This window comes from Klebsiella sp. Q2 (assembly GCF_009900705.1).
Taxonomy (GTDB): domain Bacteria; phylum Pseudomonadota; class Gammaproteobacteria; order Enterobacterales; family Enterobacteriaceae; genus Klebsiella; species Klebsiella quasipneumoniae.
Genome location: NZ_JAAABE010000007.1, coordinates 171,798 through 229,468 on the forward strand (window position 1 = coordinate 171,798; position 57,671 = coordinate 229,468).

Genomic DNA, 57,671 nt, shown 5'->3' on the forward strand with positions numbered 1-57,671 from the left:
CTCCTGTTGCCTATTGGTACACAGTTAGTAACTGACCATGTCATTATGGCGCACGATGAAAGTTTACTCTCTGTTATTTGTATTGGTTTAATATTTTTTACGCTATTCCGCACGTTTATTAGCATGCTCCGAGCATGGACGTCGTTAACGTTGAATACATTGACAAACATTCAATGGAAAACAACGCTATTCGATCACTTGGCAAGTTTGCCATTATCTTTTTTCGAGAAAAGACACTTAGGTGATATCCAGTCTCGTTTCTCGTCTCTGGATACCATTCGTTCAATTTTTACCAACAGTATCGTCACTGGCATCATCGATTCGATAATGACGATCGGTTTGTTAGTCATGCTGACATTATATGGCGGCTGGTTAGTCTGGGTCGTCATTGGCTTTACCGCCTGCTATGCGATTATGCGCTTCGCTACCTATAGTTTTTATCGGCGCGTAACGGAAGAGCAGGTCGTTAAAGGGGCGCGTGCTAACTCTCACTTTATGGAATCACTTTATGGCATTTCCACGATCAAAGCATTAAATTTAAAAGAACGTCGCTCGCAGCATTGGCTGAATCTTAACGTTGATGCCAGTAACGCAGGTATTAAGCAAACTCGCTTTGATATGATGTTTGGTGGGATTAATACCTTTATCACCTCTATCGATCAGGTGGTGGTACTGTGGTTGGGTGCCATTATGGTAATTGATAATGAGATGACGCTCGGTATGTTTATGGCATTTAATGCTTATCGAGGCCAGTTTTCTCAACGTGCATCGAATCTCATTGATTTGGTGATGCAGCTTCGTATGCTCTCGCTTCATAATGAACGTCTATCTGAAATCGCCTTTAGCGAACCGGAAAAAGAACTTCCATCCCGACGTGTGTTTACAGCAAACACCGGCGTGAAACTTGAAGTCAGGAACCTGAGTTATCAATACGATCCTTTTTCACAACCCATTTTTACCAATCTGAATATAACGGTTGCCCCAGGCGAGTCTGTCGCGCTAATTGGCCCATCTGGCGTTGGCAAAACCACGCTGTTGAAAGTCATGTGCGGTTTGCTTTCACCTGACTCCGGCGAAATACTGGCGGATAATCTGGAGATTCAAAAAATTGGTTTAAATAACTATCGTCTCGGTATCGCCTGCGTACTTCAGGAGGATCGTCTCTTTTCAGGTTCACTTATCGATAATATCAGTGGTTTTGATGATAACCCCGATTTGGAATTCGTAATGGAATGTGCCAAACATTGCAACATCCATGATGAAATCATGAAGATGGCGATGGGATACGAAACCATTGTCGGCGAACTGGGGCTGGGCATTTCCGGCGGTCAAAAGCAGCGTATCCTGATCGCTCGTGCTTTGTACCGTAAACCGAGTATTCTGTTTATGGATGAGGCAACTAGTCACCTGGATCTCAGAAATGAGTCGGTCATCAATCAGTCGATTTCAGCGTTAAGTATCACCCGAATTATTGTCGCGCACCGGCCATCAACCATTGCATCAGCCGATCGCGTTATTGACCTCTCACAATCGAAGTCGATGGCTACCGCTTAATAAAGGAGAAGATTATGCAAGGAACATTTATTGGTTTTAATACTGCAGGAATTACTTTTGAAGAGCGTTTCCTGGCGCTGTTACTTAAGGTCAAGAAAGCGAATGATACCTGTGAGATTTTCTATCTTCAGGCACCCGTATTATCCGACCTGCTTCTGATATTGCAAAGTAGAATGGCCTTAATTTTTCAGCGACTTGAAAATAAAGGCGAGGCTTACAAAGATGAGATTATCGCTTATAACGAAACACTCGTAACCCATATCCCCACGGTAGAAATGGCTGAAATACAACAGCCTTCTCCTGAGCGGCGTATAATGTCTATTACGCTTAAACCTGGCGAAACGCAGTCAACGCTGATCCTGGTATTTCAGGATGAGCAAATTAAGACGTTAACTATTGATGACCGACAGGTTGAAGCCCTGATAATCGGTATTCAACAGGCATTAAAAACAGTCGGCGATCAGGAACTTATCCAGTATTTAAGTTCAAATATGGATTTTTTAATGTGCTACAGCGTCGACTTAACTACTCAGCCGAATATTGATTACCAGCAGTATCCCCAGGAAGAATGGAAGCTAAACCTGTTTTCCCATTATCTGGGCGTGCTCTATTGCTGCGAGACGGACGAAGGCAAGAAAATTGTCTCCGGAGCGGTGGTAAAAACCAGTGCGCCACATTTATCTGAAATGGAAAACAGCGTGGTAGTACGCCTTATTGAGAAAAGCCCCAAGCTTAAGGCGATGCACACGGCGCTGGCGCCATGCCAAATCTTCAGTACCATTATTCCTTCCCAGCCAGGAAGAATGCTCAGCCTGGAAGAGTGTCTGCGTCCCCTGCATGCCTTCTATCTGGAGAAGAAAGCGGAGCTTAACGCCTGACCCTCTTCTACCGGTCACGCCTCTCTCTACGCTCGCAGAGAGAGGCATCGCGCATCAGTTCGGGCACTTATATACCTGGCCGTTCATCTCGCTGTCGGTGGGCACAAAGCTCGACAACAGATTTTGCGTCGGGCTGCTGACGCCATAAATCACGTTGCCGCCCATGGCTGCCGCCTGGTTACGCAGGGCGTTAGCCGCACCGCGCATGGAGCCACCCTCATCGCCATTCTGGCCGGAGAGCCAGTTACTCTGTTTACCCGTCGCGGTCCCTAACAGCTGACACTCTGCGCCCGGCTTCTCCTGTACAAAACGCACATTCTGGCCGGCAGAGGTTAATTCATTGCTGGAACTGCAACCTGCTAACAGTAAGGCTGCGCCGGCAATCCCTGCTAAATATTTTACCTGCATGTTATTCCCCATGATCGATGAGCTGGACGCACTGGCCCGGATGTAAACCTGTCATCCTTCAAACTGCGTCGGCATGAGCCGCTTTCATTCCTTACCCGGTCGCGCTTGTCAGTCGCTTCCGATACGAAGGTGCTTGCCGCTCTGATACAGCTTAAATGATTTTATGTATAAGCCTTATACTAAAAAGCGCACCAAAAGAAAAACCCCCAGCCATTGCTGGCCAGGGGTTTCTGCTTTTTTATGCTGTATAGCGCACGATTACATCATGCCGCCCATACCGCCCATGCCGCCCATGCCGCCAGCAGCACCTAAATCAGGCGCGTCGCCTTTCGGCAGGTCGGTCACCATGCACTCGGTGGTGATCATCAGGCCAGCCACGGAAGCCGCGTACTGCAGTGCAGAACGGGTGACTTTGGTTGGGTCCAGGATACCGAAGTCGATCATGTTGCCGTATTCTTCAGTTGCCGCGTTGTAACCGTAGTTACCGTCGCCTGCTTTCACGTTGTTCGCGACAACAGACGGCTCTTCACCGGCGTTGGACACGATCTGACGCAGCGGCGCTTCCATTGCGCGCAGCGCAACTTTGATACCGACGTTCTGATCTTCGTTCTGACCGGTCAGGCCAGCGAGTTTCGCAGCAACGCGAACCAGCGCTACGCCGCCGCCAGCCACCACGCCTTCTTCAACCGCAGCACGGGTTGCGTGCAGGGCGTCGTCGACGCGTGCTTTTTTCTCTTTCATTTCAACTTCGGTAGCTGCACCGACTTTGATTACTGCCACGCCGCCAGCCAGTTTAGCGACACGTTCCTGCAGTTTTTCACGGTCATAGTCGGAGGTTGCTTCTTCGATCTGCTTACGGATCTGAGCAACACGGCCCTGGATTGCGGACTCTTCGCCAACGCCATCGATGATGGTGGTGGTGTCTTTATTGATAACCACGCGTTTCGCCTGGCCCAGGTCTTCCAGAGTTGCTTTTTCCAGCTCCATACCGATCTCTTCAGAGATAACGGTACCTCCGGTCAGAGTAGCGATATCCTGCAGCATGGCTTTACGACGGTCGCCGAAGCCCGGCGCTTTCACCGCAGCCACTTTAACGATGCCGCGCATGGTGTTAACCACCAGGGTCGCCAGCGCTTCGCCTTCAACGTCTTCAGCGATGATAACCAGCGGTTTGCCCGCTTTCGCTACAGCTTCCAGAACCGGCAGCATTTCGCGGATGTTGGAGATTTTTTTGTCAGCCAACAGGATGAACGGGCTTTCCAGCTCAACGGCGCCGGTGTCCGGCTTGTTGATGAAGTACGGGGACAGGTAGCCACGGTCGAACTGCATACCTTCAACCACGTCCAATTCGTCTTCCAGACCGGTACCGTCTTCAACGGTGATCACGCCTTCTTTACCGACTTTGTCCATCGCTTCCGCGATCAGTTTACCGACGGTTTCGTCAGAGTTAGCGGAGATGGTACCTACCTGAGCGATAGCTTTGGAGTCAGAGCACGGAACAGACAGCGCTTTCAGCTCTTCTACTGCAGCCAGAACCGCTTTATCGATACCGCGTTTCAGATCCATCGGGTTCATGCCTGCAGCAACCGCTTTCAGGCCTTCGTTCACAATGGCCTGCGCCAGCACGGTTGCGGTGGTGGTACCGTCGCCTGCCGCGTCGTTCGCTTTAGAGGCAACTTCTTTCACCATCTGCGCGCCCATGTTTTCAAACTTGTCTTCCAGTTCGATTTCACGAGCAACGGAAACGCCATCTTTGGTGATGGTCGGCGCGCCGAAGGATTTGTCCAGAACCACGTTACGGCCTTTCGGGCCCAGGGTCACTTTAACTGCATCTGCCAGTACGTTTACGCCGCGCAGCATTTTTACACGAGCGTCGTTACCGAATTTTACGTCTTTTGCTGCCATTTCTTATATTCCTCAAATTCGTTCAGGGTCGTGCGAATTAAGCTTCAACAATTGCCAGGATGTCGCTTTCGGACATGATCAGTACTTCTTCGTTGTCGATCTTTTCAGTCTTCACGCCGTAGCCATCGTTGAAAATCACGATGTCACCAACTTTAACGTCCAGCGGCTGCACGGTCCCGTTTTCCAGGATGCGGCCTTTACCGACAGCGATGATTTCGCCACGCGTTGACTTAGCTGCTGCAGAACCGGTCAGAACGATGCCGCCCGCAGATTTGGTTTCAACTTCTTTACGTTTGACGATCACACGATCATGTAACGGACGAATACTCATTGATAGCTCTCCTTCGAGAAAGTCATTATCAGTTATGGGTGACGCCGGGCCGAACGCGGTTTACCGGCTAGTGCAGAGAGAGATGGGGATGGCCATTTCCGGCTTCAAGGGCAAAATTAAAAAAAAATTTTTACCTTTGCGCTGGCACGCAAAAAGCGGCGTCACCGGGCAACCGGTCATAAGGAAAAGCGATTGTGATACTCTCTTTCTTTTTACTGGCGCAGGATGGAATCATGAGTGGTTTAAAACAGGAGTTAGGGCTGGGACAGGGAGTCGGGTTGCTTTCCACCTCACTGCTGGGCACTGGCGTTTTCGCCGTCCCGGCGCTTGCGGCGCTGGTCGCTGGCGATAACAGCCTGTGGGCATGGCCGTTGCTCATCCTCCTTGTTTTTCCGATTGCCATCGTCTTCGCCCTGCTGGGCCGCCATTTCCCCAGCGCGGGCGGCGTGGCCCACTTTGTCGATATGGCCTTTGGCCCACGTCTGGCTAGCGTCACCGGCTGGTTATTTTTATCGGTTATCCCGGTCGGGCTCCCCGCCGCGCTGCACATCGCCACTGGCTTCGGCCAGGCGCTGTTCGGCTGGCATGATGCGCAGCTGTTGCTGGCGGAGCTAGGTACCCTGGCCATCGTCTGGTGGGTCGGTTCACGCGGCGCCAGCTCCAGCGCCAACCTGCAGACCCTGGTTGCCGTGCTGATTGTCGCGCTGATCGTCGCCGTCTGGTGGCGCGGCGGAATAAGCCCGGCGCAAATCCCCTTCCCCGCCCCGGCGGCGATCGACCGCGGCCAGCTCTTCTCCGCGCTGTCGGTGATGTTCTGGTGCTTTGTCGGGCTGGAAGCCTTTGCCCATCTCGCCTCGGAATTTAAACATCCCGAGCGCGATTTTCCCCGCGCGCTGATGATAGGCCTGCTGCTTGCCGGCTCGGTCTACTGGGCCTGTACCGTGCTGGTGTTGCACTTCCACGCGTTTGGCGAGGAGATGGCGGCGGCCGCGTCTTTACCGAATATCGTGGTCCGCCTGTTCGGCGTCGAAGCGCTGTGGGTGGCCTGCGTCATCGGCTATCTCGCCTGTTTCGCCAGCCTTAACATCTATATTCAGAGCTTCGCCCGCCTGGTCTGGTCGCAGACGCAGCATAAGCCGCAGAGCTACCTCGCGAGGCTGTCGCCGCGGCAGATCCCGCGCAACGCCCTCAACGCCGTGCTGGGCTCCTGCGTGGTCAGCACCTTGTGTATCTATTTTCTCGATATCAATCTGGACGCGCTGATCGTCTATGCCAACGGCATTTTCATCATGATCTATCTGCTGTGCATGCTGGCGGGCTGTCGTTTGCTGCGCGGGCGCTATCGGCTGCTGGCGGCGGTGGGCAGCATTCTCTGTCTGCTGCTGCTGGCGATGGTCGGCTGGAAGAGTTTGTACGCGCTGGTGATGCTGGCGGCGCTGTGGTTGTTTTTACCGAGACGCAAGCTGGCGACAGGCAGCGTATAGGCGCAATAAGAAAGCGGCCCGGTCGCGTCTGCTGACCGGGCCGATAAAAGTTAATCGCGGCGATCGTCCTTATGGTCCAGACGGTCGCGCTGTTCGTCCTTGCGCTGGAATTCCCCTTCGAAGGTCTCTCCACCGCCAGTCCCGGCGCTGAAGCCGCCGCCCGGCATCCGGCTGAAGCGCAAATGCGGCATCAGCTTCATCGTCAGGTGCTTCTGCACCGGGGGCAAAAGCAGCAGCAGGCCGAGGAAATCGGTAAAGAACCCCGGGATCAACAGCAGCAGGCCAGCGATAATGAGCGAGACGCTTTTGATCATCTCCGCCGCCGGGCTCTCGCCCGCGGCCATCTTCTGCTGCATCAGCAGGAAGTTTTTGAAGCCCTGGTTACGCACCAGCGACATCCCCACCACCGAGCTAAAGATCACCAGGATCAGCGTCATAAAGACGCCCAGCACGTGCGCGACCTGGATAAAGATCGATATCTCAATGTACACGTAAAGAAAAAAGGCAATAAACGGAATCCAGCGCACCGGCGTCTCCTTCATCGACAGGCACCGAGTTCGGCCCCCGTAGTTATCAATTTGCTGATTGCATCCCACTAAGTTGGGGATGCTGAGCGGCTTTTCAATCAGCGGAAATGCTTATTTTTTCCAGGAATAGGAAAGCGGTGACCCATTTCACAGATTAATAAATCTTCTCACACCCGCGATGTAATAAGTGATCAAGCTTACTGATATTCGCTATCATCAGCATATGATCTTGGGCACCGGGCCGGTTAAGGAAATAATCGTCGGCCAGAAAATATACTGAATACTGGATATTCTGTGTATTTGGTGAATTCATTGGCAGCTTGAAAAGAAGGTTCACATGTTAAACAACATTCGTATCGAAGAAGATCTGTTGGGCACCAGGGAAGTTCCCGCGGACGCTTACTACGGCGTTCATACTCTGCGAGCGATTGAAAACTTCTACATTAGCAACAGCAAAATCAGCGACATACCAGAATTCGTGCGCGGCATGGTAATGGTGAAGAAAGCCGCGGCGCTGGCAAACAAGGAGCTGCAGACCATTCCCAAAAGCGCGGCAAATGCGATTATCGCCGCCTGTGACGAAGTCCTGAATAACGGCAAATGCATGGACCAGTTCCCGGTCGATGTCTTCCAGGGCGGGGCCGGCACTTCCGTAAACATGAACACCAACGAAGTCCTGGCGAACATCGGCCTCGAGCTGATGGGTCACCAGAAAGGTGAATACCAGTATCTGAACCCAAACGATCACGTTAACAAATGTCAGTCCACCAACGATGCCTACCCGACCGGGTTCCGCATCGCGGTGTATGCCTCCATCCTCAAACTAATCGATGCGATTAAGCAACTGGGCGAAGGTTTCCAGGCGAAAGCCGTAGAATTCCAGGACATCCTCAAGATGGGCCGCACTCAGCTGCAGGACGCGGTGCCGATGACCCTCGGCCAGGAGTTCCATGCCTTCAATGTGCTGCTCAATGAAGAGACCAAAAGCATTCTGCGCACCGCGGAGCTGCTGCTGGAGGTGAACCTTGGCGCAACCGCCATCGGCACACGTCTCAACACCCCGGACGGTTATCAACAGCTGGCGGTACAGAAGCTGGCGGAAGTGAGCAACCTCCCGGTCGTTCCGGCGGAAGACTTGATTGAAGCCACCTCGGACTGCGGGGCGTACGTCATGGTCCACAGCTCGCTGAAACGCCTGGCGGTGAAACTGTCCAAGATCTGTAACGACCTGCGCCTGCTCTCTTCCGGACCGCGCGCGGGCCTCAACGAAATCAACCTGCCTGAGCTGCAGGCTGGTTCTTCTATTATGCCGGCGAAGGTTAACCCTGTGGTGCCGGAGGTGGTCAACCAGGTCTGCTTTAAAGTGATCGGCAACGACACCACAGTAACCATGGCCTCCGAAGCCGGGCAGCTGCAGCTGAACGTAATGGAGCCAGTGATCGGCCAGGCGATGTTCGAATCTATCCATATTCTGACCAACGCCTGCTACAACCTGCTGGAGAAATGCGTCAACGGCATTACCGCCAACAAAGCGGTGTGCGAAGGTTACGTCTATAACTCCATCGGTATCGTTACTTACCTCAACCCGTTTATCGGCCACCACAATGGCGATATCGTCGGCAAGATCTGCGCCGAAACCGGGAAGAGCGTGCGGGAAGTGGTGCTGGAGCGTGGGCTGCTGACGGCGGCGGAGCTGGATGACATTTTCTCCGCGCAAAACCTGATGCATCCTGCTTATAAAGCGAAGCGTTATACCGATGAAAGCGAACAGTAATCTTTCCGGATAGTCATTCAAAGGCATGTCAGCGATGACATGCCTTTTTGCTTTTTAGTTTTACTAAAATACAACAATCCAATATCAACTTGTTAAAAAACAAGGAAGGCATATATGTTTGGTGCAGAACTGGTTATTGTCCTGCTGGCGATTTATCTCGGCGCCCGGCTCGGCGGCATCGGTATCGGCTTTGCCGGTGGCCTTGGCGTCCTTGTCCTGACGCTTATTTTTCAAATTAAACCGGGTGCGATCCCCTTCGACGTTATTGAAATCATTATGGCGGTGATTGCCGCTATCGCCGCCATGCAGGTCGCAGGCGGGATGGATTACCTCGTCAGCCTCGCCGAACGGATGCTGCGTCGCCACCCGAAATATATTACCTTCCTTGCCCCGCTGGTGACCTGGTTTATGACCGTGCTCGCCGGCACTGGCCATACCGCCTTCTCCACGCTGCCGGTGATCACCGAAGTGGCCAAAGAGCAAGGCATCCGTCCGTCCCGTCCGCTGTCGATTGCGGTGGTGGCCTCCCAGATAGCGATCACCGCTTCGCCTATCTCCGCCGCGGTGGTGTTCTTTGCCGGGATCCTGGAGCCGCTGGGCGTTAGCTACCTGATGCTGTTGGCCATCTGTATTCCGGTCACCCTGCTGGCGGTAATGCTCACCGCTATCGTCTGCAACTTCCTCGGCTGCGAGCTGAAAGACGATCCTGTTTACCAGGAGCGGCTGGCCAAGGGTGAAGTCAGTCTACGCGGCAGCCAGGTATTTGAACTGAAGCCGCACGCCAAACGTTCCGTTCTGCTGTTTCTGATCGGCATCGTGGCGGTGATGTTCTACGCTACGGCCATCAGCGATACCGTCGGCCTGATCAAAAACCCTGTACTACCGCGTAACGAGGCGATCGTGGTGTTTATGCTGACCATCGCCACCCTGATCAGCATCACCTGCAAAATCGACACCGGCGAAGTGCTCAATGCCAGTACCTTTAAGTCCGGGATGAGCGCTTGCGTCTGCGTGCTCGGCGTCGCCTGGCTGGGGGATACCTTCGTTAAAGCGCATATCAGCGACATCCAGGCCGTGGCCGGCGACTTGCTGCAAAACTACCCGTGGCTGCTGGCGGTGGTGCTGTTCTTCGCCGCCACGCTGCTCTACTCGCAGGCGGCCACCACCAAAGCGCTGATGCCCGCCGCGCTGCTGCTGGGCGTCAGCCCGCTGACGGCGATTGCCTCCTTTGCCGCGGTCTCGGCGCTGTTCGTCCTGCCCACCTACCCGACCCTGCTGGCGGCGGTGGAGATGGACGACACCGGCTCAACCCGCATTGGTAAATATGTCTTTAACCACGCCTTCCTGATCCCCGGCGTTATCGCTATCACCCTGTGCGTGATCCTGGGTTTCATCTTCGGCGGGATTATGCTGTAAATGCCGTCGGCAGCGGGCCCCGCACGGGCCCGCTGCCCGTTTCCCTCCCATTCCCCGCTCGTGACGCTAATATCCCCGCATCTTGCATGCTATAGTGCCTCTTTTCGCTGATACGAGGTTCATGATGACTACGCCTGATGCTGTTGTTGTGCTCTGTACCGCGCCGGATGAAGCAACCGCCCAGGATCTGGCGGCGAAAGCGCTGGCGGAAAAGCTGGCCGCCTGCGCCACGCTCCTGCCGGGGGCCACCTCGCTCTATTACTGGGAAGGGAAGCTGGAGCAGGAGTATGAAGTTCAGATGCTGCTCAAAACCGATCTTGCCCATCAGCAGGCGCTGCTGGACTGCCTGAAGTCTCACCACCCGTATCAAACCCCTGAACTGCTGGTTCTGCCCGTCACGTATGGAGACAACGATTACCTCTCATGGCTTACCGCATCATTACGCTGATCCTGCTGCTGTGCAGCGCGTCAGCCACCGCCGGGTTATTCGACGCACCGGGGCGCTCGAACTTCGTGCCTGCTGACCAGGCCTTCGCCTTTGACTTTCAGCAGCAACAGCATGACCTCAACCTGAGCTGGCAAATCAAGGATGGTTATTATCTTTATCGTCAACAGTTTACCTTCCGCGCCGCCGGGGCGACTCTCGACGAACCGGCACTGCCGGCGGGCGAGTGGCACGAGGATGAGTTTTACGGCAAAAGCGAGATCTTTCGCCAGCGCCTGACCGTTCCGGTCACGGTGAAGCAGGCGGACAAAGACGCCACTCTCACCGTCACCTGGCAGGGCTGCGCCGATGCCGGATTCTGTTATCCGCCGGAGACCAAAGTGATCCCGCTGAGCGCCGTGCTGGCGGCTTCGGCAGATGGCCAGGCGTCCACCATTGACCCTGCGCCGCCGACGAGCAGTCGTCCGGTGTTCAACCCGCCGCTGCCGGTTGAGCCGCGTCCGTCCCCGGAGATCGCCACTTCACCTGCGCCTGCCTCTGCGCCGCCAGCTGACGCCCCCGCCCGCCTGCCTTTCACCGCCCTGTGGGCGCTGCTGATAGGCATTGGTATCGCCTTCACCCCCTGCGTGCTGCCGATGTACCCGCTGATTTCCGGCATCGTGCTGGGCGGCAAACAGCGGCTTTCCACCGCGCGCGCCCTGCTGCTGGCCTTTATTTATGTCCAGGGGATGGCCTTAACCTACACCGCGCTGGGGCTGGTGGTGGCCGCCGCCGGGCTGCAGTTCCAGGCGGCCCTGCAGCACCCGTATGTGCTGGTGGGTCTGTCGGCGGTGTTTATACTGTTGGCCCTCTCCATGTTCGGCCTGTTTACGCTGCAGCTGCCCTCCTCGCTGCAGACGCGGCTGGCGCTGCTCAGCAATAAACGCCAGGGCGGATCGCCCGGCGGAGTCTTTGCGATGGGCACTATTGCCGGGCTGATCTGCTCCCCCTGCACCACCGCGCCGCTGAGCGCCATCCTGTTATATATCGCCCAGAGCGGTAATCTGTGGCTGGGCGGCGGCACGTTGTACCTCTACGCGCTGGGCATGGGCCTGCCGTTGATCCTCGTCACCGTGTTTGGCAACCGTCTGCTGCCGAAGAGCGGGCCATGGATGGGCCATGTGAAGACCGCCTTCGGGTTCGTGATCCTGGCTCTGCCCGTTTTCCTGCTGGAGCGCATACTCGGCGACCAGTGGGGATTACGTCTGTGGTCAATGCTCGGTATCGCCTTCTTCAGCTGGGCGTTTATCACCTCGCTGGGCGCCACCCGGCCGTGGATGCGGCTGGTGCAAATCATTCTTCTTGCCGCCGCGCTGGTCAGCGCCCGTCCCCTGCAGGACTGGGCGTTTGGCGCCCCGGCGCTCGAGCAGCAGGCGCACCTGGCCTTCACCCGCGTCAGCTCGGTGGCCGAGCTTGACCGGGCGCTGGCGCAGGCAAAAGGTCAGCCGGTGATGCTCGATCTCTACGCCGACTGGTGCGTGGCCTGCAAAGAGTTTGAAAAATACACCTTTAGCTCACCTGACGTGCAGCAGGCGCTGAAAGGCGTCGTGTTATTACAGGTTGATGTGACGAAGAACAGTCCGCAAGACGCCGCGCTGCTGAAGCGCCTGCAGGTGCTCGGTCTGCCGACGATCCTGTTCTTCAACGCGCAGGGTCAGGAACAGCCCGACCGGCGAGTCACCGGCTTTATGGATGCTGCGGCATTCAGCGCCCATTTGCGCGATTGGCAAGCGTGAGCGACACTTTAGGAGGAAAGATGGAGGAGAACACCGTGCTGCGTGAAGACGTCCTGGCAGAAGCCATTAAAATTCTTGAAATTGAAGGTATCGCCAACACGTCGCTGGAGATGGTCGCTGAGCGCGTGTCCTGTCCGACGAGCGATCTGAAACGCTTCTGGCCCGATCGTGAAGCGCTGCTGTATGACGCGCTTCGCTATCTGAGCCAACAGGTGGATGCCTGGCGCCGTCAGCTGCTGCTGGACGACACCTTAAGCGCAGAGCAAAAGCTGCTGGCACGCTATGCCGCGCTCACCACCTGCGTTAGTAACCACCGCTACCCCGGCTGTCTGTTTATCGCCGCCTGCACCTTCTATCCCGATCCCCAGCACCCCATTCACCAGCTGGCGGAACAGCAGAAGCAGGCTTCGCTGGCCTATACTCATGAGCTGCTGACTCAGCTGGAGGTGGATGACCCGGAAATGGTCGCTAAACAGATGGAGCTGATCGTCGAGGGCTGCCTGAGCCGTCTGCTGATCAAGCGTAGCCAGACGGATGTCGATACGGCGCGGCGGCTGGCAGAAGATATTCTGCGCTTCGCCCAGTGCCGTATGGGCGGGGCATTAACCTGATTCTGATATCCTAACCGCCACGTCGCGCCTATAATTTCCCCCTCACTGATTGCTGACAGGGATTGATATGCGCGCGTTCTTCTGGGCTGTCTGGCTGGGGCTGTGCTCCACGCCCCTGCTGGCGGCTCCCCTGCAAGGTTTTTCCTTTGCGCAAAAAGACTGGGAGCTCGCCTGCGATAACACCGGCACCTGCCGGGCGGCGGGTTACGGCGTTCGCATGGGCGAGGTTAGCGTGCTGTTGACCCGCAACGCGGGCAGCGAACAGCATCCCACCGCCATGGTCACCTTCGCGCAGATCGAACACGATATCCCCGCCGACTCCACCGCCAGCCTGCTGATCGACGACCGGGACCTCGGCTCGCTGGATGCCGTGGATGACAGCCACTTCCGTCTGGACAGCGATCAGACATCCGCCGTGCTGCAGGCCCTGGCGAACCAGCGTAAAATCGAATTCGCCCTTAACGGCCAGCACCTGCCGCTTTCCAGCGCTGGCAGCCGCGAAGTGCTGCGTAAAATGGATGCGTTTCAGCGACGAACCGGCACCGCCGATGCGCTGCTGGATAAAGGCGATGCGGGCGACGACGCCATTTTGCCCGCCGCCCCCGCCCCGGAAATCATCGCCGCACCGGTGATCCACAACGCGCAGCCTGTACCGCTAAGCATGCTCCAGCGCCAGAAGCTGTTGCCCTCCCTGACGCCGCTGCTGAATCAGCGCTGTGAAGACTGGCAGAACCCGGCCATTCCGGCGGCAGAGCGCCAGATTACCCTCACCGCGCTGGATAAAACCCATTCGCTGGCGCAGGCGCTCTGCTGGCGAGCGCCCTATAACGATGGCTATGCCCTGTGGCTGGTCGATAACGCCCAGTTGAGCAAACCGCGGCTGCTCACTACCGAGGCCTCCAGCTACGCCAACGGCACGCTGGTCTTCCTGCATAAAGAGCGGGGCATGGCCGACTGCGTAACCGGCGAGACGCGGGTCTGGGAGGGTAAGACCTTCGTTCCCAGCCTGAAGTACAGCACCGGTATGTGCCGGGAAATCACCCCGGGCGGTACCTGGATGCTGCCGACCTTTGTCAGCCAGGTGATCCCGAAGCAGCAGAAAGAGGCGGATAACCTGGCCCTGCGAACGCTGTATAACGCGGTGCTGAAGGCGCAAAAAAGCGATCCCGAACTGGCGCTGAACCGGGTCGCCGAGCAGTTTCCGTTAACCGGCCATATTACCGACTTCACCCTCACTTACGCCGATGACAGCCTGGTGACGACCAGCAAACCGTCCCCGGATATCAGCGATGACGAGTGGCAGGCGTTTCTGCGCTCAGCAATTAGCGCAGATTCAGAAAACGGCAAAGTCAGCTTTACGCTTATCGACCTCGACGGCGACGGCAAACGCGATCTGATCATCGACAGCTACGTGGGCGGCACCGGGCTCTTCAGCTACACCGGGGTGCTCCGGCGCGGCGAGGATGATTTTGCCGCCGTCGACGGTAGCGACAGTGATAATGGCGACGATTTCGATGCCGGGGTGCCCGGCGCCCTCTTTTCCATTAATGGCCGCGGGGCTAACCAGTGGAACCACTGGGTCAAAATCAACGGCCAGGTGTATGCCCTGTGGTACAACGGCCAGTTTGGCGAAGATAATCTCTACCTGCTGCGCCCGTTCAGCACCGCCAGCCAGACGCCCGCGGTGACGGTTCGCTATCGCTATACGCTGAACAGCATCCGCTCCCCGGAGAAAGACCAACCGCTGACCCCCAGCCTGAGCGACGGCGATAAAGCGGATCTGCTGCGCTCGCTGGAGGTTATGCAGGGCAACCTGCTGAAAGATAAGCCCGCCAGCGACAACGATGCACCGATCTGCCCCATTCCGCCCGGCACCTCCGCCGACGAGGCGGACAACTACTACAGCGGCGTTGCCGTCAACTATATCTATGAGACGGTGGCCTATATTCCGGTGTGGCTGAACGGAAAATGTTATATCGGCACCATTTTCAGCCATCATGGCGCCTATCGTCACGGCGTGGATGCGGAAATCACGCTGAGCTCGCCGCGGGAAGATGAAGAGGTGATTGGTGATTACCTGATTTCCGGGTTGCGTCACGTTATCTCCGTCACCAGCGGCTGGAAAAGCCGTCAAGGCGATAACGGCATGCAGTGATATTGAGTCAAAATGCGCCTTTGAGCGCGGAATTGCCGCAAAGATAAGCAATCGACAAGTAATTTAAGAAATTTGGTTGACGGGGTGGGCGGATTACGGTTTAATGCGCCCCGTTGCCCGGATAGCTCAGTCGGTAGAGCAGGGGATTGAAAATCCCCGTGTCCTTGGTTCGATTCCGAGTCCGGGCACCACTTATTCAGAGAACCCAGCCTATGGCTGGGTTTTTGCTTTTCTGCAGCCGGACTCTTCATCGAACTGCGTTCGATTATTCGCCGCACAGCGGCTCACCCCTTCGGGGCCAGCGCGACACGCGCGCTGTTCAACGCCTGCGGCGTTAGTCCGAGTACGGGCACCACTATTTAAAGAACCCGCCCACAAGGCGGGTTTTTGCTTTTCTACATCCGGACTTTTTCATCGAACTCCACTCTATGATCCCTGCCCGGCGGCGCTGCGCTTGCGCGGGCCTACGCTGTTTGAGCCTGCGGGAGGACCCGTAGGCCAGATAAGGCATTTATGCCGCCATCCGGCACAACCGCGGGTACGGCGTCTGATGCATATCGCCCGGCGGCGCTGCGCTTGCGTGGGCCTACGCTGTTTGAGCCTGCGGGAGGATCCGTAGGCCGGATAAGGCATTTATGCCGCCATCCGGCACAACCGCGGGTACGGCGTCTGATGCATATCGCCAGGCGGCGCTGCGCTTGCGTGGGCCTACGGACAATGAAACGCCTGCGCAAACGCAGGCCGTCAGGCAAACGCAATAAAGAAAGGTATTATTCGGCGGCGGTTTTCCCTTTGCCGGGTAGTCTGAACGCTTCGCCATAAGGCTTAGCAATGCCCATGCGATATTGCGTCTCTTTAGCCGCCTGGTGGAGATCGGCAAACTCCTCTTTCGGCGCCGGCGGACGTTGCGCCTTTTTCAGACACTGATTGCGATGGTGACGGATCCACTCTCGGTCCTCATCGTCCAGACAACGCTGCATCACCTCAATCCATCTGGATGCCGCCCGACGGTAGAGCCCGCAGGCTTCTAACCGCTCCGCAATACTGTCCCTTATTCTCATCCACCTCGCTCCTCTGATGCTTTCACGATATCTCATGGTATTCCGACACGTGAGCCGGAATACCATGGTAAAGTTAATTTATGACAAAACTATTCCTCTGCGGCGCAAGGAATATATTCATTATAATAATCGCTGTGCATAGCAAACCGCCATGGCGGTAATTACTTCCAAAGAGCTCCGGAATTATATGCCGGGCGCCACCCTGGATACCGACCGGTATCGACGGTTGTACCTATCAATATCTATTTAATTTATTACATTTCCATCATTACATACCTTGCGATATCACCCATTTCCTGTACAACCAGCCCTCATGGCGATCGACCGGACTGGTCCAGCAGTTTATTTTTGAAGATAAATAAGCAGGCTTCATTAAAATTATCTAACCCCAGTCGTTCATAAAGTGCGGTCCGCTTGCGGTAAAGGCTTTTTAGCGAAGTATTAAGATTCAACGCCACCTCCTCCATTGTCATCCCCGCCCCAAGAAAACGCAGCATCAGCTGCTCTGTCATACTTAAGCGCAGATTGTCGAACCACTCTTTGGTCAGCCGATTACTCTTCATCTCCAGGAAAAGCCCAAATAAGGTCGCCATATCGGCGGGTGATAATGACATGTTTAAAAACGATTTCAGGCTGAGTAAATGCTCTTCCCGATGGCGCATATCGAGGACAATACAGCATATTCGCTTTCTGGATTGTGCCGCCTCCATCACCAGATAATCATAATGACAAAGCGGCGAACGGCTATCAACCAGCAGAGAGAGTTCATCAACCTCATTATCTAAAATCGCTTTTCCGCTAGAATCTAACTGAATGATATCAGGGAAGAAATTCTTAACACCTTGAAAAAGATAGTGATCCTGGGTAACTAATATCATTGAATTTGCCACAAGTCGTCCCTTTAACATTTAATCAACAAATTCTCGTCAACCAGACATTATCCTTGCCCCTGAGGATCGCTCCGCATGGCGGTAAAAATAACGAGATCTGTGATTTATCATTAGCGCGGCATCTGAATCTGGCTGTGAAAAACCTCCCAGGGTTCGGACAGAAAATAAACGGATTAATTATAAATAAAAAAATCCCACAGAAAAGATGCTTTTTTTGCTATTAAGAATTTTTGTCAGAAATCATCTTAAATATCTATATAAAATCTTTCCCCTCACAGCAATATAAGCCACCAGGAAAATTTGAAACAAAATTCCAGCCAGCTTCATTTTTTATTTATTTCAGTAAGTTAAAGACATTGACTTCAACATGGCGATTCGAATTAAACCATTTTTACAGATTTATCTTAAAACTCAGCTCGTCATTTAACCATATTTATCCGCCGCGGTATCGGGTATAAATTATCCATTCAATTATCCACAGGAGATAGGTTTATTAGTTTGCAATAAGTCATTCACCCGCAGTGCCAGTCAGCTAAATGGGACCATCCTCATCCTTTAACTCACCGTCAAAGGACGGTCGTGTTGTGCAATGGATTCTTGATGAACATATGGCAAATAGAAATGGAAAGATCACCTTATTCAAATACGTTATTGTTTAATCGCAACACGAAACTCTCGCTATCAATCGGCGTGCTTTTGCTCTTCCCGACGCTGGTTCAGGGAGCGGACTCGCTCTATGACCAGCAGATCCTGCAAGCGCGTCAGGGCCAGTACGCCCCCTTTCTCTCATATCTTCAGCAGTACCAGCTACGGCATGCGTTAACCCCTTCTCAGGTAGCCGACTGGCTGCAGGTAGCCCTCTGGGCCGGCCAGGACGATGAGGTCGTGAAAATCTGGCGACGCTATCAGGTCTATATGCCGCTTCCCGCACGGGGCACCGCCGCCGCCGCGCAGGCTTTGCGCAACCAGAAACAGTGGCAAGCCTCGCTCCTCCTCTGGCAGCAGGCTCTCAGCCAGTCCCCTGACAGTGACGACTATCGTATCGGCTATATCAAGACGCTGGCCGATGCCCGCAAGGACGGCGAGGCGCTCAGCGAAGCGCGTCGCCTGGTGGCGGAGCAGGCGAGCGTGGCTCACCTGCAGACCCTCTCTTATGTCTACCTGCGGCTTGGCAAAAGCTGGGACCAGCTGCTGGTGGACACGCAGATCCTCGATCGCGAACCGCAGAACAAAGCCGCGCTGGCCAGCCTGATGGCGACCCTGACCCGCAACCGGATCGACTCACCCGCCTTCGGCCTCGCGAATAGCGTCGAACTGACGCCCGCGGAAAAGCGCAACCTGCAGCTGAACGCCGCCGCCGAGCTGGTGCGCCTTGCCGATACGCCTTCCCGTGAAGAAAATGCGCGTTACGCGCTGGCCCGCACGGCACTGGCGCAATACGACGCGATGATCGCCGCCTGGCGTCCCGATCCGCAGGCCGCCCCGGACATCACCCGGGCGCGCATTGACCGTCTGGGCGCGCTGTACGCCAACGCAGACTACGCGCAGATCATCCGCGAATACCAAAGCCTGCTCGCGCAGCAGCAGGTGGTTCCCGACTGGGCCATCGGCTGGCTCATCTCCTCTTATATCGCCCTCAAGCAGATTGAACCTGCGTTGACGCTCATTCATCAGCATCCCTCGTGGTTGACAAGCCAACAGAATGAAGAACATGAGCTTTTCTACGCCCTGCTGGACACCGCTCAGTACCCAGCGGCGCAACGGTATGTCGCCAGACTCACCCGGAATGCACCCTATATTCGTCATCTCTACGGCTCGCCGACGCCCCAGCCGAACGACGACTGGCTCACCGCGCAGACGCTTAACGTGCACTATCTTTCCGCCACCAACGCCCTGCCGCAGGCCGAAGCCCGCATGCAGCGCCTGGCGGCGACGGCCCCCGGCAACCAGGGGCTGCAGATCGACTATGCCGCCGTGCTGCAGGACAGAGGGCTGCCGCGGGCTGCCGAACGCCAGTTGAAAGCGGCGGAAGCCCTGGAGCCCGCCAGCCTGCAGCTGGAGCGCCAGCAGGCCTGGGTCGCTCTCGATCTGCAGGAGTGGCGGCAGATGGATCTGCTGACCGACGACGTTATCGCCCGCTCGCCACGGGATCTGAATACCCAACGCCTGGCCAAAGCCCGCGAAGTCCATCATTTCTCCGAGCTGCGCCTGAGCGTTGGCAAAGGGCTGCATTCCGACAACCCGGTGAGCGGTACCCACGACCTCAGTTTTGAGACGGCGATCTACAGCCCGCCGATAGCCGACAGCTGGCGGTTGTTTGGCGGCCACCGCTTTGCCAAAGGCAATTTTGAAGAGGGGACAGGCAGCCGTCGCCAGCTGTTCGCCGGTATTGAATGGCGCCCGCGCGACGCCTGGGGAGAACTTGAACTCTCCAGCGTCAATTTTCACGGCGAGAATAAGCCCGGCGTCCGCCTTTCCGCCGCGCACGACGTCAACGATCGCTGGCAGCTGGGCGGCGAACTGGAGCGGATTTCGCAGCAGACGCCGCTGCGCGCGTTACGCAACGGCATCAGCGCCAACCGCGGCGAAGGCTGGCTGCGATGGTATCAAAACGAGCGCCGGGAGTACCGCGTCAGCGTGGCCGCCAGCCGCTTTACCGACCACAACCGTCGTCAGGAGTACACCCTCTCTGGTAAAGAGCGCCTCTGGCAGACGCCGTGGTTAACGCTGGATCTGCAGCCCGGTCTGGCGGCCAGCGCCAATAGCCGCACCGACACCGCGTATTACAGTCCGGCCCGCGACCTCGCGGCCACCGCAGCGCTGACCGTCGATCACACGCTTTACCAGCGGTATGACACCGTCTGGAGTCAGCAGCTGCTCGCCGGCGGCGGCAGCTACTGGCAAAAAAATCACGCCGCCGGCGCGATAACGACGCTGGGCTACGGCCAGCGTCTGCGCTGGAACAACCTCGTCGATGCCGGGGTGATGCTGAACTGGGACAAACGCCCCTACGACGGTAAACGTGAAAACAACCTCGCCATCACTGTTGATGCAAACATACGGTTTTAAGGATGACCATGCTGAACACGACCCTGCGCAACGGCCTGATGCTTCTCGGCTGGCTGTGCCTTATCTTCAGCGTGCGTGCTGAGGAGGTCCCCTTCCTCGCCCCGCAGCAACGACCCCAGCTGGAGGCCAATAAACCCTGGCCGGCGGATCGCTTTCTGGTGCTGGCCTATCATGACGTCGAAGACGACGCCGCCGACCAGCGTTATCTTTCGGTGCGGACCAGCGCGCTTAATGAGCAGATCGCCTGGCTGCTGCATCATGGCTACCATGCCGTGAGCGTTCAGGACATTCTGGACGCGCATCATGGCCTTAAGTCGCTTCCGCCTAAGGCTTTTCTTCTCAGCTTCGACGATGGCTATAGCAGTTTTTATACCCGCGTCTGGCCGCTGCTTAAAGCCTGGAACGTTCCGGCGCTGTGGGCGCCGGTGGGCAGCTGGGTGGACACCCCCGCCAACCAGCCCGTTAATTTTGGTGGCCTGATGACGCCGCGCGATCGCTTCGCCACCTGGGAGATGGTGCGCGAGCTCAGCCGCTCGCCGCTGGTGGAGATCGGCGCGCACACCTGGGCCTCGCATTACGGCCTGCCGGCCAATCCGCAAGGCAGCCGCGAGCCCGCCGCCGCCAATCGAGGCTGGGATAAAACCACCGGCCGCTATGAAAGCGACGCGCAGTTTACCCGGCGAATGACCGATGACGTGCAGAAAGTAACGGCGAAAATCCACGACGTCGCCGGGAAAGCGCCGCGCGCCTGGGTGTGGCCCTACGGCGCCGCCAGCGGCAGCACTCTGGCCATCGCCAAACAGCAGGGGTATCAGCTGGCGTTTACGCTGAACGACGGCCTGGGCAACGTGAAGGATCTGGACAATATTCCGCGCATGCTGATCGCCGGTAACCCGTCGATCAAGGCCTTTGCCAACGCCGTAACCCAGATCCAGGAAGCCGATCCTGTTCGGGTGATGCATGTCGATCTGGACTATGTCTATGACCCCAATCCCGTCCAGCAGGCAAAGAATATCGATAAGCTGATACAGCGCGTCTATGACATGAAAATCAGCCACGTCTTTCTGCAGGCCTTCTCCGACCCGCAGGGCGACGGCACGGTCAAGTCGCTCTATTTCCCCAACCGCTGGCTGCCGATGCGCGCCGACCTGTTTAACTTCGTCTCCTGGCAGCTGCAGACCCGCGGCGGGGTGAAGGTTTATGCCTGGATGCCGGTGCTGGCCTTCGATCTCTCGTCCGATCTGCCGCGCGTTCAGCGCTGGGATCCGCAAACCGGGAAGGCGTTGCTTGCCCATCAGCCCTATGTTCGCCTGTCGCCCTGGGATCCGCGGGTTCGCCAGCAGATCACCGACATCTATGAGGATCTGGCCCGACACGCCAGCTTCAGCGGGATTCTGTTCCACGACGACGCCGTGCTGACCGATTTTGAAGACGTGAGCCCGGAGGCGGTCGCCGCCTGGCGGCAGAGTGGCCTGGCGCGCGATGCCGGCCCGGTGCCCCAGCGTCCGCAGGAGCGTGAAGCATGGATGCGTTTCAAAAGCCAAACCCTGACCCGCTTCACTCTGCAGCTGCGCCAGGCGGTGCAGGCCATCCGCGGCCCGCAGGTAAAAACGGCGCGTAATCTCTTCGCCCTGCCGATCCTGGAGCCGCAGAGCGAAGCCTGGTTTGCGCAAAATCTGGATGACTTCCTTGCCGCCTATGACTGGACGGTGCCCATGGCGATGCCGCTGATGGAGTCCGTGCCGATTGACGCCAGCCAGGCCTGGCTGACGCGGCTGGTGCAGGCCGTCGCCCGCCGCCCGGGCGCGCTGAAGAAAACCATCTTTGAGCTACAGGCCAGAGACTGGAACCGACGCCAGCACAACGCCATTCCTGACCAACAGCTGGCGGACTGGATGCGTTTGCTGCGGCTAAACGGCGTCAAAAACTACGGCTACTACCCAGACGATTTCATTAACAATCAGCCTGATATCTCCCGTATCAGACCGCAATTCTCTTCCTGGTGGTACCCTGACCATGACTGATCGTATTATCGCATTGTGCATTTTATGCCTCGTTTTCGGGCTGCCGTTAGGCGTCGCAGCGGTATTTACCGGCGAGCTTATCCTCGACTTTGTCTTTTTCTGGCCGCTGTTTATGTCGGTGCTATGGATCACCGGGGGTCTGTACTTCTGGTTTCAGCTGGAGCGCCACTGGCCGTGGGGCGAGAATACCCCGCCGCCGACGCTGCCGGGCAATCCGCTGATCTCGATATTGATCCCCTGCTTTAACGAGGAGAAAAACGCCCGGGAGACCATCAGCGCGGCGCTGGCCCAGCGTTACGCCAATCTCGAAGTGATCGCGATTAACGACGGCTCTTCCGACAACACCGCCCAGGTGCTGCAGCAGCTGGCGCAGGAGGAGCCGAGGCTGCGGGTGATCCACCTGGCCGCCAATCAGGGAAAAGCGGTGGCGCTCAAAGCGGGCGCCGCCGCCGCCCGCGGCGATTTGCTGGTCTGCATCGATGGCGACGCCCTGCTGGACCGGGATACCGCGGCATGGCTGGTCGCCCCGCTGATCCACTACCCGCACGTCGGGGCGGTCACCGGCAACCCGCGGATCCGCACCCGATCCACGCTGATCGGCCGCATTCAGGTCGGGGAGTTCTCGTCAATCATTGGCCTTATCAAGCGGACGCAGCGGATCTATGGCCGGGTCTTTACCGTCTCCGGCGTGATCGCCGCCTTCCGGCGCCAGGCCCTGGCGGACGTCGGCTACTGGAGCCCGGATATGATCACTGAAGATATTGATATCAGCTGGAAGCTTCAGCTCCGCCACTGGGACATTTTTTTCGAGCCGCGGGCGCTGTGCTGGATCCTGATGCCTGAGACCCTCAAAGGGTTATGGAAGCAGCGTCTGCGCTGGGCCCAGGGCGGGGCCGAAGTCTTTCTGGTCAACCTGCGCCGCCTGTTTCACTGGCAGCATCATCGGATGTGGCCGCTGTTTCTGGAGTATGCCTGCTCCACGCTGTGGGCCTTTGCCTACGCGGTCACCATCCTGCTGTTTATCCTCAGCCGCCTGATGCCATTGCCGGACAACCTGACCGTGCACAGTCTGTTTCCGCCTGAGTTCACCGGCATGCTGCTCGGCCTGATGTGCCTGCTGCAGTTCGTCGCCAGCCTGTATATCGAACGGCGCTATGAGAAAAAGGTGGCCAAATCCCTGTTCTGGGTGATCTGGTTCCCGATGGTTTACTGGATGATCGGCCTGCTGACCACGCTGGTCGCTTTTCCGAAGGTGATGTTGAAACGTCAACGTTCCCGCGCGCGCTGGGTGAGCCCGGACCGGGGAAAAGGAAGCCTGCGATGAATGAAAATACGCTCATCTTAACCGAACACCGCGTGCTGCCCCGGCTGGTGGACGCCGGCTTAACGCTGCTGGCCTGGCTCGGTTTTCTGTTCTTTCTTTACGCCAATTTGCTGATGCAGTTCATCGCGCCGCCCTCCCCGCGCTGGTCGTCGCTGATGGACTCCCTGAATACGGCGCTGGTGTATTTATTGCTTGCCGCGCTGAACGGCTGGCTGTTGATCCTCTGGTATCACTATAACCGACGCCGCGCCCACACCCGGCGTCACACCGCGGTGCTTACACTGCGGGATGAGGAGCTGGCCAGCAGCTTTAACGTCGCCCCGCAGATCATCTCCGAGATGAGTCGCTATAATTTGCTGACCGTTTACCACGATCACATTGGCCAGATTATTGATTTAAAAAGCCACGCGCTGCCGCCGCCGAACGAGGAAAGGGATCATGAATGATAGCAGAGCCGCCCTCGGCGGCCCTGACCGGGTAACGACGCCGCCGATCAGCCGCCGGCTTTTTTAATCGCGGCTTCGAGCGAGGCTTTATCCGCCAGTCCCGGGAAGACGGTGATGCTGGCTTCCGTGGCGCCGGTGGTCGGCATCACGATCACGCCCGGCGTGCCGCTAAGACCAATCTCCTGCGCCAGGTCGTTAATGCTCTGCAGTACCGGTTCGACGTCGCTGGCCTTCTTCGCATCAAAGCCGGCTTTCTTCGCCTGCTGCTGGATATCCGCCGTCGTCAGCTTGCCTTCGTTATGTCCGGTGGCGTAGATCCCGTTATGGTAGGTCAGATAGGCATCCGCCCCTTTCTGCTGATAGATCTGCAGGCCGGTTTTCGCTGCTTCCAGCGAGCTTTCCCAGCGGCCGCCAAAGATAGGCCACTCTTTAAAAGCGAAGCGGGTCTGCGGATGCGCTTTAATCACCTGTTCCATCACCGGCGCCAGCCGGCTGCAGTAGACGCACTGGTAGTCAAAGAACTCAATCACCGTGACTTTGCCGTTGGCCGGGCCGTAAGTCGGGGTATTTTTATCCTGGGTCAGCAAGGCGGCATTCTTCAGCACCGCCTGGGTGGCCGCGCTGGCCTGTTGCTCAGCCTGAATTTGCTGCAGTTTCTGGCTTGCCTGCAGGAGAACTTCCGGGTGGGCGACCAGGTAATCGGCGGCGATTTTGCCGATTTGCGCCTCCTGTTCCGGGGTGAAGGTCGCCGGCGCGTCAGCGGCAGAGGCCATCGCCGGCAGTAAAACAGCGCTCAGCAGGGCGACAGAGAGGTATTTCTTGTGGCCAGACATAGTGGGGATCCTTGCGATAAGTGAACGGCAGGTGTGTCTGTATGACAAAATATCACCCTTTTTCGCCGAAGCCTTGCCCGACGGCGCGTTGATTCGTAACTTTATTTTTCAGGCTCAGGTTCCACGCGCGTCGGCGCGGGCCGGCGCCAGCGGTCAACGCTCACCGGGCGGAGTCCCCTGCGCAGCGGCTTTTCGTGGTATTTATTTCAGGTGGTTTCTCTCAATATGTATGCGTTTCTTCAACAATGGGACATGGCGGTGATTATGCTGCAGATTGTCGCCATCGACTTACTGCTGGGCGGCGATAACGCCGTGGTGATCGCCATGGCCTGTCGCAAACTGCCGCCGCAAAAACGCACCAAAGCGATCGTCATCGGCACCGTAGGAGCCATCCTGGCGCGCATCCTGCTGCTGGCGATCGCCCTGTATCTCCTGTCGCTGCCGTGGCTGAAAATAGTCGGCGCGTTGCTCCTGCTGTGGATTGGCATCAAGCTGGTCAGTGATGAGGAGGACGAGAGCGAGGTTGCCAGCTCCGGCAGCCTGTGGCGCACCGCAATCACCATCACCGTAGCGGATGTGATCATGTCGCTGGATAACGTGCTGGCGGTGGCTGCCGCAGGCAAAGGACACATTGCGCTGGTCGCCCTCGGCGTGGCGATCAGCATCCCGGTTATCGTCGCCGGCAGCAAACTGGTGCTAGCCCTGCTCACCCGCTTTCCCGCGGTGGTGCTGCTGGGCGGGATGCTCATCGGCTGGATTGCCGGCTCAATGCTGGTCAGCGACCCTACCCTCCGCCAGCTGTTTCCCACTGCCGGCGAGGGCATGGCGCGCCTGGCCGGCGCCATCGGCGCGCTGTTGGTGCTGTTCGCAGGCTGGCGCCGTCGTCAGCGGCCGCAGGCGAAAGACTAGCCTTGCCCAAGACGCCGTTGATCCCGACGGCGTCAAGTTTCCGCCACTTTTCTTCCCCTTCAGGGCGCATTTGCCCTACGCTTTATACAGACGCCTGATCCAGGGAATATGTAACCACCGCACTGAGCATAGATGAGATAACAGCATGGAATTGAAGGATTATTATGCCATTCTCGGGGTGCAACCAACCGACGATCTGAAAACCATCAAGACCGCCTACCGCCGCCTGGCGCGCAAGTACCACCCCGACGTCAGTAAAGAAAATGATGCCGAAGCCAAATTTAAGGATCTCGCCGAAGCCTGGGAAGTCCTGAAAGATGAGCAACGGCGCGCGGAATACGATCAGCTCTGGCAGCATCGCAACGATCCCGGGTTCGGTCGCCAGCAGCAGACCCACGAGCAGAGCTACAGCCAGCAGGATTTCGACGACATCTTCTCCTCCATGTTTGGCCAGCAGGCGCATCAGCGTCGCCGCCAGCACGCGGCGCGCGGCCACGACCTGGAGATCGAGGTCGCAGTGTTCCTTGAAGAGACGCTGGCCGAGCAAACCCGCACCATCAGCTATAACCTGCCGGTGTATAACGTGTTCGGCATGATCGAAAGCGAAACGCCGAAGACGCTAAATGTGAAGATCCCCGCCGGGGTAGTCGATGGTCAGCGTATCCGCCTGAAAGGCCAGGGGACGCCGGGCGAAAACGGCGGCCCGAACGGCGATCTGTGGCTGGTGATCCACATCGCCCCGCACCCGCTGTTCGACATCGTGGGACATAACCTGGAGATCGTCCTGCCGCTGGCGCCGTGGGAGGCCGCGCTGGGCGCCAAAGTCACGGTGCCCACCCTGAAAGAGAGCATTCTGCTGACGGTGCCGCCGGGTAGCCAGGCAGGGCAGCGCCTGCGCATCAAGGGCAAAGGGCTGGTGAGCAAAACCCACACCGGCGATTTGTTCGCCGTTATTAAAATTGTGATGCCACCAAAACCAGATGAAAAAGCGCGTGAGATCTGGCAACAGCTGGCGACCGCCGAAGCCAGCTTCGATCCGCGTAAGACATGGGGGAAAGCCTGATGGCTACAGTAACAGTGACGTTTACCATTACCGAATTGTGCCTGCGTACCGGGGTGTCGGAAGAGGAGCTGACGGAGATTGTCGGCTTAGGCATGATTGAACCGCACCAGCCGCAGGCGGACACCTGGCTGTTCGACGACAGCGCGGTGACGATTGTCCATCGCGCGGTGCGCCTGCGTAACGAGCTGGAGCTGGACTGGCCGGGGATCGCGGTAGCGCTGACCCTGCTGGATGAGAACGCGCGGCTGACCCGCGAAAATCGCCTGCTGCAGCAGCGCCTGGCCCGCTTTCTCGCCCACGGATAGGGGCGACATCCCGGGTGGCGGCGTACCGTCTTACTGCCGGGTGGCGGCTACGCCTTACCCGGCCTACAAATGATACCGGCCCCACCCTTTGCACTGGATTTGTAGGCCCGCGCAAGCGCAGCGCCGCCGGGCATGGTCACCGAGATGGCACCGTCTTCGCGACGGGTGGCGGCTGCGCCTGACCCGGCTTACAAATGATACCGGCCCCACCCTTTGCACTGGATTTGTAGGCCCGCGCAAGCGCAGCGCCGCCGGGCATGGTCACCGAGATGGCACCGTCTTCGCGACGGGTGACGGCTGCGCCTGACCCGGCTTACAAATGATACCGGCCCCACCCATTGCACTGGATTTGTAGGCCCGCGCAAGCGCAGCGCCGCCGGGCATGGTCACCGAGATGGCACCGTCTTCGCGCCGGGTGGCGGCTACGCCTGACCCGGCCTACAAATGACATCGGGCCCACCCTTTGCACTGGATTTGTAGGCCCGCGCAAGCGCAGCGCCGTCGGGGAAAGCGCTTAATCCGGCAGCGAACCGGCGAGGTTGCGCGCCGAAACGCTCTCGCTCACCGGCGCGGGCGGCTCCGGCGCCTTAGCCGGGGCGGCCGCTGGCGCGGCTGCCGGGACGGAAGAGGCCGGCTGGATCTCAAGGAACGAGGCCAGCATCTTGCGCAGCGTTTCCGGTTTAGTGTCTTCCGCCAGCAGCGCCGCCAGCATCGACGGCAAGCGGCTATCGACTTCCCCTAACGCCAGCCCCGCCAGCAGCGCCGTGCGCGACATATCGCCGCGGTCGCCGCGGTGGTGGGCCTCAATTTTTGCGTCCGCGAAGCGCTCGCTGGCGCTGATATCCGGGCGCAGGTAAATCAGCACTTTTCTGCGTTCCAGAGTCATAGACGCTCCTTAGCCAATAATTTTCAGACCACGCACCAGGGCGAACTGCGGCTCTTCAGCCACCACGAAACGGTCCTCACGCAGGCCCATACGTTCACGAATGGCATCGGCCACCAGCGGCGCACCGCCGCCAATCACGATGGCATGCGAGTAGCCTTTAAAGCTATCGATAGCCGTCAGGACGCGGGTGGTCAGACGTTCGATGCTGTTATTGATTACCTTCTTCACCTCAGAAACCGCATCCGGATCGTTAATGTTATCGGTTAGATACTCTTCGTCATGGCGATTGATAATGATCTGATCGACGTTATAGCTTGAGGTATCGGTGTTAGCCCGCGCCAGCGCCAGCTTAACGGCGTCGGTCACCAGCGATACGCCCAGCTTCGGGTCGCCGTAAATGCGCGAAACCGAGGTCATCTGCCCGGCGACCATCGAGATATCGAGCGTGGTGCCACCGAGGTCGATAATCAACACCGAATGGGAGGGCTTGAGTTCATCACACAGGCTAATGCCCGCTGGAATCGATTCCGGGCGCACGGTGACTTTGGTGATGTTGAAGACCACGCCTTTATTCAGCTTAACGTCGCGCAGCAAGCTCTTTTTCTTGCGCTCAATGTTGTCGAGGCGATATTGCGCATCCTCGTCATAAAATTCAGTCAGCGGCAGCGTCACGACGATTTCGACGTCCTGCGGCTCAAGACCGCTGGTCAGCAGCGCGTGATGGACAGCGATGGAGTTCAACGGGCTGTACTGCCAGTCAATATTATTGGTCGGGAGCGCATCGGGGGTGATCAGGTCGAATGAGTACTTTTCATCATCCACGGTGTAGTTAAAAGGCTTCCCGGAACCGAAGGTGGCAGACCAGCCGCGTTTAAAACTGTTGGGGCTGATATGGGTGAAAGTTTCGCCATCTTGCTCCCACAGCATTTTGATATTGGTTGAACCATCATCGATAAAAATGCGCATCGCATTGCTCCATCACTGAGACAAATAAGAGAAAAATGTAACACCCAACAAGCGTAGCAAGAGTTAAAAAGCAGCGCAAGAGCACGAAAAAGAGACGATTCTGAGTTTTATTTGAGAACAAATGGAGCCAATAGCAACTCCATGCGCATAAAAAGAGACCATTTTGAGATAAATTAGAGAAATACGTTTTTCTCTTTTTGCCCGTTTTCGACGCTCATTTTTGTCCAAAAAGAGAGCATCCCTCCCCTCTTTCGTCAGCGGTTTTTGAACGCTTTTTACACCTGGTTGGGTACCACAATGGGCCGTTCCGGCTCAGCCACATTTTCCGGTACCCGGCGATATTTATCCAGCAGGTGAATCTGAATGCGACGCAGCATATCGCCGTTGAGCTTGTAATAGCGGAAATAGAGAAACAGCGTCAGGGCAAAAAAGAGCGTCGGCAGCGCTATCATAATCGCCTGCATCCCCAGCAGCGTCTGGGACGACTGGGCCACATTCGGCACATAACCGATGATACCGAGCATGATGGCGATAAACCAGGCCGCGAACGCCGAGCCCGCTTTCACCACCAGCGTCTGCACCGAATAGGCGATACTTTCGCAGCGGATGTTCATCGTATATTCGCCGTAGTCGACGGTATCGGCCACCATAATAACCTGCAGCACCCAGAACAGCGCGGTGCCGATATTCAACAGCACGCCGGCCAGCGAAATCAGCGCGACGTTGTAGACCCCGCTCAGCGCCATCAGCAACAGCACGCCGCAGCCCAGCACCGGCATGATCGAAGCGCCCGCCCACAGAATGCGCCGCGACAGCCCTTTCACCAGCCGCGGAAACAGCACTAACGTCAGCAGGTTCGCCGCGCCGGCGTAGGACATGTAATACGGGAACATCTCCGCGCTGCCAATCACGTAGGTAAAGTAGTAAATCGCAAAGCCAGCGATAATATTCGCCGCCGTGTTATAGGCCAGCGCCATGCCCAACAGGCAGGCCAGCTGATCGTTTTTATAGATCAGCGCCACCATCTGGCGCAGTGAGAGATGGCTGGCATCCTCGCTCACGCCGCTATCCGAGGAGTAAACCTCGTGGACGTTGCGCAGCGTGACGAGGGTGGAAACCACGAAGAAGGCGATCAACACCAGGGTGAACATCTGGAAACCGAAACCGCGGTCGGCGCCGCCCACGGCGCTGACAAACGGCAGCGTGACGCCGGCAGTGACGAATCCCGCCAGGCTGGCGAAAAAGCGTGGATACGGCACCAGCTGTTCACGTTCGCGTTTATCAAGGGTAATGGTCGGCACCAGCGACCAGAACGGCACATCCATGATGGTGTAGGTGAACCCCCACAGCAGATAGGTCAGCCACACCCATGCCAGCAGCGCCCCGCCGGAGAAGTGATGGGCGCTGAACAGCATATACAGCACTACCGAGTTGGTTATCGTGCCAATCAGGATCCACGGTTTGAATTTCCCCCATCGCGATCGCGTACAATTCACGATCCAACCCATGATCGGATCGGCTATCGCATCGAGGATCCGCGCCACCAGAAACAAGATGCCGACCACCCCAACCGCCAGTCCAACAATATCGGTGTAGTAATACATCAGATACATGTAGACGATACCGATAGCGAAATCTTTACCAAAGGCACCAAACCCGTAGCTGAGCTTTGTTGTCATTGAAATACTCATAGGGTACAGGTCGCTGTCGCCAGCGCCTCCTTCAGTGTTTGATAGAGCATGCAGGACGCCGCCGGGTCGTTGCCCCCGGCGGCATGAGAAGATTAACGATGCAGCCAGGACGGCAGCCAGTCGCCGTGGCTGGCGATCAGATCGTCCACCAGCGCGTAGATCTCTTCGATCCCCAGCACCGCAGCGGTGTGCGGATCCATCATCGTGGCGTAATAGACGTAATCACGATTTTCGGTGAGGATCGCCTCCGTGAGCAGCGTCTGCACGTTGATGTTGGTCTGCATCAGCGCCGCCAGATGCGCCGGTAGCGCACCCATTTTGGTCGGCTGAATGCCGTTGGCGTCCACCAGGCAAGCCACTTCCACGCAGCAGCCCTGCGGCAGGTTGTCGATAAGGCCGTCATTGCGTACGTTGCCATACACCACGCTTGGCTCGCCGGTCCAGATGGCGTTCATGATGGTGCTGGCATACTCGCGGGATGGCTTCACCTCGATGCGCTCGCCGCGCTGATAGCTCTCCAGCTCCTGATGCCAGTTGGCCAGTTGCTCGACGCAGCGTTTCGGGTATTCATCCAGCGGCACTTTATAGCGGGCGATAAGGTCCTCGCGGCCCGGCTTGATAAACCATGGCGTGTATTCGGCAAAATGCTCCGACGACTCGGTCACAAAGTAGCCGAGCTTTTTGAACATCTCATAGCGGACGATGTTTTCGCAGCGCGGGTTGCCGTGCAGGTTAGGCTTCGGCGCGCGCCCGTCAGCGTAGGCCTGCAGCAGGTCGGGATAAAGGTTGACATAGCTGCCGTCGGCGAGCTTTTTCTCCAGCGAGAGATAGAACGCCATATGGTTGATCCCGGCGCAGCGGTAGCGTAAATCCGCCGGGTTGAGGTCAAGATCGCGCGCCAGTTCTTCCGCCGTTCCCTGCACCGAGTGGCACAGGCCAACCTGTTTAATATGCGGGTAGCGGGCGTAGATGGCCCAGGTGTTCATCGCCATTGGGTTGACGTAGTTAAGCAGGGTGGCGTCCGGGCAGACCTCGGTCATGTCGTCGCAGATAGCCCATAGATGAGGTATGGTGCGCAGGGCGCGCATAATGCCCCCCGGACCCAGCGTATCGGCGATGGTCTGCTCCAGGCCATGGCGTTTACAGACCTCAAAATCAGTGACGGTACAGGGCTCATAGCCGCCAATCTGGAAGGCGACCACAACGAAATCAGCGCCCTGCAGGGCGGTTTTGCGATCGCGATGGCAGCTGATTTCGCCCTTCGCGCCGACGGAATCCATCAGCTTGCGCACCACGGTATGCGACTCTTCCAGCCGGGTGTCATCGATATCCATCAGCGCGACATGCGCCGATTTCAGCGCCGGGCGCTGGAAAACATCACCGAGAATATTTTTAACGAACACCGTCGAACCGGCGCCGATAAAGGTAATTTTTGGGGCGGTCATTACGCTCTCTCCATCAGGTCATTGAACCCTTGCAGAGTGGCACGCCATTCAGCGTTGCGCTGCCCTGTTCCAACCGGAGCATTCCCGAAAGCTCAGATCGGCCATTAAGCGCCACAAAATCTGAGTTTTCGGGAACAGATTGCGCAAAAAGGAGAGAAAATGGGCCGATTCTTCCGCTAAGCTGTCGTCAGTTCTGGCGAAAAATGCAGCCACTCTGACAATTCAGGAATACGCTAACGATGGAATACCGCTTCACCTCCCTGCCCCCCGATCCCTTTATGTGCAGCAGCGATGAAAAGCAGAGCCGCAGCCCGCTGGCGCTCTACTCTGAGTATCAGCGTATGGATATCGAGCTGCGCCCGCCGCACGCCATGCCTACCAGCCACTGGCATGGCCAGGTGGAGGTCAACGTGCCGTTCGATGGCGACGTGGAATATTTGATTAATAACGAAGTGGTGCGCATAGAGAAAGGCTATATCACTCTGTTCTGGGCCTGTACGCCGCATCAGTTGACCCGCCCGGGGGATTGCCAGCAGATGGCGATCTTTAACCTGCCGATGCATCTGTTTCTCTCATGGCCGCTGGACCGGGAGCTGATCAACCACGTCACTCACGGGATGGTGATTAAATCCCTCGCCGCCCAGCAGCTGAGCGCCTTCGAGGTGCGCCGCTGGCAGCAGGAGCTGAACCACGACAATGAACAGATTCGCCAGCTGGCGATCGATGAAATCGCCCTGATGCTGAAGCGGCTGAGCCTCGCCGGCTGGCAGCCGATTCTGGTCAACAAAACCTCGCGCACCCATAAGAACAGCGTCTCGCGCCATGCGCAGTTTTATGTCAGCCAGATGCTGGAATTTATCGCCGCCCACTACGACCAGGCGCTGACCGTCAATGCCGTCGCCGAGCACGTTAAGCTCAACCCGAACTATGCGATGGGGGTATTCCAGAGAGTGATGCAGCAAACCATGAAGCAGTACATTACCGCCATGCGTATCAATCACGTGCGGGCGCTGCTGAGCGATACCGACAAGACCATCCTGGATATCGCCCTCACCGCCGGTTTCCGCTCCAGCAGCCGTTTCTACAGCACCTTTACCCGTTACGTGGGGATGCCGCCGCAGCAGTACCGTAAACTTAGCCAACAGCGTCGTCACGGTCTGGCCTTGCCGGAGGCATAAAAAATGCCGCCGGGGTTTCCCCAGGCGGCATGATTAGCAGTGAAAACAGTTAGTCGTTGATACGCGGATGCTGCTGCACCAGACGCGACCGTTTTGCCTGCAGATCGGCGATCTCCTGATCGATATCTTCGATTTTTTGTTCGATGTTATCGTAGTGCTCGCCAAGGATTTCTTTCGCTTCCTGAATATCCGACGCCGCCGGGGTCGCCCCTTTCAGCGGACGGTTAGCCGTCTCTTTCATCGACAGGCCCGTCGCCATACCCACCACCGCGATCACCATCAGGTAGTATGCCGGCATCATCAGGTTCTGGGTGGTCTCCACCAGCCACGCCGCCAGGGTTGGCGTCAGACCGGCAATCAGCACCGAGATGTTAAAGGCGCTGGCCAGAGCGCTGAAGCGGATGTGGGTCGGGAACATCGCCGGCAGCGATGAGGCCATCACGCCGATAAAGCAGTTCAGCACCACCGCCAGCAGCAGCAGACCGGCGAAGATCAGGCTCGTCACGTTGCTGTTGATCATAATGAAGGCCGGGATCGACAGGGCAAACAGCGCCACGCTACCAATCAGGATAAACGGACGGCGGCCGAAGCGGTCGCTGAGCATGCCGATAACCGGCTGCACAAACAGCATCCCGACCATGATGGCGATGATGATCAGCACCCCATGGTCTTCCGAGTAGTGCAGGTTATGCGACAGGTAGCTCGGCATGTAGGTCAGCAGCATGTAATAGGTCACGTTAGTGGAAATCACCAGACCGATACAGGTCAGCAGGCTGCGCCAGTGCTTAGTGGCAATCTCTTTAAAGGAGACCTTCGGCCCGTCCTGCAGACCTTCACGGTCGCCCTGCTCCATGGTGTCCACATGCTGCTGGAACGCCGGGGTTTCTTCCAGCGCATGGCGCAGATAGAGCCCGATGATGCCTAACGGCAGCGCCAGGAAGAACGGGATACGCCAACCCCACTCAAGGAAGTTCTGTTCCCCCACTACGCTGGAGATCAGGACCACCACGCCAGCCCCCATCACAAACCCGGCGATGGAGCCAAAGTCCAGCCAGCTGCCCATAAACCCGCGTTTACGGTCAGGGGAGTATTCCGCGACGAAGATCGATGCCCCGGTATATTCACCACCGACCGAGAAGCCCTGCGCCATTTTACACAGCAGCAGCAGGATCGGCGCCCAGATACCTATCGTGGCATACGAAGGAATAAGGCCGATACAGAAAGTACTTATCGACATGATCACGATAGTTATCGCGAGAATTTTCTGCCGACCATATTTATCGCCCAGCATCCCGAAGAACAGGCCGCCTAACGGACGAATTAAAAATGGAACGGAAAAGGTGCCGAGTGCGGCAATCATCTGCACGCTTGGGTTGGCATCGGGGAAGAAGACTTTACCTAAGGCGTAGGCCACAAAGCCGTAGACGCCGAAATCGAACCACTCCATCGCGTTGCCCAGGGAGGCCGCGGTGATCGCCTTTTTCAGTTTACCATCGTCGATGATGGTCACATCCTTAAGGGTGATGGGCTTTATTTTTTTCCTTTTAAGCATATTTTTCCTCTGCTACTCCGCCTTGAGTGCACGCCTCTTCGCCGAATGGCAAAGCCATTCGCATCGTGCGTCAGGAGCGGTGAATTGCTGTGCTCCTCATTTCAAGCGTAGCAGGTTTGCCTGCACTGTCTGCTGACAGAATGTACAACCGAACCTGTTGACGCCTGCTCTGGCTACTGGTGAATAAATAGAGCGGCTCATCGTGATAATTGATGAAATTGACCTGCTCCCCTTTTTTACCCTAACAGTGTTTATATCTGCGATCAACTTCACATAAATTTACCGCCTAATTACAGAGTGTCGAAAAATAAATAAGTTCATTTCCTGCCGATCGCCCGGAAATTATTTCGTCGATTTTGCTCCACCTCGGGCAGTTAATTTCAGCGTTTATTCGCTTCTTCTCGGAATAACACCACGGCTATTTTTTATCAAAAAAACACCCGACAAAAGTGGGTGATTGCGCTATAATCACACCCACTTTCGGCTCTCAGCCACTGTTTAAAGGACCAACGTCCTGTTTTTCGACGACATCACGAGGAACGTCATGCAACTGCCACACTGCCCAAAATGCGATTCGACTTACACTTATGAAGACAACGGCATGTACATCTGCCCGGAATGCGCCCATGAGTGGAACCCTGCCGAAGCCACGGAAGAAACCGACGTTCTGATCGTTAAAGATGCCAACGGCAATTTACTGGCCGATGGCGACAGCGTCACGGTAGTGAAGGATCTGAAGGTTAAAGGCAGCTCTTCGATGCTGAAAATCGGCACCAAAGTGAAGAATATCCGCCTGGTCGAAGGCGATCACAATATTGACTGCAAAATTGACGGTTTTGGCCCGATGAAGCTGAAATCTGAATTCGTCAAAAAGAACTGATTTATTTCCGGGCAGGCGACGCGATTATTTTCCCCTATCGCCGTCGCCGCTCCCGATATCCTGACGGTCCCTCGCCTCCCTGCGTATCCGGTTATTTATCCGGCCAGCCGCCGCTATTTATGCTGCCCCCTGCAGCGGTATTCCCACCCCCATTTTCGCGCTGCCGTCTGGCTCAATCCCGCTGCGGGCGACTACGCTTTACGGGTTACGGTCACTGAGGTATTCACCATGTCCTTAAGTCCCTACCTTGCCTTTGCGGGCAACTGCGCCGAGGCGATCGCCTTCTATCAGCAGACGCTGGGCGCGGAGCTGATGTTTAAAATGACCTTTGGCGAAATGCCGCCTTCGGCGCAGGAAGCCTCTGACGGCTGCCCGTCTGGCCAGAAGATGGCGAATGACGCCATCGCCCACGCCAGCCTGCGCATCGGCAACGGCGAGCTGATGCTAAGCGACAGCGCCTTCGGGCCCGATGAACACTACGCCGGCTTCACCCTCGTCCTCGATCCCAGGGATGTCGCTGAAGGTCAGCGCTGGTTCGAAGCGCTGGCGGTCGGCGGACGCATTGAGATGGCCTGGCAGGAAACCTTCTGGGCCCACGGCTTCGGCAAAGTCGTGGATCGCTTTGGCGTTCCCTGGATGATCAACGTGGTCAAACAAGGCTGACCCCGCCAGGGCGGCCTGGCCGCCCTGTCATCCGTCTGGCATTAACTCTTCATCCTTTAGTCATCATCACTTAACCGAACTGCAACATAAACCGGTCAGGATCGGCTCACAACGCGAGGAAGCTCCTCGCCTATGCTGTGTGAGGCTTGATGACCATGCACCTGTCCAGACATCCGACCAGTTATCCCACGCGCTATCAGGAAATCGCCGCCCGGCTTGAGCAGGAGTTGCGCCACCACTATCGCTGCGGTGACTATCTGCCCGCCGAGCAGCAGCTAGCGACGCGCTTCGACGTTAACCGCCACACCCTGCGCCGGGCGATCGACCAGCTGGTTGAGCGCGGCTGGGTACAACGCCGTCAGGGCGTGGGCGTGCTGGTGCTGATGCGGCCGATCGATTACCCGCTCAACGCCCAGGCGCGTTTCAGCCAAAACCTGCTGGAACAAGGCAGCGATCCCACCAGCGAAAAACTGCTGTCGGTACTGCGCCCCGCCAGCGCGCACGTTGCCGAAGCCTTTGGTATTAGCGAGGGCGAGAACGTCATTCATCTGCGCACCCTGCGCCGGGTCAATGGCGTCGCCCTGTGCCTGATTGACCACTACTTCGCCGACCTGCGCTTCTGGCCGGTGTTACAGACCTTCAGCCACGGCTCGCTGCACGACCTGCTGCGCGATCGGCTTGACGTCGAACTGACCCGGGTGCGCACCAAAATCAGCGCCCGTCGCGCACAGGCGAAAGAGAGCAAACTGCTGGAGATCCCCAATATGGCGCCGCTGCTCTGCGTCCGCACCCTCAACAGCCGCCAGGGCGAGCAGGCCGCCACCGAATACTCCGTCAGCCTCACCCGCGCCGACATGATTGAATTCACCATGGAGCACTGAATGCACTTCGATACCGCCACCCGCCAGCGCTGGATGTCCGTGCTGGCCCACAGTGAACCGCAAGATCTTCTGGCGCGCATGCACTCCCTGCAGCTGGCGCCGGAGTATGAACTGATCCGCACTCCCGAGACTGGCCTGGTGCAGCTTCAGGCCCGGATGGGCGGTATCGGCGACCGTTTCTTCGCCGGCGACGCCACGCTCACCCGCGCCGCGGTACGTCTGGCCGACGGAACGCTCGGCTACAGCTGGATCTTAGGCCGCGACCGCCCGCACGCCGAACGCTGCGCGGCCATCGACGCCCTGCTGCAGTCACCCCGCCATTTTCACAATTTAATGGAAACCCTGATAACCCCGCTGGAAGCGCTACGCAGCGCGCGCATTGAAGCCCGACGCGCCGAAGTCAACGCCAGCCGGGTCGACTTCTTTACCCTGGTTCGCGGAGATAACGCATGACCTTACAACCCGCTTTTTCCCTGGCTGTGCAGGATGCCCAACACAGTTTTCGTCGCCTGCTGAAAGCGATGAGCGAGCCGGGGGTGATTGTCTCCCTGCAGCAGTTACAGCACGGCTGGCAGCCGCTGAACGTCGCTTCCACCAGCCTGCTATTGACCCTTGCCGATCACGAAACGCCGGTCTGGCTCGCCAGCGCTCTGCATAACGATCTGGTGGGACAGAATCTGCGCTTTCATACCGGCGCGCCGCTGGTGGACCAGCCGCAGCAGGCGGTCTTTGCCGTCGCCAATGACGGCATCAGCGCCGAGCAGCTCAACGTCCTCTCCGCTGGCACCGTCACCGCCCCGGAGACCGGCGTCACGCTGATCGTTCAGCTCGCCAGCCTTAGCGGCGGACGCATGCTGCGCCTGACCGGGGCGGGCATTGCCGAAGAGCGAATGATCGCCCCTCAGCTGCCGGACTGCATCATTGACGAACTGACGGAGCGCCCACACCCGTTCCCGCTGGGCATTGATCTGATCCTCACCTGCGGCGAGCGCCTGCTGGCGATCCCGCGCACCACTCACGTGGAGGTTTGCTAAATGTACGTTGCCGTCAAGGGCGGCGAGAAGGCGATCCGCGCCGCTCACGCCTTACAGGAACAGAAACGACGGGGCGATGGACGGCTTCCCGAACTGAGCGTTGACCAGATAGGCGAACAGCTCAATCTGGCGGTGGACCGGGTGATGACCGAGGGCGGCATCGCCGACCGCGAACTGGCGGCGCTGGCGCTCAAACAGGCCAGCGGCGATAACGTCGAAGCGATCTTCCTGCTGCGCGCCTACCGCACCACCCTGCCGCGGCTGGCGGTTAGCGAACCGATCGACACCGCCAAAATGCGTCTCGAACGCCGCATCTCGGCAGTGTACAAAGATATCCCCGGCGGCCAGCTGCTGGGCCCCACTTACGACTACACCCACCGCCTGCTCGATTTTACCCTGCTGGCAAACGGCGAAGCGCCTTCTGTGCAGCAAGCCGAGTGCGACACGCAGCCGACGCCGCACGTCTTTAGCCTGCTCACGCAGCAGGGTCTGGCGAAGGCCGAGGAAGATCGCGGCACACCGCCCGACGATATCACCCGCACCCCGCCGGTCTACCCCTGCTCACGTTCTTCGCGCCTGCAGCAGCTAATGCGCGGCGATGAAGGCTACCTGCTGGCGCTGGCCTATTCGACTCAGCGCGGCTATGGCCGCAACCATCCGTTTGCCGGCGAGATCCGCAGCGGCTACGTGCAGGTGGAGATTGTCCCGGAAGAGCTGGGCTTTAGCGTCAATATTGGCGAGCTGCTGCTCACCGAATGCGAAATGGTCAACGGCTTCGTCGCCCCGCAGGATGAGCCGCCGCACTTCACCCGCGGCTACGGTCTGACCTTCGGCATGAGCGAGCGCAAAGCGATGGCCATGGCCCTCGTCGACCGCGCCCTGCAGGCGGCGGACTATGACGAAGAGATTGCCGGTCCCGCCCAGGATGAAGAGTTTGTGCTGGCCCACGCCGATAACGTTGAAGCCGCCGGCTTCGTCTCGCATCTGAAGCTGCCGCACTATGTCGATTTCCAGGCCGAACTGGCGCTGCTGAAACGCCTGCAACGGGAGAACGAACGTGGCTAACCCACTGACTGGCTATAACTTTGCTTATCTCGACGAGCAAACCAAGCGCATGATCCGCCGGGCTATTCTCAAAGCGGTAGCCATTCCCGGCTACCAGGTGCCGTTCGGCGGTCGCGAAATGCCGATGCCCTACGGCTGGGGCACTGGCGGCATCCAGTTGACCGCCAGCGTCATCGGCGAGAACGACGTGCTGAAGGTGATTGACCAGGGCGCCGATGCCACCACCAACGCGGTGTCGATTCGTCAGTTCTTTAAGCGTGTTACCGGCGTCGCCACCACCGAGCGTACCGAAGACGCCACCCTGATCCAGACCCGCCATCGCATCCCGGAGACGCCGCTGGTGGAGGATCAGATCCTGATCTACCAGGTGCCGATCCCGGAGCCGCTGCGCTTTATCGAGCCGCGTGAAACCGAAACCCGCACCATGCACGCCCTGGAAGAGTACGGCGTGATGCAGGTGAAACTGTATGAAGATATTGCCCGCTTCGGCCATATCGCCACCACCTACGCCTACCCGGTGAAGGTCAATGGCCGCTACGTGATGGATCCCTCGCCGATCCCGAAATTCGATAACCCGAAAATGCATATGATGCCGGCGCTGCAGCTGTTCGGCGCCGGGCGCGAAAAGCGGATCTACGCCGTGCCGCCCTATACCCCGGTGGAGAGTCTCGATTTCGACGACCACCCATTTACCGTCCAGGAGTGGGATGAACCCTGCGCCATCTGCGGCTCGCGCCACAGCTACCTCGACGAAGTGGTGCTGGATGACAGCGGCCAGCGGATGTTTGTCTGCTCCGATACCGACTATTGCCGCCAGCAGAGCGAGGGGCAGAAAAAATGAACCAGCCATTACTTGCTGTGAATAACCTGACCCATCTCTACGCCCCGGATAAAGGTTTTCGCGATGTCTCCTTCGAGCTGTGGCCGGGAGAAGTGCTCGGCATCGTCGGCGAGTCCGGCTCCGGTAAAACCACCCTGCTGAAGGCAATCTCCGCCCGCCTGACGCCGCAGCGGGGCGAGGTGCTGTACCAGCAGCGCTCGCTGTACGCCATGAGCGAAGCCGAACGCCGCCGCCTGCTGCGCACCGAATGGGGGGTGGTGCATCAGCACCCAATGGACGGTCTGCGTCGCCAGGTCTCCGCCGGGGGCAACATCGGCGAACGGCTGATGGCCACCGGCGCCCGCCACTACGGCAACATTCGCGCCACCGCTGAAAAGTGGCTGCAGGAGGTGGAGATCCCGCCCTCGCGCATCGACGACCTGCCCACCACCTTCTCCGGCGGCATGCAGCAGCGTCTGCAGATTGCCCGCAATCTGGTCACCCAGCCGAAGCTGGTGTTTATGGATGAACCCACCGGCGGGCTGGATGTGTCCGTGCAGGCGCGGCTGCTTGATCTGCTGCGTGGCCTGGCGGTGGAGCTGAATCTGGCGGTAGTGATTGTTACCCACGATCTCGGCGTCGCCCGCCTGCTGGCGAACCGACTGCTGGTAATGAAGCAGGGCCAGGTGGTGGAAAGTGGCTTAACCGACCGGGTGCTCGACGATCCGCACCATCCTTATACCCAGCTGCTGGTGTCGTCGGTGTTGCAGAATTAATGCTGTTTTGCCGGGTGGCGGCTGCGCCTTACCCGGCCCACAGGTGCGTTATTCGTAGGCCGGGTAAGCGAAGCGCCACCCGGCAACCCAACCTCGTGAGAGCTAACATGATCCGCGTTGAAAACGTCCATAAAACCTTTGTTCTGCACCAGCAGCACGGCGTGCGTCTGCCGGTGCTGGCCGACGCCTCGCTGACCGTTAACGCCGGGGAGTGCGTGGTGCTCCACGGTCACTCCGGCAGCGGCAAATCGACCCTGCTGCGTTCGCTGTACGCCAACTATCTGCCGGACAGCGGCCATATTCATATCCGCCACGGCGACGAATGGGTGGACCTGGTCACCGCCACGCCGCGCAAGGTGCTGGAAGTGCGCAAAACCACCATCGGCTGGGTCAGCCAGTTTCTACGGGTGATCCCGCGTATTTCGGCGCTGGAGGTGGTGATGCAGCCGCTGCTCGATCTCGGGACGCCGCGTGAAGCGAGCGCCGCCAAAGCCGCCCAGCTGCTGACCCGCCTCAACGTTCCGCAACGTCTGTGGCACCTTGCGCCGTCGACCTTTTCCGGCGGCGAACAGCAACGGGTCAATATCGCCCGCGGTTTTGCGGTCGACTATCCGATCCTGCTCCTCGATGAACCCACCGCCTCACTGGATGGCAAAAACAGTGCTGCCGTGGTCGACCTGATCCACGATGCCAAAGCGCGCGGCGCGGCCATCGTCGGGATTTTCCATGACGAAGGGGTACGCCGTCAGGTCGCCGACCGGCTGCACCCCATGGGAATAACAGCATGATTATCAATAACGTAAAACTGGTTCTCGACGATGACGTGGTCCACGGTTCGCTGGAAGTCCAGGACGGTCGCATTCTCGCCTTCGCTGAAAGCCAGAGCCGGCTGCCGCAGGCGCTGGATGGGGAAGGCGGCTGGCTGCTGCCGGGCCTTATCGAGCTGCATACCGATAACCTCGACAAGTTCTTTACCCCGCGGCCGAAGGTAGACTGGCCGGCCCACTCGGCGATGAGCAGCCACGACGCAATGATGGTCGCCAGCGGCATCACCACCGTGCTGGACGCCGTGGCGATTGGCGACGTGCGCGATGGCGGCGATCGTCTTGAGAATCTGGAGAAGATGGTCAATGCGGTGGAAGAGACGCAAAAGCGCGGTCTTAACCGCGCAGAGCACCGTCTGCACCTGCGCTGCGAGCTGCCGCATCACACCACGCTGCCGCTGTTTGAAAAGCTGATCGACCGCGAGTCGGTGAGCATGGTCTCTCTGATGGACCACTCGCCCGGCCAGCGTCAGTACGCCGATCGCAGCAAGTACCGTGATTACTATCAGGGAAAATATCATCTGACGCATGACGAAATGGACCGTTTTGAAGCCGAGCAGATGGCTCTGGCCGCCACCTGGTCGCAGCCCAATCGCCAGACCATCGCCGCCATGTGCCGCGCCCGCCGTATCGCCCTCGCCAGCCACGACGACGCCACCGAGGCGCATGTGGCTGAATCCCACCAGCTGGGTAGCGTCATCGCCGAGTTTCCCACCACCCTGGCCGCGGCGCAGGCTTCACGTCAGCACGGGATGCACGTCCTGATGGGGGCGCCGAATATCGTGCGCGGCGGTTCCCACTCCGGCAACGTCGCCGCCCACCTGCTGGCGAACCACGGTTTGCTCGACATTCTCTCTTCCGACTACTATCCCGCCAGCCTGCTGGATGCCGCATTCCGCATCGCCGACGCCGAGGATAACGCCTTCACCCTGGCGCAGGCGATCCGTCTGGTCAGCAAACATCCGGCGCAGGCGCTGGGCCTTGACGATCGCGGCGTCATCGCCGAGGGGAAACGCGCCGACCTGGTGCTGGCGCACCGTCGCGGCGAGCATGTCCACATCGACCATGTCTGGCGCCAGGGAAGGAGGGTCTTTTAATGCCGGGAAAACTGATCTGGCTGGTGGGCCCCTCCGGCTCCGGGAAAGACAGCCTGCTGGCGGCGCTGCGCCAGCGCGAGCACCCGCAGCTGCTGGTGGCGCATCGTTACATTACCCGGCCCTTTAACGCCGGTAACGAAAACCATATCGCCCTCAGCGAACATGAATTTTTTACCCGCGCCGAGCAGCATCTCTTTGCCCTCAGCTGGCACGCCAACCATACTTACTATGGCATTGGCGTGGAGATCGACCTGTGGCTGCACGCCGGCTTCGACGTGGTGGCCAATGGCTCCCGCGCCCATCTGGCGCTGGCGCGGGAACGCTACGGCGAGGTGCTGGTGCCGATCTGTCTCGCCGTCTCGCCGCCGGTGCTGCGCCAGCGGCTGGAGCAGCGCGGCCGGGAAAATGCGGTGGATATCGCCCAGCGTCTGGACCGCGCCGCGCGCTATAAGCCGGACGATTGCCTGACGCTGAATAACGACGGCAGTCTCCGACAATCGGTCGATGAATTTTTCCGCCTGCTGCGCAGCCACGCGGTGCGCGAAGCGGATCCGCTGGTATAAACCAAAGGTGACACGATGAGCCTGACCCTCCGCTTAACCGGCACCGGCGGCGCTCAGCTGGTGCCGGCCTTTGGCTGCGATTGCGCGGCCTGCCGCCGCGCCCGCCGCGAGGAAAGCCATCGCCGACGCCCCTGTAGCGGGGTGGTGACGTTCAACAGCGCAGTGACGCTGCTGGACGCCGGCAGACCGGATCTGATGGAACATCATCCCGCCGGCAGCTTTCAGCAGGTGCTGCTAACCCACTATCACCTGGATCATGTGCAGGGGCTGTTTCCGCTGCGCTGGGGCGTGGGCGCGCCGATCCCGGTCTACGGCCCGCCGGACGACGCCGGCTGCGACGATCTGCTCAAGCACCCCGGCCTGCTCGACTTCAGCCATACCGTCACGCCGTTTGTGGTGTTTGAGCTGCAGGGCCTGCGGGTAACGCCCCTGCCGCTCAACCATTCGAAGCTCACCTTCGGTTATCTGCTGGAGTCGGCCCACAGTCGGGTAGCCTGGCTCTCGGATACCGCCGGGCTGCCGGACAAGACGCTGAAGTTTTTACTCAGCAACCGCCCGCAGGCGATGATCATCGACTGCAGCCATGAGCCGCGGGCGCAGACCCCGCGTAACCATAACGATTTCAATACCGTTCGCGCCCTTAACCAGGCGATAGGCTGTCCGCGGGTGATCCTCACCCATATCAGCCATCAGTTTGACGTCTGGATGATGGATAACCCGCTACCGGAAGGTTTCGAAGCGGGTTATGACGGGATGGAAATCGTGCTGGATTAGGCGTCGGTCTGCTGCGGGGCGATCAATAGTCATCGTCCAGACGACGCTGATCGCTTTCTAACTGGCGGCGATCGCGATCGAGCTGGCGCTGGCGTTCATCCAGCAGACGGCGGCGATCGTCCAGCTGGCGTTGCCGATCGTCATGCTGACGCTGGCTGTCACGGCTCTGCTGGCGACTTCCCTGATAGCGCCCGTCATCATACCGGCCATCGTCATCGTATCTGTCGTCGTCATCAGAGCGACTGCTACCCGGGTTATAGGCGTCGTTAATGGCTTGCTGAATATTGCCGATCGCGTCATCGATAATATCGGCGCGGGCGGCCAGGCTGGTCAGCGACAGAGTGCAAAAGAGCAGTGCGATTGCGTAACGTTTCATCGGGGCCAATCTCATCAGAGTCCTGCCGCTACCTTAATCATCGGCATGCCGCCCGGGTAGCGGAGGAATCTCAAATCCTCGCGTACGCTGCACTCAGCGCCTGCGCCAGTTGAGCGCGGGTAAAGGGCTTACGCAGCCACTCCACCTCCGGCAGGGCCGGGTTCTGCGCCGGGCGCAAATCCTGACCGCTGATCAGCAGCACCGGCAGCGCCGGAAAGCGGCGGCGCGCGGTATGGATCACATCGGCGCCGCTCAGCCCGCCGGGCAGCATCAGATCGCTAATCAACAGGGCAATATCCGGCGAGGCCTCCAGCAGCTGCAGCGCCTCTTCCCCGCTGGCGGTTTCCAGCGTCAGCCAGCCCAGCTGATGCAGCTGTTCGCACAGCGTCTGGCGAACATCCTCTTCATCTTCCAGCACCAGCGCCAGCCGTTCTCCCGCCGGGATTGGTTCGTCTTCCACCGGCACCGCCGCCTTCTCTACCTCGGTCATCGCCCGCGGCAGCTGCAGCCGCACCGTCGTCCCCTGCCCCGGCGCGCTCTCCAGCGCCACCCGGCCGCCCGACTGGCGCACAAAGCCATACACCATCGACAGCCCCAGGCCGCTGCCGCTGCCGGTGGCTTTAGTGGTAAAGAAGGGTTCAAACACCCGGGCTTTCACCGCCTGCGACATGCCGCAGCCGTGATCGATCACCTCCAGAGCCACCATATCCTGCCGCTGGCCGCTGCTGCGGGTGACCCGCTGATTCCAGGTACGAATTTTAATGACGCCCGCGCGCCCGGCCATGGCGTCGCGGGCGTTCATCACCAGGTTAATCAGGGCGTTTTCCAGCTGGCCGACGTCTATCCATGCCGGCCACGCCGGCGACTGCGCCTCAATCTCCAGGCTCAAGGTCGCCGGCAGGGAGTGACGCATTAGCTCGCTGAGGTTCTCCAGCAACGGCGCCATCGCCACCGCCTGGGGATGCAGAGCCTGCTTGCGAGAAAAGGCCAGCAGCCGCTGGGTCAGAAGCGCCCCGCGTTCCGCCGCCTTCAGCGCCCTGGTGAGGCGTGGCGCATCCTGCGCATTCGGCTCCACCAGCTCAAGGCTGCCGATGATCACCGCGAGCAGGTTGTTAAAATCATGCGCCAGGCCTCCGGTCAGTTGGCCGACGGCCTTCATCTTCTGGCTGTGCAACAGCGCCTCCTCCAGCTCCTGACGCTTAATCCTATCGATCTCCATCTGGGTGGTCTTCTCTTTCAGCAGCCGGGTGGTGTGCTCCAGCGACGCCGTATTGCGCGCGAAAACGTTAAAGGCGCGCGCCAGTTCGCCCAGCTCGTCGCGCCGCTGCAGGGCCGGCACCGAGACGTTCGGCTCTCCCTGAGCCAGCCGCGACATCGCCCGCGAGATAGCGGTCAGGTTAGAGCCCAGGTTACGGTAGATGTACCACCCGGCGCAGCCGGTGATCGCCAGCGCCAGCAGCGCGGAAAGCAGAATAAACATGCTGATGGAGCGCAGCTCCCGATGGCTCTGCGCCGCCCGCTGTTCGGAGGCTTCCGCCACCCGGGTCACGTACTGATTGATGTCGTCGTTAAGCAGCGCGACCAGCGCTTTGATGTGGTACATGTACCAGCTGATCGTCAGGTCGCTCTCCTCCAGCTGGGCCGACAGCGGGGCCAGCTTCGCCAGCTCCCGGGTGACGTCGGGGAGAACAAACGCCAGCGCGGGATCGGCGCTTTGAGCCGGCAGGTCGCCGCGCAGCTGGTCGAGCTGCAGAACGATCGACCGCGGCGTGACGGTATGGATCGCGGCGGCGATCAGCCGGTCCATCTCGGCCAGCCGACGAGGATCGATCGCCCGGTCCCCGCCGCGATCGTTAAGATCGGCGAGATGGCGCAGGTTGCTCTGATTCTGGTAAAGCGAACTCAGCAGCGCATTGCGCTGCAGATGACGACGCTGGCCGCGCTCCAGCATCTCCGCCACGCTCCGCTGCAGCGCGTTGCTGCGGCGAATAATACTGGCCACCAGCGCCTCCTCCTGCTGCGCCAGCGGAGCCGCTGCCAGCTGAGCCAGCGAGTGCTTCAGCGCCTGCTGCGTCGCCAGCAGCCGTTCCGCTTCGCTTTTGTACTCCAGCGCGCCCACCACCTGCGACAGGCGCACCGCGGCCGTGGCGACATTCGCCGTGTCCCGCGCCAGATCCATACTGCCGCGCATATCGTTGAGGGTCTGGCGCTGCACCTGCTCCTGCAGCTGGCTGGCGTGGTGAAAGCCGAACACCGCCACGCCGCTCACCAGCAGGGTGACGACCACCATCAGCAGATTAAAGGAGAGCAGGCGGCCACGGGCGCTGGTGAAAAACGGGTGTCGGCGAGCGGTCATAGCAACTCCGGTGAAGGAACGGTCGGCATATAGGCGTGACGGTGCAGAAAATGACGCCGCGTAACTGTGATCGCGGTTAACTATTTATCACTATGACAAATATGAATGGATTCTGACATCCTGCATTTATTTTCCGGTGGTGGACTGCTGCTATTGTTCTCGCAGACAGGAGCGCCGTGATGACCGCCACCCCGGTACTGGAAATGCGCCATATCGCCAAAGCTTTTGGCAAATTCTACGCGCTAAAGGGCGTCGACCTGACGGTCTGGCCCGGCGAGATCCACGCCCTGATGGGGGAGAACGGCGCCGGAAAAAGCACGCTGATGAAGATCCTCGCCGGCGCCTATACCGCCACCAGCGGCGAGATCCTGATCGACGGAAAACCGCAAACGATCCGCGGCCCCAAGGACGCGCTGGCCGCCGGGATCACGTTGATCTACCAGGAGATGCAGCTGGCGCCGAACCTGACCGTCGCGGAAAACATTTTCCTCGGCAGCGAGCTGGCACGTGGTGGCCTGGTGCAGCGCAAAGCCATGCTCAGCCAGGCGCAGGCGGTGATCGACCGTCTCGGCGCCCAGTTCAGGGCCAGCGACCGGGTGATGACCCTGACCATCGCCGAGCAGCAGCAAGTGGAGATCGCCCGCGCCCTGCACCGTCAAAGCCGCATTCTGGTGATGGATGAACCCACCGCCGCCCTCTCCTCGCGGGAAACCCAGCGCCTGTTCGACCTCATCCTGCGCCTGCGCGATGAGGGGATGGCGATTATCTATATCAGCCACCGCATGGCGGAAGTGTATGAGCTCTCCGACCGGGTCAGCGTCCTGCGCGACGGGCAGTATGTCGGCAGCCTGGTGCGCGACAAGCTCAACGCACCGGAGCTGGTGCGCATGATGGTCGGCCGTCCGCTCAGCGATCTGTTCAATAAAGAGCGCGATATTCCCCGCGGCCAGCCGCGCCTGCGGGTCGAGGATCTGACCGATGGCGGTAAGGTTAAGCCCAGCAGCCTGGTGGTGCATGCCGGCGAAATCGTCGGCCTCGCCGGGCTGGTCGGCGCCGGACGCTCCGAACTGGCGCAGCTGATCTTTGGCGTGCGCAAAGCCACCGGCGGGGTGATCGAGATCGACGGCGAGCCGGTGGTGATCCACTCGCCGCGCGAAGCCATCGACCATGGCATCGGCTTTCTGACCGAAAACCGCAAAGAGCAGGGCCTGTTTCTCGAACTGGCGGCCCAGGAAAACATCACCATGGCGACGCTGGAGCGCGACGCGACCTGGGGAATGCTCAACCGCCGGAAGGCGCAAACCATCTCCGATGATGCCATCCAGCTGCTGAACATCCGCGTACCGCACGCCCAGGTGCGCGCCGGCGGACTGTCCGGCGGCAACCAGCAGAAGCTGTTAATTTCGCGCTGGGTGGCGATTGGCCCACGCATTCTGATCCTCGATGAACCCACCCGCGGCGTCGACGTCGGCGCAAAAAGCGAGATTTACCGCATCATGAACGACATGGCGCGCCAGGGCGTCGCCATTCTGATGATCTCCAGCGAACTGCCTGAAGTGGTGGGCATGAGCGACCGGGTCTATGTGATGCGCGAAGGGACTATCGCCGGCGAGCTGCAGTCCGGCGATATCAGCCAGGAACAGATCATGACGCTGGCCACCGGCGTGAACGATTCTCACCTTAAGGCAGGGCAACTATGAGCATACCGAAAGAGACCTCCGCGCCGGTCGCGACATCCGCTTCGGCGAAAAAAATGCTGATGGGCGACCTGATGCAGACCGTCGGCATTCTGCCGATCCTCATCCTGATCGTCGCCGTCTTCGGCTTTATCGCCCCCAACTTCTTCACGGAAAGCAATCTGCTGAATATCACCCGCCAGGCCTCGATCAACATTGTGCTGGCGGCGGGAATGACCTTCATCATCCTCACCGGCGGCATTGACCTCTCCGTCGGCTCCATTCTCGGCACCACCGCGGTGGCGGCAATGGTGGTCTCGCTGATCCCGGAGCTGGCGTTGCTGTCGATTCCGGCGGCGCTGATGCTCGGCCTGCTGCTCGGCCTGTTCAACGGCGCGCTGGTGGCCTTCGCCGGGCTACCGCCGTTTATTGTCACTCTCGGCACCTATACGGCGCTGCGCGGCGCCGCCTATCTGCTGGCCGACGGCACCACGGTGATCAACTCCGATATCAGCTTCGAGTGGATCGGCAATGACTACCTCGGCCCGGTGCCGTGGCTGGTGGTCATCGCCCTGGCGGTTATCGCGGTGTGCTGGTTTATCCTGCGCCGAACCACCCTTGGGGTGCATATCTACGCGGTGGGCGGCAACATGCAGGCGGCGCGGCTGACCGGCATTAAAGTCTGGCTGGTGCTGTTGTTTGTCTATGGCATGAGCGGCCTGCTCTCCGGCCTTGGCGGAGTGATGAGCGCCTCCCGGCTGTACAGCGCCAACGGTAACCTCGGGGTAGGCTACGAGCTGGACGCCATCGCCGCGGTCATTCTTGGCGGCACCAGCTTCGTCGGCGGGATCGGCACCATCACCGGTACGCTGGTGGGGGCGCTGATTATCGCCACCCTCAATAACGGTATGACCCTGATGGGGGTCTCCTACTTCTGGCAACTGGTGATCAAAGGGGCGGTGATCATCATTGCGGTGCTGATCGACAAATACCGTACCCGACAACATCAAAGTGCATAACAACACCATCTTACCTGCGAGGAAAAGCGAATGCGTTTAAAACCGATAGTCACCGCGCTGTGTGCTGGCGCGCTGCTGGCCGCCTCCCCTTTTGCGTCGGCCAAAGAGCTGAAAGCGATTGGCGTGACGGTGGGCGACCTTGCCAACCCGTTCTTTGTGCAGATCACCAAGGGCGCGGAGCTGGAGGCCCGCAAGCTGGCGGGGGATAACGTCAAAGTGACGCTGGTCTCCAGCGGCTACGATCTGGGCCAGCAGGTGGCGCAGATCGATAACTTTATCGCCGCCAAAGTCGATATGATTATCCTCAACGCCGCCGATTCGAAAGGCATTGGCCCGGCGGTGAAACGGGCCAAAGAGGCCGGGATCGTGGTGGTGGCGGTTGACGTTGCCGCCGAAGGGGCCGACGCCACCATCACCTCCGATAACACCCAGGCGGGCGAGCTGGCCTGTAAATACATTAGCGATCGTCTGAACAACAAAGGCAACGTGGTGATCATCAACGGGCCGCCGGTCTCCGCCGTACAAAACCGCGTCGAAGGCTGCGAAACGGAGTTCAAAAAACACCCGGATATAAAAATTCTGTCCTCCAACCAGAACGCCAAAGGCAGCCGGGAAGGCGGACTGGAGGTGATGACCTCCCTGCTGGCGGCCAATCCGAAGATTGACGGCGTGTTCGCGATCAACGATCCGACAGCGATTGGCGCCGATCTGGCAGCGAAACAGGCGCAGCGCAGCGAGTTCTTCATCGTCGGCGTCGACGGCAGCCCGGACGGCGAAGAGGCACTGAAGCGTAAGAACTCCTTGTTTGTCGCAACGCCGGCGCAGGATCCCCAGGTGATGGCGGCGAAGGCGGTGGAAATTGGCTACAACATCCTGCAGGGCAAACCGGCCCCAACCGCGCCGGTGCTGATCCCGGTGACCATGATCGACAAAAACAACGTCAGCTCTTACAAAGGCTGGACCGTGAAATAAGCGCAACCGGGCGCACGATCGTTCCGCCGATTGTGCGCTACGCTTAACAAGTATGACGGCGCGGAGTAGCGATCATGGAACGTAAAGGCATTATTGCCGCAGGCAACATGCTGGTCGATCATGTCCACCAGATCAGACAGTGGCCGGAGCGCGGCTGGCTGGTGGAGATTATGCATAGCGAACGCGCCACCGGCGGCGCGCCGCTGAACGTCCTGCTGACCCTGGCCAAAATGCACGCCGGCCTGCCGCTGCAGGCGGTCGGCCTGATTGGCGAGGATAACGATGGCGACTACATTACCGCCATGCTCGATCAGTACCATATCAATCGCCAGCTCGTGCAGCGCACCAGCTCTGCCCCCACCTCGATGACTCAGGTGATGACCGACGCTGACGGTCAGCGTACCTTTTTTCACTCCCCCGGCGCCAACCGCCTGCTTGACCTTCCGGCCTTTGAGCCGCTGGATGCGCCGCTGAAAATTTTCCATCTCGGCTATCTGCTGCTGCTTGAGAGTCTCGATCGCCCCGACGAAGTGTACGGCACCCGCAGCGCACGACTGCTGGCGCAGATGCGCGAGCGAGGCTATGAGGTTTCCCTCGATCTGGTGTCGCGCAAGGGCGACCCGCGCTACCGCCCGCTGGTCCTGCCGGCGCTGGCGCATCTTGACTACCTGACCATCAATGAACTGGAAGCCAGCGAGTTTAGCGGGCTGGAGATTCGGCTACCCAACGGCGAGCCGCACGTCGCCAATATCGCCAGCGCCGCCAGCGCATTGCTTGACGCCGGCGTGCGCCAACGGGTGGTGATCCACTGCCCGGAGGGGGCATGGGGCGTCTCACGTACCGAAGCCGGGCGCTGGGTGCCGTCATGGCGGCTGCCGCCGGAGGAGATTGTCGGCAGCGTCGGCGCCGGGGATGCCTTCTGCGCCGGCCTGCTGTACGGCAGCCACGAACGCTGGCCGTTAACCGACAGTCTGCAGCTGGCCCACGCCTGCGCCCGCGCCAGCCTGCAGGCTGCCAATGCGATCGACGGCGCCAAAACGCTCACTGAGCTACAGACGTTTATTCAGTTGCAAAATAATTAGAAGGGTTGACTCCCCCAGCAATGGCCAGGCCGGTTAGACAGCTTCCCGCCCTATGCCGCCTTCTCGCTGTGGGTCACGTCGGCGGAAAAGACATAGCCCAGGCCGCGCAGCGTTTTAATCAGCGTCGGCTGATGCGGGTTCAGCTCGATTTTGCGCCGCAGGCGCATGATCAGCACATCGATGGTGCGGTCGAACACCTCGGTGCTTTCGGTATGGGTCAGCGCCAGCAACTGTTCGCGGTTCAGTACCCGGCGGGCGTTCTGCGCCAGCGCCAGCAGCAAACCGTATTCTCCCTGGGTCAGCGGGATCGCCTGCTGCTGCGGGTTATACAGCTCACAGCGGGTGGTATCCAGCCGCCAGCCGTTGAACGTCAGGCCGGCGGCGACGCCCGGCGCCTCGCTGGCCAGCGCCCCGCTGCGCCGCAGCACCGCCTTCACCCGGGCGACCACCACCCGCGAACTGAACGGTTTGGCGATGTAATCATCGGCGCCCATCTCCAGGCCCACCACCACATCGGACTCACTGCCCAGGCCGGAGAGCATCACCACCGGCAGCTCCGGCCGGGTGCGCTGCAGCTGCTGAAGCACCTGCAGGCCATTGGTATCCGGCAGGATCATATCCAGCAAAACCAGCGCGATGTCCGCCCGCTGCGCCACCGTCGCCAGCGCGTCGCCGCCGGTCTGGCAGACCAGCACCTCAAACGCGTGCGCGCCGAGCACATCTCTGAGCAGCTCGCCCATCGCTATGTCGTCATCGACCACTAAAATGACCGGTTTCATCTTTGCCTCTGCCCGCGGGGAGTTAGTGTCAGTCTGATCGATTCTGCAAGGCTGCGCCGACAAATTCCTCTCCCGGTGACATTTTTTCAAGCGCCGTCACATCTCCAGGGTATCGACACGTCAAATCTGTCGACAGGCTGTTTTTCGTCAGCATTTCGCCCAAAAAAGCCGCGTATCATCAAGGAATACCCACAATGAAAATATGGCATAGAAGATGCATAGTGACGGCGCGATAGCGCAAACGCGCCCATTGAATAACTGGAGCAAGACCGATGAAAAAAGTCGTCACGGTTTGCCCGTATTGCGCATCAGGTTGCAAAATCAATCTGGTGGTCGATAACGGCAAAATCGTTCGGGCTGAAGCGGCGCAGGGGAAAACCAACCAGGGAACCCTGTGCCTGAAAGGCTATTATGGCTGGGACTTTATTAACGATACCCAGATCCTGACGCCGCGCCTGAAAACCCCCATGATCCGTCGTCAACGCGGCGGCAAGCTGGAAGCTGTCTCCTGGGATGAGGCGCTGGATTACGTCGCCACTCGCCTCAGCGCCATTAAAGCCAAATATGGCCCGGATGCGATCCAAACCACCGGCTCCTCCCGCGGCACCGGTAATGAAACCAACTATGTGATGCAAAAATTCGCGCGCGCCGTTATTGGTACCAATAACGTCGACTGCTGCGCTCGCGTCTGACACGGCCCTTCGGTTGCAGGTCTGCACCAGTCGGTCGGTAACGGCGCCATGAGTAATGCCATCACAGAGATTGATAACACCGATCTGGTGTTTATCTTCGGCTACAACCCGGCGGATTCCCACCCTATCGTGGCGAATCACGTCATTAACGCTAAACGCAACGGGGCGAAAATTATCGTCTGCGACCCGCGCAAAATTGAAACCGCGCGCATCGCCGATATGCACATTGCGCTGAAGAACGGCTCGAATATCGCGCTGCTCAACGCGATTGGCCACGTGATTATTGAAGAGGATCTGTACGATAAATCCTTCGTCGCCAGCCGTTCCGAAGGCTTCGAGGAGTATCGCAAAATCGTTGAAGGCTACACGCCGGAGTCGGTGGAGGAGATCACCGGGGTCAGCGCCCAGGAGATCCGCGCCTGCGCCCGGATGTACGCCAGCGCCAAATCCGCCGCCATTCTGTGGGGCATGGGCGTTACCCAGTTCTACCAGGGCGTGGAGACCGTGCGTTCCCTGACCAGCCTGGCGATCCTCACCGGCAACCTCGGCAAACCGAGCGTCGGCGTCAACCCGGTGCGTGGCCAGAACAACGTCCAGGGCGCCTGCGATATGGGTGCGCTGCCGGATACCTATCCAGGCTACCAGTACGTTAAGTTCCCGGAAAACCGCGAGAAGTTCGCCAAAGCCTGGGGCGTCGACAGCCTGCCGGCGCATACCGGCTATCGCATCAGCGAGCTGCCGCACCGCGCGGCGCACGGTGAAGTGCGGGCGGCGTACATTATGGGTGAAGATCCGCTGCAGACCGATGCTGAACTGTCAGCGGTGCGCAAAGCGTTCGACGATCTGGAACTGGTGATCGTCCAGGACATTTTCATGACCAAAACCGCCTCCGCGGCCGACGTCATCCTGCCGTCCACGTCGTGGGGCGAGCACGAAGGCGTGTACACCGCAGCGGACCGCGGCTTCCAGCGCTTCTTTAAAGCCGTGGAGCCGAAGTGGGATCTGAAAACCGACTGGCAGATCATCAGCGAAATCGCTACCCGGATGGGTTATCCGATGCACTACAACAACACCCAGGAGATCTGGGACGAGTTGCGGCATTTGTGCCCGGACTTCTACGGCGCCACCTACGAGAAAATGGGTGAGCTCGGCTATGTGATGTGGCCGTGCCGCGATGAGTCCGACGCCGATCAGGGGACGTCGTATCTGTTTAAAGAGAAGTTCGATACCCCGAACGGGCTGGCGCAGTTCTTCACCTGCGACTGGGTCGCGCCGATCGATAAGCTCACCGACGAGTACCCGATGGTGCTGTCGACGGTGCGCGAAGTCGGCCACTACTCGTGCCGTTCAATGACCGGTAACTGCGCGGCGCTGGCGGCGCTGGCGGATGAGCCTGGCTATGCGCAAATCAACACCGCCGACGCCCAACGGTTAGGCATTGAGGATGAAGCGCTGGTGTGGGTGAATTCGCGCAAGGGTCGGATCATCACCCGCGCGCAGGTCAGCGACCGGCCGAATAAAGGCGCGGTGTATATGACCTACCAGTGGTGGATTGGCGCCTGTAACGAGCTGGTGTCGGAGAACCTGAGCCCAATAACCAAAACGCCGGAGTACAAGTACTGCGCGGTCAACGTTGAGCGGATTGCCGATCAGCGCGCGGCGGAACAGTACGTGATCGACGAGTACAACAAGCTGAAATCCCGCCTGCGCGAAAGCGCGATGGGTTAAGGTTCGACGGCCATACCCGATATCCGGGAACCCTCCCCGGTGGCGCTTACGCTTACCGGGGCTACCAACCGAATACCGAACCGTAGCCCGGATAAGGCGCTACGCGCCGCTATCCGGGTATTCACCCCGCTAATTCCCGCCATTTTCTTCTTTTTCGCCTCCCTTTATACTGCGCGCTATGTTCCTTGCTGATAATAAATACAAATGAAATACCTCTTTTTATTTTTACTGGTTTTCACCAGCGGCGCAGCGGTGGCCACCGAACCCGGCAGTCAGTATCAACAGCAGGCGGAAGCCGGCGATCGTCGCGCGCAATATTACCTTGCGGATACCTGGGTCAGCTCCGGCGATTATCAGAAAGCCGAATTCTGGGCCCAGAAAGCAGCGGCGCAAGGCGATGGCGACGCGCTGGCCCTGCTGGCGCAGCTCAAAATTCGCAATCCGCAGCAGGCGGACTATCCGCAGGCCCGCCAGCTGGCGGAAAAAGCCGTTAAGGCCGGCAGTAAATCCGGGGAAATCGTCCTCGCGCGGGTGCTGGTGAACCGTCAGGCCGGTCCCACCGACGTGGCGCACGCCATCACGCTCCTGCAGGATGCCGCCCAGGACAGCGAAAGCGATGCGGCGGTAGACGCCCAGATGCTGCTCGGGCTGATCTACGCCAGCGGTGTGCACGGCCCGGAAGATGATGTGAAAGCGAGCGAATACTTCAAAGGCAGCTCAGCGCTCTCGCGGACCGGCTATGCCGAATACTGGGCCGGGATGATGTTCCAGCAGGGGGAGAAAGGCTTTATCGAACCGAATAAGCAGAAGGCGCTGCACTGGCTGAACGTTAGCTGTCTTGAGGGATTTGATACCGGCTGCGAAGAGTTTGACAGGATCAGTAAAGGATAAGAAAAAGCCCGGCACTCGCGCCGGGCTTTGTGTTTTATTGGGCGGTTTTATCAAACTTGCCCAGCACTTCGCGTTCATACGCCAGCGCTTTTTTACGGTCGAACTTATGCTCCCACTTGGCGATAACCAGCACCGCCAGCGCATTGCCCACCACGTTCAGCGCGGTACGCGCCATGTCGAGGATACGGTCAACGCCGGCGATAAAGGCGAGACCTTCCAGCGGGATCCCGACGCTGCCCAGGGTGGCCAGCAGCACGACAAAGGAGACGCCCGGCACGCCAGCGATCCCCTTCGAGGTCACCATCAGGGTCAGCACCAGGGTGATCTCCTGCCAGATGGAGAGGTCGATGCCGTAGAGCTGGGCGATAAAGATCGCCGCAATGCTCTGATACAGCGTTGAGCCATCGAGGTTAAAGGAGTAGCCGGTCGGCACCACGAAGCTGGTGATCGACGCCGGCGCGCCATAGGCTTCCATTTTCTCGATAATTCGCGGCAGCACACTCTCGGAGCTGGCGGTGGAGTAAGCCAGAATCAGCTCATCTTTTAGGATGCGGATCAGGATCCAGATGCTCAGGCCGCACAGGCGGGCGACAATCCCCAGCACCACCAGCGCGAAAAACAGGATCGCGAAGTAAACCAGCAGCACCAGCTTGGCCAACGGCCACAGCGAGGCGAACCCGAAGGTGGCGACGGTCACTGAAATCAGGGCGAACACCCCGATCGGCGCATAGCGCATCACCATATGGGTGACTTTGAACATGGTTTCGGAGATGGAGCGGAAGACCGTCACCAGCGGTTCACGGTGCGTCGCCGGCAGCGAGGAGAGCCCCAGACCAAACAGCACCGAGAAGAAAATAATCGGCAGCATATCGCCTTTCGCCATCGACGCCACGATGTTGGTTGGCACCAGCGACAGGATGGTGCCCATCAGGCCATGCGCATGGCTCTGCACCTCAGCGGTGGTATTCTGGTATTTCGAAATATCAACCGCCGCCAGCTGCGACATATCAATGCCCGTTCCCGGCTGAAAGACGTTGGCCAGGGTGATACCCAGCACGATCGCCACCGTGGTGATCACTTCGAAATAGATAATCGTTTTGGCGCCGATCCGGCCTAACTGTTTGGCATCGCCCACGCCGGCAATCCCGACCACCAAGGTCGAAATAACAATCGGGACCACGATCATTTTAATCAGATGGATAAAGATATCGCCCGCCGGTGTCAGCAAATTGCTAATCAACCAATCGCGACTTTCGGCGTGGTAATGCAGATAACTGCCCAGAAGGATACCCAGCACCAGGGCTAGCAAAATTTGCCAGGCCAGACTGACTTTTTTTGTTTTCTTCACTACTGACTTCCTCAATGAAAGGCACCATTCCTTTTCGTCATGGTACCCACTGCAGGGGGTATGAATTGTGTTGCGTTGCTTTGTGGGGTTATTTAACGCGCAATATCAGTATCATTTGCACGGCATGCTGCGCAAGCCTTTAAGAACAGGGCTTTCCTCTGCTTTTCTGCATAAAGCAGCGAATTTCCCCCAGTTACCTTGCATAAGTATTTGTAATAAAAAATATTTCACACCATCCATTTCTATAAATTCATTTGCGTAATTATTTCACTTCAAAGTTTCATTTGACGAAATTTCACTCAGTTGAATCATTGCGTGATCTGCCCCCCAATTAACAAACAAAGCTGTCAAAACCCCTACTCTTAACGTTTGTTTGACATATATTTAACAAGTTCAAAGGAGAAAAAAAGCCATGAGCCAAATACACAAACACCCTATTCCCGCTAACATTGCGGAACGTTGCCTGATTA

General features: G+C 58.7%; 52 protein-coding genes, 1 tRNA gene and 2 pseudogenes (2 of these 55 cut by a window edge). 38 read left to right on the plus strand and 17 right to left on the minus strand.

Annotation, left to right across the window (positions count from 1 at the left end; translation table 11 throughout):
- Nucleotides 1–1,554, plus strand: the 3' portion of a protein-coding gene (locus GT756_RS23090) for a peptidase domain-containing ABC transporter (protein WP_043519268.1). The gene continues 570 nt to the left of window position 1, outside the view; 1,554 of the gene's 2,124 nt are visible here — the last part of the coding sequence; its start codon lies beyond the left edge, outside the window; it ends in the stop codon at nt 1,552–1,554.
- Between the two features lie 14 nt (nt 1,555–1,568).
- On the plus strand, nt 1,569–2,432 hold the full coding sequence (gene yjeJ / locus GT756_RS23095) for a YjeJ family protein (protein WP_044525175.1): 864 nt from the start codon (nt 1,569–1,571) through the stop codon (nt 2,430–2,432).
- Between the two features lie 54 nt (nt 2,433–2,486).
- Here yjeJ and GT756_RS23100 read toward each other — a convergent pair whose 3' ends face one another.
- From GT756_RS23100 to GT756_RS23110, 3 genes are all read right to left on the minus strand, one after another.
- A complete protein-coding gene (locus tag GT756_RS23100) occupies nt 2,487–2,840 on the minus strand; it encodes a DUF4156 domain-containing protein (protein ID WP_004206410.1) in 354 nt (117 codons plus the stop codon).
- A gap of 258 nt (nt 2,841–3,098) precedes the next feature.
- Nucleotides 3,099–4,745, minus strand: coding sequence for a chaperonin GroEL (gene groL / locus GT756_RS23105; RefSeq protein ID WP_002885441.1), 1,647 nt, complete (start codon nt 4,743–4,745; stop codon nt 3,099–3,101).
- A 37-nt stretch (nt 4,746–4,782) separates the two neighbouring features.
- Nucleotides 4,783–5,076 (minus strand): co-chaperone GroES, encoded by a 294-nt coding sequence (locus tag GT756_RS23110; protein WP_004152420.1) that lies wholly within the window; start codon nt 5,074–5,076, stop codon nt 4,783–4,785.
- A gap of 233 nt (nt 5,077–5,309) precedes the next feature.
- Here GT756_RS23110 and yjeH point away from each other — a divergent pair, with 233 nt between their 5' ends.
- A complete protein-coding gene (yjeH, locus tag GT756_RS23115) occupies nt 5,310–6,560 on the plus strand; it encodes an L-methionine/branched-chain amino acid transporter (protein ID WP_160125093.1) in 1,251 nt (416 codons plus the stop codon).
- Between the two features lie 50 nt (nt 6,561–6,610).
- Here yjeH and GT756_RS23120 read toward each other — a convergent pair whose 3' ends face one another.
- Nucleotides 6,611–7,087 carry an FxsA family protein gene (locus GT756_RS23120; protein ID WP_004206407.1) on the minus strand — a complete coding sequence of 159 codons (477 nt, stop codon included), beginning with the start codon at nt 7,085–7,087 and terminating at the stop codon, nt 6,611–6,613.
- 337 nt (nt 7,088–7,424) lie between these two features.
- Between GT756_RS23120 and aspA the strand changes: the two genes are divergently transcribed.
- From aspA to GT756_RS23155, 7 genes are all read left to right on the plus strand, one after another.
- Nucleotides 7,425–8,861 (plus strand): aspartate ammonia-lyase, encoded by a 1,437-nt coding sequence (gene aspA / locus GT756_RS23125; RefSeq protein WP_002885424.1) that lies wholly within the window; start codon nt 7,425–7,427, stop codon nt 8,859–8,861.
- 114 nt (nt 8,862–8,975) lie between these two features.
- Nucleotides 8,976–10,277, plus strand: coding sequence for an anaerobic C4-dicarboxylate transporter (locus GT756_RS23130; RefSeq protein WP_017900073.1), 1,302 nt, complete (start codon nt 8,976–8,978; stop codon nt 10,275–10,277).
- Between the two features lie 124 nt (nt 10,278–10,401).
- Nucleotides 10,402–10,725, plus strand: a complete 324-nt coding sequence (gene cutA / locus GT756_RS23135; protein WP_004206404.1) for a divalent cation tolerance protein CutA — start codon at nt 10,402–10,404, stop codon at nt 10,723–10,725.
- Nucleotides 10,701–12,497, plus strand: a complete 1,797-nt coding sequence (locus GT756_RS23140) for a protein-disulfide reductase DsbD (protein WP_160125094.1) — start codon at nt 10,701–10,703, stop codon at nt 12,495–12,497. Before cutA ends, GT756_RS23140 begins: the two co-directional genes overlap by 25 nt.
- 20 nt (nt 12,498–12,517) lie before the next feature.
- The gene (locus GT756_RS23145) at nt 12,518–13,108 is read left to right on the plus strand and encodes a transcriptional regulator (RefSeq protein ID WP_008807224.1); all 591 of its coding nucleotides are present in this window, start codon (nt 12,518–12,520) and stop codon (nt 13,106–13,108) included.
- A 67-nt stretch (nt 13,109–13,175) separates the two neighbouring features.
- Nucleotides 13,176–15,263, plus strand: a complete 2,088-nt coding sequence (locus tag GT756_RS23150; RefSeq protein WP_094333991.1) for a DUF1176 domain-containing protein — start codon at nt 13,176–13,178, stop codon at nt 15,261–15,263.
- Between the two features lie 115 nt (nt 15,264–15,378).
- A tRNA-Phe gene (locus GT756_RS23155) sits at nt 15,379–15,454 on the plus strand.
- A gap of 579 nt (nt 15,455–16,033) precedes the next feature.
- Here GT756_RS23155 and GT756_RS23160 read toward each other — a convergent pair.
- Both GT756_RS23160 and GT756_RS23165 read right to left on the minus strand, forming a co-directional pair.
- On the minus strand, nt 16,034–16,390 hold the full coding sequence (locus GT756_RS23160) for a PerC family transcriptional regulator (protein WP_305961458.1): 357 nt from the start codon (nt 16,388–16,390) through the stop codon (nt 16,034–16,036).
- Nucleotides 16,391–16,635: 245 nt separating this feature from the next.
- Nucleotides 16,636–17,202: a LuxR family transcriptional regulator gene (locus GT756_RS23165; protein ID WP_004206400.1), complete on the minus strand. Its 567-nt coding sequence runs from the start codon at nt 17,200–17,202 to the stop codon at nt 16,636–16,638.
- A gap of 633 nt (nt 17,203–17,835) precedes the next feature.
- On the opposite strand from GT756_RS23165, the gene pgaA reads away from it, so the two are divergent.
- Genes pgaA through pgaD form a run of 4 tightly spaced genes read left to right on the plus strand, consistent with a single transcriptional unit; the run spans nt 17,836 to nt 24,077 of the window.
- Nucleotides 17,836–20,283, plus strand: a complete 2,448-nt coding sequence (gene pgaA, locus GT756_RS23170) for a poly-beta-1,6 N-acetyl-D-glucosamine export porin PgaA (RefSeq protein WP_174562453.1) — start codon at nt 17,836–17,838, stop codon at nt 20,281–20,283.
- 8 nt (nt 20,284–20,291) lie between these two features.
- On the plus strand, nt 20,292–22,307 hold the full coding sequence (pgaB, locus tag GT756_RS23175; RefSeq protein ID WP_049092567.1) for a poly-beta-1,6-N-acetyl-D-glucosamine N-deacetylase PgaB: 2,016 nt from the start codon (nt 20,292–20,294) through the stop codon (nt 22,305–22,307).
- Complete coding sequence (gene pgaC, locus GT756_RS23180) at nt 22,300–23,631, plus strand: poly-beta-1,6-N-acetyl-D-glucosamine synthase (protein ID WP_032456869.1); 1,332 nt, start codon at nt 22,300–22,302, stop codon at nt 23,629–23,631. Before pgaB ends, pgaC begins: the two co-directional genes overlap by 8 nt.
- The gene (pgaD, locus tag GT756_RS23185) at nt 23,628–24,077 is read left to right on the plus strand and encodes a poly-beta-1,6-N-acetyl-D-glucosamine biosynthesis protein PgaD (protein ID WP_032456868.1); all 450 of its coding nucleotides are present in this window, start codon (nt 23,628–23,630) and stop codon (nt 24,075–24,077) included. The genes pgaC and pgaD overlap by 4 nt, the downstream gene beginning before the upstream one ends.
- Nucleotides 24,078–24,124: 47 nt before the next feature.
- Here the strand turns inward: pgaD and GT756_RS23190 are convergent, their stop codons facing one another.
- Nucleotides 24,125–24,910, minus strand: a complete 786-nt coding sequence (locus GT756_RS23190; RefSeq protein WP_004206394.1) for a DsbA family protein — start codon at nt 24,908–24,910, stop codon at nt 24,125–24,127.
- Between the two features lie 225 nt (nt 24,911–25,135).
- Between GT756_RS23190 and GT756_RS23195 the strand changes: the two genes are divergently transcribed.
- The 3 genes from GT756_RS23195 to cbpM all read left to right on the plus strand — a co-directional run bounded on the left by GT756_RS23195 (nt 25,136) and on the right by cbpM (nt 27,187).
- Complete coding sequence (locus GT756_RS23195; protein ID WP_004206393.1) at nt 25,136–25,819, plus strand: TerC family protein; 684 nt, start codon at nt 25,136–25,138, stop codon at nt 25,817–25,819.
- A gap of 145 nt (nt 25,820–25,964) precedes the next feature.
- Nucleotides 25,965–26,882 carry a curved DNA-binding protein gene (cbpA, locus tag GT756_RS23200; RefSeq protein ID WP_004206392.1) on the plus strand — a complete coding sequence of 306 codons (918 nt, stop codon included), beginning with the start codon at nt 25,965–25,967 and terminating at the stop codon, nt 26,880–26,882.
- Nucleotides 26,882–27,187, plus strand: a complete 306-nt coding sequence (cbpM, locus tag GT756_RS23205; protein WP_002885324.1) for a chaperone modulator CbpM — start codon at nt 26,882–26,884, stop codon at nt 27,185–27,187. Before cbpA ends, cbpM begins: the two co-directional genes overlap by 1 nt.
- Before the next feature lie 514 nt (nt 27,188–27,701).
- Here cbpM and GT756_RS23210 read toward each other — a convergent pair.
- The 4 genes from GT756_RS23210 to GT756_RS23225 form a co-directional block, all read right to left on the minus strand.
- The gene (locus tag GT756_RS23210) at nt 27,702–28,073 is read right to left on the minus strand and encodes a plasmid partitioning/stability family protein (protein ID WP_064183847.1); all 372 of its coding nucleotides are present in this window, start codon (nt 28,071–28,073) and stop codon (nt 27,702–27,704) included.
- A gap of 9 nt (nt 28,074–28,082) precedes the next feature.
- Entirely contained in the window at nt 28,083–29,039 is a 957-nt protein-coding gene (gene parM / locus GT756_RS23215) for a plasmid segregation protein ParM domain-containing protein (protein WP_004146678.1), read from the minus strand.
- Between the two features lie 275 nt (nt 29,040–29,314).
- Complete coding sequence (gene melB / locus GT756_RS23220; RefSeq protein WP_160125096.1) at nt 29,315–30,730, minus strand: melibiose:sodium transporter MelB; 1,416 nt, start codon at nt 30,728–30,730, stop codon at nt 29,315–29,317.
- A 92-nt stretch (nt 30,731–30,822) separates the two neighbouring features.
- Entirely contained in the window at nt 30,823–32,175 is a 1,353-nt protein-coding gene (locus tag GT756_RS23225; protein ID WP_053810864.1) for an alpha-glucosidase/alpha-galactosidase, read from the minus strand.
- Nucleotides 32,176–32,414: 239 nt separating this feature from the next.
- On the opposite strand from GT756_RS23225, the gene melR reads away from it, so the two are divergent.
- A complete protein-coding gene (gene melR / locus GT756_RS23230; protein WP_004206385.1) occupies nt 32,415–33,353 on the plus strand; it encodes a transcriptional regulator MelR in 939 nt (312 codons plus the stop codon).
- Nucleotides 33,354–33,402: 49 nt separating this feature from the next.
- Here the strand turns inward: melR and proP are convergent, their stop codons facing one another.
- Nucleotides 33,403–34,905: a glycine betaine/L-proline transporter ProP gene (proP, locus tag GT756_RS23235; RefSeq protein ID WP_023291673.1), complete on the minus strand. Its 1,503-nt coding sequence runs from the start codon at nt 34,903–34,905 to the stop codon at nt 33,403–33,405.
- 187 nt (nt 34,906–35,092) lie between these two features.
- On the opposite strand from proP, the pseudogene GT756_RS26405 reads away from it, so the two are divergent.
- The 13 genes and pseudogenes from GT756_RS26405 to phnP all read left to right on the plus strand — a co-directional run bounded on the left by GT756_RS26405 (nt 35,093) and on the right by phnP (nt 44,282).
- A pseudogene (locus GT756_RS26405) lies at nt 35,093–35,362 on the plus strand (hypothetical protein).
- Nucleotides 35,363–35,449: 87 nt separating this feature from the next.
- Nucleotides 35,450–35,785 (plus strand): zinc ribbon domain-containing protein YjdM, encoded by a 336-nt coding sequence (locus GT756_RS23240; RefSeq protein ID WP_004206382.1) that lies wholly within the window; start codon nt 35,450–35,452, stop codon nt 35,783–35,785.
- Nucleotides 35,786–36,013: 228 nt separating this feature from the next.
- Entirely contained in the window at nt 36,014–36,448 is a 435-nt protein-coding gene (gene yjdN / locus GT756_RS23245) for a VOC family metalloprotein YjdN (protein ID WP_032456862.1), read from the plus strand.
- A gap of 155 nt (nt 36,449–36,603) precedes the next feature.
- Nucleotides 36,604–37,329, plus strand: a complete 726-nt coding sequence (phnF, locus tag GT756_RS23250) for a phosphonate metabolism transcriptional regulator PhnF (RefSeq protein WP_004206378.1) — start codon at nt 36,604–36,606, stop codon at nt 37,327–37,329.
- The gene (phnG, locus tag GT756_RS23255) at nt 37,330–37,782 is read left to right on the plus strand and encodes a phosphonate C-P lyase system protein PhnG (protein WP_004206376.1); all 453 of its coding nucleotides are present in this window, start codon (nt 37,330–37,332) and stop codon (nt 37,780–37,782) included.
- The gene (gene phnH / locus GT756_RS23260) at nt 37,779–38,363 is read left to right on the plus strand and encodes a phosphonate C-P lyase system protein PhnH (protein ID WP_004206375.1); all 585 of its coding nucleotides are present in this window, start codon (nt 37,779–37,781) and stop codon (nt 38,361–38,363) included. The genes phnG and phnH overlap by 4 nt, the downstream gene beginning before the upstream one ends.
- The gene (locus GT756_RS23265) at nt 38,364–39,428 is read left to right on the plus strand and encodes a carbon-phosphorus lyase complex subunit PhnI (protein WP_017900090.1); all 1,065 of its coding nucleotides are present in this window, start codon (nt 38,364–38,366) and stop codon (nt 39,426–39,428) included.
- Nucleotides 39,421–40,269 carry an alpha-D-ribose 1-methylphosphonate 5-phosphate C-P-lyase PhnJ gene (locus tag GT756_RS23270; protein ID WP_160125097.1) on the plus strand — a complete coding sequence of 283 codons (849 nt, stop codon included), beginning with the start codon at nt 39,421–39,423 and terminating at the stop codon, nt 40,267–40,269. Before GT756_RS23265 ends, GT756_RS23270 begins: the two co-directional genes overlap by 8 nt.
- Entirely contained in the window at nt 40,266–41,024 is a 759-nt protein-coding gene (phnK, locus tag GT756_RS23275) for a phosphonate C-P lyase system protein PhnK (RefSeq protein WP_004206373.1), read from the plus strand. Before GT756_RS23270 ends, phnK begins: the two co-directional genes overlap by 4 nt.
- A 107-nt stretch (nt 41,025–41,131) precedes the next feature.
- The gene (phnL, locus tag GT756_RS23280; protein ID WP_004206372.1) at nt 41,132–41,812 is read left to right on the plus strand and encodes a phosphonate C-P lyase system protein PhnL; all 681 of its coding nucleotides are present in this window, start codon (nt 41,132–41,134) and stop codon (nt 41,810–41,812) included.
- Entirely contained in the window at nt 41,809–42,945 is a 1,137-nt protein-coding gene (gene phnM / locus GT756_RS23285; protein ID WP_004206370.1) for an alpha-D-ribose 1-methylphosphonate 5-triphosphate diphosphatase, read from the plus strand. The genes phnL and phnM overlap by 4 nt, the downstream gene beginning before the upstream one ends.
- Nucleotides 42,945–43,508 (plus strand): ribose 1,5-bisphosphokinase, encoded by a 564-nt coding sequence (gene phnN, locus GT756_RS23290; protein WP_004206368.1) that lies wholly within the window; start codon nt 42,945–42,947, stop codon nt 43,506–43,508. The genes phnM and phnN overlap by 1 nt, the downstream gene beginning before the upstream one ends.
- 15 nt (nt 43,509–43,523) lie before the next feature.
- A complete protein-coding gene (gene phnP / locus GT756_RS23295; protein WP_004206367.1) occupies nt 43,524–44,282 on the plus strand; it encodes a phosphonate metabolism protein PhnP in 759 nt (252 codons plus the stop codon).
- A 22-nt stretch (nt 44,283–44,304) separates the two neighbouring features.
- On the opposite strand, the gene yjdP is transcribed toward phnP, so the two are convergent.
- Nucleotides 44,305–44,658 (minus strand): DDRRRQL repeat protein YjdP, encoded by a 354-nt coding sequence (yjdP, locus tag GT756_RS23300; protein WP_160125098.1) that lies wholly within the window; start codon nt 44,656–44,658, stop codon nt 44,305–44,307.
- A 70-nt stretch (nt 44,659–44,728) separates the two neighbouring features.
- Nucleotides 44,729–47,014, minus strand: a complete 2,286-nt coding sequence (locus GT756_RS23305) for an ATP-binding protein (protein WP_032456861.1) — start codon at nt 47,012–47,014, stop codon at nt 44,729–44,731.
- A gap of 179 nt (nt 47,015–47,193) precedes the next feature.
- Between GT756_RS23305 and GT756_RS23310 the strand changes: the two genes are divergently transcribed.
- From GT756_RS23310 to GT756_RS23325, 4 genes are all read left to right on the plus strand, one after another.
- On the plus strand, nt 47,194–48,714 hold the full coding sequence (locus tag GT756_RS23310; protein ID WP_032456860.1) for a sugar ABC transporter ATP-binding protein: 1,521 nt from the start codon (nt 47,194–47,196) through the stop codon (nt 48,712–48,714).
- Nucleotides 48,711–49,709: a ribose ABC transporter permease gene (locus tag GT756_RS23315; protein ID WP_126494938.1), complete on the plus strand. Its 999-nt coding sequence runs from the start codon at nt 48,711–48,713 to the stop codon at nt 49,707–49,709. The genes GT756_RS23310 and GT756_RS23315 overlap by 4 nt, the downstream gene beginning before the upstream one ends.
- Before the next feature lie 30 nt (nt 49,710–49,739).
- Nucleotides 49,740–50,681: an ABC transporter substrate-binding protein gene (locus tag GT756_RS23320; protein ID WP_004206362.1), complete on the plus strand. Its 942-nt coding sequence runs from the start codon at nt 49,740–49,742 to the stop codon at nt 50,679–50,681.
- 74 nt (nt 50,682–50,755) lie between these two features.
- Nucleotides 50,756–51,763 carry a carbohydrate kinase family protein gene (locus GT756_RS23325; RefSeq protein WP_017900095.1) on the plus strand — a complete coding sequence of 336 codons (1,008 nt, stop codon included), beginning with the start codon at nt 50,756–50,758 and terminating at the stop codon, nt 51,761–51,763.
- Between the two features lie 50 nt (nt 51,764–51,813).
- Here the strand turns inward: GT756_RS23325 and GT756_RS23330 are convergent, their stop codons facing one another.
- Complete coding sequence (locus GT756_RS23330) at nt 51,814–52,542, minus strand: response regulator (protein ID WP_004206359.1); 729 nt, start codon at nt 52,540–52,542, stop codon at nt 51,814–51,816.
- A 272-nt stretch (nt 52,543–52,814) separates the two neighbouring features.
- Between GT756_RS23330 and fdhF the strand changes: the two genes are divergently transcribed.
- On the plus strand, nt 52,815–54,962 hold the full coding sequence (fdhF, locus tag GT756_RS23335) for a formate dehydrogenase subunit alpha (protein WP_077625397.1): 2,148 nt from the start codon (nt 52,815–52,817) through the stop codon (nt 54,960–54,962).
- A 204-nt stretch (nt 54,963–55,166) separates the two neighbouring features.
- On the plus strand, nt 55,167–55,853 hold the full coding sequence (locus GT756_RS23345) for a tetratricopeptide repeat protein (RefSeq protein ID WP_004206356.1): 687 nt from the start codon (nt 55,167–55,169) through the stop codon (nt 55,851–55,853).
- A 34-nt stretch (nt 55,854–55,887) separates the two neighbouring features.
- On the opposite strand, the gene gltP is transcribed toward GT756_RS23345, so the two are convergent.
- Both gltP and GT756_RS26015 read right to left on the minus strand, forming a co-directional pair.
- Complete coding sequence (gene gltP / locus GT756_RS23350; RefSeq protein ID WP_004206354.1) at nt 55,888–57,201, minus strand: glutamate/aspartate:proton symporter GltP; 1,314 nt, start codon at nt 57,199–57,201, stop codon at nt 55,888–55,890.
- A 111-nt stretch (nt 57,202–57,312) separates the two neighbouring features.
- Nucleotides 57,313–57,513, minus strand: a pseudogene (locus GT756_RS26015) (hypothetical protein).
- 100 nt (nt 57,514–57,613) lie between these two features.
- On the opposite strand from GT756_RS26015, the gene acs reads away from it, so the two are divergent.
- Nucleotides 57,614–57,671 carry the 5' portion of an acetate--CoA ligase gene (gene acs, locus GT756_RS23355; protein ID WP_160125099.1) on the plus strand. The gene runs 1,901 nt beyond the window's last position, so 58 of the gene's 1,959 nt are visible here — the first part of the coding sequence; its start codon is at nt 57,614–57,616; its stop codon lies off the right edge, out of view.

Bases quoted from the DNA above. Each gene is read 5' to 3' on its own strand.
- yjeJ (WP_044525175.1), top strand. From the start codon at position 1,569: ATGCAAGGAACATTTATTGGTTTTAATACTGCAGGAATTACTTTTGAA.
- GT756_RS23100 (WP_004206410.1), bottom strand. From the start codon at position 2,840: ATGCAGGTAAAATATTTAGCAGGGATTGCCGGCGCAGCCTTACTGTTA.
- groL (WP_002885441.1), bottom strand. From the start codon at position 4,745: ATGGCAGCAAAAGACGTAAAATTCGGTAACGACGCTCGTGTAAAAATG.
- GT756_RS23110 (WP_004152420.1), bottom strand. From the start codon at position 5,076: ATGAGTATTCGTCCGTTACATGATCGTGTGATCGTCAAACGTAAAGAA.
- yjeH (WP_160125093.1), top strand. From the start codon at position 5,310: ATGAGTGGTTTAAAACAGGAGTTAGGGCTGGGACAGGGAGTCGGGTTG.
- aspA (WP_002885424.1), top strand. From the start codon at position 7,425: ATGTTAAACAACATTCGTATCGAAGAAGATCTGTTGGGCACCAGGGAA.
- GT756_RS23130 (WP_017900073.1), top strand. From the start codon at position 8,976: ATGTTTGGTGCAGAACTGGTTATTGTCCTGCTGGCGATTTATCTCGGC.
- cutA (WP_004206404.1), top strand. From the start codon at position 10,402: ATGACTACGCCTGATGCTGTTGTTGTGCTCTGTACCGCGCCGGATGAA.
- GT756_RS23140 (WP_160125094.1), top strand. From the start codon at position 10,701: ATGGCTTACCGCATCATTACGCTGATCCTGCTGCTGTGCAGCGCGTCA.
- GT756_RS23145 (WP_008807224.1), top strand. From the start codon at position 12,518: ATGGAGGAGAACACCGTGCTGCGTGAAGACGTCCTGGCAGAAGCCATT.
- GT756_RS23150 (WP_094333991.1), top strand. From the start codon at position 13,176: ATGCGCGCGTTCTTCTGGGCTGTCTGGCTGGGGCTGTGCTCCACGCCC.
- GT756_RS23160 (WP_305961458.1), bottom strand. From the start codon at position 16,390: ATGGTATTCCGGCTCACGTGTCGGAATACCATGAGATATCGTGAAAGC.
- GT756_RS23165 (WP_004206400.1), bottom strand. From the start codon at position 17,202: ATGATATTAGTTACCCAGGATCACTATCTTTTTCAAGGTGTTAAGAAT.
- pgaA (WP_174562453.1), top strand. From the start codon at position 17,836: ATGGAAAGATCACCTTATTCAAATACGTTATTGTTTAATCGCAACACG.
- pgaB (WP_049092567.1), top strand. From the start codon at position 20,292: ATGCTGAACACGACCCTGCGCAACGGCCTGATGCTTCTCGGCTGGCTG.
- pgaC (WP_032456869.1), top strand. From the start codon at position 22,300: ATGACTGATCGTATTATCGCATTGTGCATTTTATGCCTCGTTTTCGGG.
- pgaD (WP_032456868.1), top strand. From the start codon at position 23,628: ATGAATGAAAATACGCTCATCTTAACCGAACACCGCGTGCTGCCCCGG.
- GT756_RS23190 (WP_004206394.1), bottom strand. From the start codon at position 24,910: ATGTCTGGCCACAAGAAATACCTCTCTGTCGCCCTGCTGAGCGCTGTT.
- GT756_RS23195 (WP_004206393.1), top strand. From the start codon at position 25,136: ATGTATGCGTTTCTTCAACAATGGGACATGGCGGTGATTATGCTGCAG.
- cbpA (WP_004206392.1), top strand. From the start codon at position 25,965: ATGGAATTGAAGGATTATTATGCCATTCTCGGGGTGCAACCAACCGAC.
- cbpM (WP_002885324.1), top strand. From the start codon at position 26,882: ATGGCTACAGTAACAGTGACGTTTACCATTACCGAATTGTGCCTGCGT.
- GT756_RS23210 (WP_064183847.1), bottom strand. From the start codon at position 28,073: ATGACTCTGGAACGCAGAAAAGTGCTGATTTACCTGCGCCCGGATATC.
- parM (WP_004146678.1), bottom strand. From the start codon at position 29,039: ATGCGCATTTTTATCGATGATGGTTCAACCAATATCAAAATGCTGTGG.
- melB (WP_160125096.1), bottom strand. From the start codon at position 30,730: ATGAGTATTTCAATGACAACAAAGCTCAGCTACGGGTTTGGTGCCTTT.
- GT756_RS23225 (WP_053810864.1), bottom strand. From the start codon at position 32,175: ATGACCGCCCCAAAAATTACCTTTATCGGCGCCGGTTCGACGGTGTTC.
- melR (WP_004206385.1), top strand. From the start codon at position 32,415: ATGGAATACCGCTTCACCTCCCTGCCCCCCGATCCCTTTATGTGCAGC.
- proP (WP_023291673.1), bottom strand. From the start codon at position 34,905: ATGCTTAAAAGGAAAAAAATAAAGCCCATCACCCTTAAGGATGTGACC.
- GT756_RS23240 (WP_004206382.1), top strand. From the start codon at position 35,450: ATGCAACTGCCACACTGCCCAAAATGCGATTCGACTTACACTTATGAA.
- yjdN (WP_032456862.1), top strand. From the start codon at position 36,014: ATGTCCTTAAGTCCCTACCTTGCCTTTGCGGGCAACTGCGCCGAGGCG.
- phnF (WP_004206378.1), top strand. From the start codon at position 36,604: ATGCACCTGTCCAGACATCCGACCAGTTATCCCACGCGCTATCAGGAA.
- phnG (WP_004206376.1), top strand. From the start codon at position 37,330: ATGCACTTCGATACCGCCACCCGCCAGCGCTGGATGTCCGTGCTGGCC.
- phnH (WP_004206375.1), top strand. From the start codon at position 37,779: ATGACCTTACAACCCGCTTTTTCCCTGGCTGTGCAGGATGCCCAACAC.
- GT756_RS23265 (WP_017900090.1), top strand. From the start codon at position 38,364: ATGTACGTTGCCGTCAAGGGCGGCGAGAAGGCGATCCGCGCCGCTCAC.
- phnK (WP_004206373.1), top strand. From the start codon at position 40,266: ATGAACCAGCCATTACTTGCTGTGAATAACCTGACCCATCTCTACGCC.
- phnL (WP_004206372.1), top strand. From the start codon at position 41,132: ATGATCCGCGTTGAAAACGTCCATAAAACCTTTGTTCTGCACCAGCAG.
- phnM (WP_004206370.1), top strand. From the start codon at position 41,809: ATGATTATCAATAACGTAAAACTGGTTCTCGACGATGACGTGGTCCAC.
- phnN (WP_004206368.1), top strand. From the start codon at position 42,945: ATGCCGGGAAAACTGATCTGGCTGGTGGGCCCCTCCGGCTCCGGGAAA.
- phnP (WP_004206367.1), top strand. From the start codon at position 43,524: ATGAGCCTGACCCTCCGCTTAACCGGCACCGGCGGCGCTCAGCTGGTG.
- yjdP (WP_160125098.1), bottom strand. From the start codon at position 44,658: ATGAAACGTTACGCAATCGCACTGCTCTTTTGCACTCTGTCGCTGACC.
- GT756_RS23305 (WP_032456861.1), bottom strand. From the start codon at position 47,014: ATGACCGCTCGCCGACACCCGTTTTTCACCAGCGCCCGTGGCCGCCTG.
- GT756_RS23310 (WP_032456860.1), top strand. From the start codon at position 47,194: ATGACCGCCACCCCGGTACTGGAAATGCGCCATATCGCCAAAGCTTTT.
- GT756_RS23315 (WP_126494938.1), top strand. From the start codon at position 48,711: ATGAGCATACCGAAAGAGACCTCCGCGCCGGTCGCGACATCCGCTTCG.
- GT756_RS23320 (WP_004206362.1), top strand. From the start codon at position 49,740: ATGCGTTTAAAACCGATAGTCACCGCGCTGTGTGCTGGCGCGCTGCTG.
- GT756_RS23325 (WP_017900095.1), top strand. From the start codon at position 50,756: ATGGAACGTAAAGGCATTATTGCCGCAGGCAACATGCTGGTCGATCAT.
- GT756_RS23330 (WP_004206359.1), bottom strand. From the start codon at position 52,542: ATGAAACCGGTCATTTTAGTGGTCGATGACGACATAGCGATGGGCGAG.
- GT756_RS23345 (WP_004206356.1), top strand. From the start codon at position 55,167: ATGAAATACCTCTTTTTATTTTTACTGGTTTTCACCAGCGGCGCAGCG.